Below are 57306 nucleotides of genomic sequence, written 5' to 3' on the forward strand. Positions count from 1 at the left end.
TATTGCCCAGCAGGCCGCGCGCTCGGTCTTTTCCATGGGCACACAGCATGACGTCACATGGCGTGCTGCAAAAGATCACACCGTGCGTTTTGGTTTTCAGCTTTTTGTAGAACGCAACACCTCCAAATCCCTCTCTCGCGTGTTTGCGCAGGATGGTGAGGATGCAGATGGCAACGCCACCTTTGGCACCACGCCCCTGAGCATTTACGATGGCAGCGGCAAAACCGGCACGGTGTACGGCCTGTATGCGCAGGATGAATGGCGGCCACTGAACAACCTGACCATCAATTACGGCCTGCGCTTTGATGGGGTGAGCGAATACACAGCGGAAAAACAGGTGAGCCCACGCCTGAACATTGTGTGGAAGCCGTGGAAAGGCGGTGTGATTCACGCCGGATATTCACGCTACTTTACGCCCCCGCCGTTTGAGGTTGTCAGTTCTTCCTCGCTTTACAAATTTGCGGGCACCAGTGCCGCGCCCTCCGTTTACCAGAACAACAAGGTGCGGGCCGAGCGCGACCATTACTTTGATGCCGGTATTGAACAAACCATTCTGCCGGGCTGGCGTGTCTCGTTCGATGCCTATTACAAGCTGGCGCATAACCTGATTGATGAAGGCCAGTTTGGTGCACCCATCATCCTCAGCGGCTTTAACTATCGCCGTGGGCAGGTGAACGGGTATGAGGTCAGCACCTCTTATGATCGTGGTCCGCTTTCCCTGTATGGCAACTTTGCGTGGTCTCGCGCCATTGGCAAGGATATCACCAGCGCGCAGTTTAACATGAGCCCGGATGATCTGGCTTACATCCAGCATCGCTGGATCCATCTGGATCATGATCAGCGTTGGACGGCGTCTGCCGGGGCAGCGTATTCCTTCTTCCACAAAACGCGCTTTCCGCTGCGGCTGTCTGCCACCATGGTGTATGGCAGCGGGCTGCGGGCCGATGGCCTTGTGCCCAACGGGGTGGCGCTTACGCCCTACGCTACCGTCAACTTCTCTGCCGTGGAAACCATCCACAACACATTCGGCAGTGCATGGCCGGGGGATACGCAGTTCCGCATAGATGTGATCAATCTGGGGGATCACACCTACAAGCTGCGTGATGGTTCTGGCATTGGCGTGGGGGCCCCGCAATACGGGCTGCGCCGCACCATTCTGGGTGGGATTTCCCAAGGTTTCTAAGCACGTTATGGGCTGTGGCGCTGCCCACGCGCTACAGCCCCCACATGGGCATGGATTGATTTTACCGGCATTTTGCCCCAGAAAACGGCACCAATACGAGGATATCCAGCCCGTGGAGGAGCCAGACCAATGGATATGACATGGGGCAACTTTCAGGCCATTGTTCAGCTTTCTGCCGGGTTGAATGTTGCCATTTTAAGTTTTGTGGATATCAGCCTGCCCGCCATTCAAGAACGGCGGAAGGTTTTTGCCAAGGCCCGGCAGGAGCTGGAAATCCACCGCAAGAACCCCCACAAGCGCACAGAAGCCGAAAAGGCAGACCACGCTGAAAACGTGGGGGATATTGACCGCCGCCTGTTTGACCTGTGGCGAGAAACCGCCGCCTTTGAACTGGTGGAAGATTCCCTTATGCGGCTTACAGGTGTTTCCGGCTTTATTGGCGCGGTGCTGAGCCTGATGTTGCTATGGTATTCTGCCCTGCATTATGATGAGAAAATTCATCTGACCGGCCAGTTGCTTACTGCGGCCTCGTTCCTCTCATTGGCGGCGGCGTTTATTATCAACTGGATTACCGCCACACGCGCCGCAAAATACACCCAGCGCTGCAACACCCTGCGGCAGGAAATGGGCAAACGACTGTGAACTTTTTTCATTCTGCGCGTTAAGATACTAAAAAACCCCCGGTGAGCTTCTGCCACCGGGGGTTCTTCATGCACAACATGCAGGCTGTTGCCTAAAGTGTGACTCAGGCCTTGGCTTGCGCCGCGGCAACCTGACCCAAGGCAGCCTTGAGTTTTTCTTCTGCTTCTGGGGAAAGAGAGGTTTGCAGGATGCGGGCATGGCCCTTGAACTGGCTGAGATCGGCCAGCACTTTTTCCGGCTGAGACTTACGCACCAGAATGAACAGCGCAGAAGTGTTGGGCGGGATGGTGTCGCTTAGCTGTTTGATGAAGCCATCATCAATCCCGTAATCAGAGAACTTGCCAGACAGCGCGCCAGCACCGGCGCCTACGGCGCTCCCGATCAAAAAGCCAGCCAGCGGGTTCAGGCACAGCAGACCAACCAACGCGCCCCAGAAGCCACCAGAAAGCAGGCCCCAGGAAGCCCCGGCTTTTTCAAGATTCACGCTTTGGTGCAGGTGCACCTTGCCCTGTGCATCCCGCGTCACCACCACGGCATCTTCCAGATCCAGCAGGTATTCCTTCTGCAAGGCGCGGCATTCTGTCAGCACCTTGGCGGCATCATCAACGTGGTCAAAACCCAGAACAATCAGATCAGACATTCAAATCGGCTCCCTGCTTTATATCTTTCATGCCATCTGGCCCACGGGCGGCAAACGGCATGTACATTTGTATGTAGTCCGTTAAGGATATGGGAAGCCCACCCCACACATGCCAGTGGGCCAGATTATGCAGGCAGCATAAAAATACAGAAACACCATTATAGAGTATTCGTATAAGACGGATGAATAACCACACCCTACCTTGCCAATACAGGCACAGCATCCGCACGCTCACACCTGAGTGATAATGCGGACTATTATTGTCCGATTAGATCACGAAACTTCACAAATCATGCAGAATTTTTGATAACAAACCAATATTTTCTGCATAACAGACCGGCAACCAAAGCCCTTGCCGCATATCCGGCCCGGTTTGATAGTGAGCCTCATCAAACTTGTTCACAAAGGAGGTTCACCCATGAACACACTGCGCAAAGCGGCCCTTGCTGCCGTATGTGGCCTGGCTTTGGCTGCCGGGGTTGCACCTGCCCATGCTGCCAATGTTGGCGTGGCTTCTGTGCCAGAAGCACCTGTTGGCCCCGGTCCCACGGTAGATAACGCATCTGTGGGCAACATTGCCGGGCTGATGTACTACTGTTACGCCCACAACATTGATGATGATACAACGGTGCGCTCACTCGGTCGCTCCCTTGCAAAACGCAGCGATGTGAAAAGTGATGCCGCATACCCCGCCGGTGGTGCAGGCCAGCTGATGGTTGGCCCCGGCCAGATGATTGACCTGAACACGGTGGATGACAAAGACATCCGCACCGCAACCTGCGCCCATGCTGCCCAGCGTGGCATCCAGCTGGATGATGGCACCTTTATGCTGCCGCTGCAGGACTAATACAGAAAAAGGCGGCTACGCCCGCCCCACATTGCCACACCATACGGTTTAAGGCTGTTGGCTGTGGCAAATGCTCTGTTTGTAAAAACCGCCCTTGTTTTGGGGGCGGTTTTTATTTTTTGAGCACATGGAAACTCTCTGCGCCCACGCGCCGTTGGCAGTATGCACCCCTTTTATAAAGACGGGAGGTTTTCATGACATTCCTGAACTCTGTCTCCAACGCCATTTCCAGCGTGGGAGACTTTGTAACTGCCGCATGGTTTAACAAATCTGGTCTGCTAAGCGCGCTCAACGAGGTTCTTGGCCCTGTTCCCACCCCGGATCACCCCAGTAAGCTGGAACAGCGGGCAGAAGCCATGGGTATGATTTCCACCATCCGCCGGTGGCAGACCGCCCCCCACAGCCCTCCGGCATCTGAAGCAGAAGTGCGCGGCTTTTTCCTACAGGAAGAGCTGGACTGGTTTTCTGAACAGACAGGGCTTTCCGATACCGCCACCATGCACATTATCCGCAGGCTTCTGCCCCGGTGCGTGCGCCTGCGTGCCCTGCATGATCCGGCCCTGTTCCCGCAAAGAAACCGCATTTCCCCACAGGAACATACGCCCGCCGTATGATGTATTCAGCACCGTTAAGGTAAGCATGGCAGAAGCTGCCAAGTGGCTATTCTGCCATGCTTTTTAGAAAATTATTTAACTTATTTTCCCTTTACTTCCTTTTGCCTGCATGAATATCCAGACCTTCAAGCAGGAGAAGGGTAATGTCTGACTTACAAACGATTTTAAAAAACAAGGTATTCGTTTTTATTATATGTTTATGCAGTATTTTTTATATTTTTTCTTACCTGATCCTGCCTTTCTCCACGGCTGATACAACATTTTACGCACTTATTGGCCAAGGGCTGCTGCAAGACCATATGCTGCCGTACCAATATGTGTTCGATCACAAACCTTTTGGTGTTTATGTGCTGTATGGCGTGTGGGATGCACTTACGGCCCAGTTACCTGTTGGCAAGTTTACGGTTCTGGCCCTGCTCTCCCTTGCGGCCTTTGCGGCCATGGCACGCAGTATCTGGCGCACACGCTGGCTATGGGTTTTTGCCGCACTGGTGCTGCTGGGCGCGCCGTTTGAACTGCTGGCCGGCAATACGGAAACACTTCTGATCACAACAGAACTGGCCGTACTCGGGCTGGCCCGCAAAGGCACACTTGCCACCATTCAGCCGACAACCCGCATCCTATGGCTTCTGGCTGCCGGGGTTACGTTTGGCCTTACGGTAAACATTAATTATCTGGAAGGTATCTGTCTGTTTCTGCCTGTATGTTTTTTATTACTGGCAAATATACGCCCAGTTTTAAATATAAGTTTGTTTGCTATTGGCACCTGTGGCGGTTTGGCTGCTTTGTTTGCGCCATATTTTATACAGGGGCATCATGCGCTGGCTGATTACTTTACGCAGCAGCATCAGTTTTTACATGCTTACAGCGCCAAGCTTTCAAAACGCATAAAGGCTGTTCTGTTGCTGGCTGCTTATCTGGCTGTTTTTTCACCCATTCTCATCAAATGGTTCGGGCAGAAATCCATACTTAAAACAGCCCCAACACCGGACACCACATTACTTACGCTGTGGTTTATCTCCTCGGTGCCTGCGGCTTTGCTTTCAGGCCACGCGTTCAGCCATTATTCGGGGCTATGGTTTGCGCCTCTTAGCATTATGCTGGTGTTATTGGCACAACAGAAACTACTTTTTCCAGGCTGGGCCGTAGTCCCTTTAGCCGCTGTTGTTGGGTTGAGCTGCGTAGATGAAATCCATAAAAATCTGAAAGACTATATCAACTTCAAACAGATTGATTACACACACCTGTCTGATCTGGTGCAACAACAAAAAGTTCTCAATATCCGCACCCCGCACACCCATTTTTACATGGCGCATTTACACAGTTTTGATCGCTACCTTTTCCGCGATCATATCGATATTGTTTATGGGAAAAACGCAGGCAAACACTATTTGCAAGACTTGGCGCAGCACCCGGCTTTTGTCATGTTACCGTATCAGGGGTGTTCAACAGACAAAGTAGAAGAACCTGTATGCGTTTATATTCAGCAACATTATCAGCAAGCGTATAGCGTGCTTATAGGCAAGGCTGGCAAAAAAAAACCAAACCGTTTTTCATTCGAACTCTACAAGCTCAAGAACTGACGCTTACGCGTCTATCAGTTCCCGCAGCTCCCAACGATTACCTGCCTCTGGCTGCAAGCTTAGCGGAATGGCGTTGGGCAGGCGCACATTGGCGGGCAGAGCCATAGCGGCGCGCAAAGCACGGAACAGCGCCCCATGCGCCACAATCAGGGGCCGACCGGGGGCCTGTGTGGCACGGTTTACGGCATCTGTGGCGCGCTGGCGCAGGGCAGCAAATGTTTCTGCCCCCGGTGGCGTATACTCACCGGCAATCCAGCTATTATACCAATCCCCTATCGGCTGGCCTTCCTGCTCACCAAAGCAGACTTCCTCCAACCCCGTATCCACATCCAGCGGCAAGGCTGGCAGACCGTGGGTAACAAGTGCATCCCGCACAATGGTGGCCGTGCGCAAAGCGCGCTCCAGCGGAGAGCACACAATGCGCGTTACCCCATTTTCCCCTGCTGCACGCAGGGCAACCTCAAGCAGCTTTCCCGCCGCCACAGCTTGGTCAATGCCGGTTTCATTCAAGGGCACATCCGTGCGTCCCTGAGAAAGACCAGCCCGATTCCAGTCTGTCTGGCCGTGGCGCAAATACCAGTATGGGCGGGGGAGAAGCGTGCTCATAGGGCCTCGGATCAATCGAACAGGGAGGAAACGGAGCTTTCATCCGCCACGGCATGAATGGCACGTGCCAACAGACCAGAAATGGTAATCTGGCGGATATTGCGCGCAGCCATAACCTGCTCCGTAGCGCGAATACTGTCTGTAAGTGTCAGCATTTCGATGGGCGAATCGGCAACACGTTCCACGGCCTGCCCTGTCAGCACACCGTGGGTAACGTATGCGCCCACAGATGCGGCACCTTGGTTGGCAATGGCGCGGGCTGCGTTGCACAGTGAGCCACCGCTATCCACAATATCATCTACCAGCAGGCAGTGGCGGCCGCGCACATCACCAATCACGTTCATCACTTCGGAAACGCCTGCGCGTTCACGCCGCTTGTCAATAATGGCCAGATCTGTGTTCAAGCGCTGGGCCAACTGGCGGGCACGCACCACACCACCCACATCGGGGGAGACGATCATCAGATCGCGGTCCCCGTAGTGGGAGCGAATGTCGCGCACAAACAGTGGTGCGGCGTAAAGGTTGTCCACCGGAATATCAAAGAAGCCCTGAATTTGCATGGCGTGCAGATCCAGCGTGAGCACGCGGCTGGCACCGGCTTCTACCAGCAGATTCGCAACCAGCTTGGCGCTGATAGGCGTGCGCGGGCCAGATTTACGATCCTGCCGGGCATAACCAAAATAGGGCATGACAGCGGTAATACGCTTGGCCGAACCACGGCGCAGCGCATCCAGCATGATCAGCAGCTCCATCAGGTTATCATTGGTGGGGGTGCAGGTGCTCTGGATAACGAACACGTCCTCACCACGTACATTTTCGTGGATTTCTACAAACACCTCCATGTCCGCAAAGCGGCGCACGGTGGCGTTGCAGAGGGGAAGGTTCAGCTCCGCGGCAACGGCTTCGGCAAGTGGGAGGTTGCTGTTACAGGCGACGATTTTCATGACAAGGACGGTTCCCGGCCTTAGGTGTGGAACGAAAAAAGGGCTCTCCGGCGGGCCGGGTGTAGCAACCACGGGGCCTGTTGTCATCTCTGCGGAGTGTTTTCCTGCCAATCGTTGCGTAAATGGCGCGCTGCTTTGGGACGGAACAGGCCTATGCGGCAGGTAATAATGGCAGCATAAAAAGCATGCCAACCTTGCACAAACAGGCAGGGTTCTCTATCGCGTTAAACACCATGAACAGCACGCCCACCTTGCCGGATACGCAGGAAGAACGCGCCGCAAAAAAACAGCCCCCTCTTTCGGCTGCGCCGCAGCACGCCCCGCAGCCAGAGGGGCAGCCTGTGCTGCATTTGGTGCCAGAACGTGGTTTTTCCTACTTTGTGCATGCCGCCCAGGATTTTGCGCGCGGCTTCCGCCATGCGCGGCTGGGGCTTACGCTAGCTTGGCTGGATATTCGGCTGCGGTATCGTGGCTCCATTCTGGGGCCGTTCTGGCTTACGGCCACCACGGCCATTATGGTGGCGGCCATGGGCGTGCTGTATGCGTATCTGCTCAACACGGATGTGCACACCTATCTGCCCTTCCTTACCCTTTCCCTAGTGTTATGGGGCTTTGTAGGCGGCACCATGCAGGAAGGCTGCGGCACCTTTACGGGGGCTGCGCGGCTTATTCATGCTGCCCGCATGCCGTATTCCCTGCACGTGCTGCGCGTGGCCGTGCGCAACATTTTAGTGTTTGCGCATAACGTGCCCGTAGTGGCTGGGGTGTTTTTGTGGTTTCACGTGGCGCCTAAATGGACATGGACTCTGCTGCCCGCCACGGGCCTGTGGCTGATAGACTGCTTTTTTGCCGTGCTTTTGCTGGGCATTCTGGGCGCGCGCTTTAGGGATGTGCCCCCCATTATCGCCAGCCTGACGCAGGTGATGTTCTTTGTCACACCCATTCTGTGGTCTCCCCAGTTGATGACAACCGGGCAGGCCTGGCTGCTGCTGGACCCCTTCTTTCCGCTGATTGAAATTTTGCGCGCCCCCTTTACCGGAGACGTGATGCAAACTGCTGTATGGCCTGCGGCTCTTGGGTGGTCTGCCGTGCTGATAATTGCAACCTTCTGCCTGTTCGCCCGTATGCGCACACGGCTGGCATACTGGGTGTAAGGCGCATGACGGATATTGCGGTTGAAAACCTGCAAATCACCTTTCCGCTGTATCATGGCAATGCCCGCAGCCTGCGCAAATCGCTCAGTAAAACGCTGGGGCGCACGCTTAACACGCGCTTCATGCACGATAACCGGGACCGCGTGGTGGTGCAGGCGCTTAAGGGTGTCAGCTTTACCCTGCAACCGGGGGACAGGCTGGGCCTTGTAGGTGGCAACGGTGCAGGCAAAACCACGCTGTTGCGCGCATTGGCCGGTATTTATGAACCCGTAGGCGGCAGTGTTACGGTGCGCGGCAGCATTGGCACATTGCTGGACCCCGAACTGGGCATGAACATGGACCTGACCGGGCGGGAAAACATTCGCCTGCGCGGCATGTTCTCTGGCCTGAACAAGGAACAGACAGCGCAGATTGAAGAAGATGTAGAAAGTTTTGCCAGCCTTGGTGCATTTATGGACCTGCCGGTAAACACCTACAGTTCGGGCATGATGGTGCGCCTTTCCTTTGGGTTGGCCACGGCTATCATGCCCGATGTGTTGCTGATGGATGAATGGTTTATGGCGGGAGATGCCTCCTTCCGTAACCGTGCCCGCGCCCGGCTTGAAAACCTTGTCTCCCGCGCCGATATTCTGGTGCTCTCCAGCCATATGGCGGATGTGATGGCCGATTGGTGCAACCGCCTGATCTGGCTGGACCAAGGGCAGGTGCGGATGGATGGCCCGACCGAGCAGGTGCTGGAAGCATATTTAGGCCGCCCGCTGGAGCGCAAGGCAGACGCAGAAAAGCCGGAAGAAGCACCCCCAGCCCCCTAAACCCGGCGCTTTGGGCACATTATTCGGGTTTGCACGCCTTTCAGGGCAGATGTTCCGTGTTCTCCCTGTTCGCAGGGGGAACAAGTCATGACATACTTAACATTCATATTGGCACGCGCGCAGCACAGCCCACACGGAGCATGAATGAACCGGCCCTCCCCGCCTGGCGGACGTCACAAGGCCTGCTTTACCACCGGCAGCATCATGCGCCACGTGCTGGTTATGGCTGGCACCGGGGCCATTGGCCTTATGGCGGTGTTTGCGGTGGATATGCTCAACATGGTGTATATCAGCCACTTGGGTAATACCGCGCTTACGGCGGCCATTGGCTTTGCCGGGGCCGTTATTGGCTTGCAGATTGCCGTTTCCATCGGGTTGACCATTGGCATAAGTGCCGCCACTGCGCGTGAAATTGGCGCAGGCCGCGCGGATGAGGCGCGGGGCATTGCCTCCTCCGCCCTTACCGTCATGATCGGGCTGGCAACGGTACTGGGTGTGGGCACCATGATATTTGCTCACCCCATTCTGGAGCTGTTTGGCGCGCGGGGTGAGGCCTTGGCCAACGCCACCACCTTCCTGCGCACGGTCAGCCCTGCATTGCCGCTTATCTGCGCAGGCATGGGGTCCTCCTCCCTCATGCGTGTGGTGGGAGATGCCAAGGGCTCCATGCACATTACGTTGCTGGGTGCTGTTGTGGCTGCGGTGCTGGACCCGCTGTTTATTTTCGGGCTGCATGAAGGGCTGACCGGGGCGGCCATTAGCACTGTGCTTTCACGCACCGTTGTGGCTACAGTGGGCCTGCGCGGCGCATTGCGGCACGATATGCTGGCCATGCCGCAGCTTCACCGCATTCTGCCAGACACCAAGCGCGTGGCCTCGGTGGCTTTCCCGGCTATTCTCACCAATCTGGCCACACCTGTTGGGGGAGTGTACGTCACGCAGGCCATGGCGCGCTTTGGGCTGGCGGCTGTTGCGGGGCAAGCCTCTATCGAGCGCACAGTGCCCGTGCTGTTTGCGCTGGTTTTTGCACTTACCGGCTCAGTTGGCCCCATTATGGGGCAGAACATCGGGGCCGGGCAGTGTGACCGTGTGCGTGAAACACTGCGCGCCGCCCTCAAACTGGTTATTCTGAGCGTAGGGGCCACATGGGTTTTCCTGTTCTGTGTGCAGAACGGGGTTGTGGCCATGTATAATGCGCAAGGTGATGCCGCAGCCCTTATCCACCTGTTCTGCACATGGACAATTGGCAGTTACCTGTTTGTGGGAATGCTGTTTGTAGCCAACGCTGCCTTCAATAACCTTGGTTTTCCGCTGTATTCCACCGCCTTTAACTGGGGGCGGGCCACACTGGGCACCATTCCGTTTGTGATGATGGGCGCACGCTTTGGCCCGCTTGGCGTGCAGGCCGGGCAAGCGCTGGGGGCAGTGGTGTTTGGGTCCTTCGCGGTCTTGACGGCGTTCCGTGTGACACAAACATTAGAAGTCTCTCCCGCACAGCATCCTCTGCCAGCGGGAGTGCGGAGCAGCACGCCGGTTTCCGACGTTCCCACCACCAGCGCAGAAGCTGCCATGGCGGAACTGGACGAACTGGAGAGTGCCTCTGAACTGTGTGAGGAAGACAGGAAGACCAACCATGTCTAAGCTGACAACTGAAGAACGCAACGCCCTGCCCGATGATGCCTTTGCCCTGCCCGGCCGCCGTTACCCCATACCCGATGCCACCCACGCGCGTGATGCGCTGGCCCGTGCCAGTGAAATGCTGCACCGGGGTAACCTCACGCAGGAAGAATATGATACCATCCACGCCAAGGCGGAGGATGTTCTGCGCCGTGAACGGATGTAGTTTTTAAACCCATATGCTAAACCGCCTTTATGCCCGCGTTTTGCGGCACGCTGCCAGCCCCTACGCACCTTTATGGCTGGCGGCGCTGGCTTTTGCAGAAGCCAGCTTTTTCCCCCTCCCGCCAGAAACGCTGCTGGTGCCCATGGTATTGGCACACAGGCAAAAGGCGTGGGTTTATGCCGTCATCTGCACCATTGCCAGCGTGGCCGGTGGCCTGCTGGGCTGGCTGATTGGCGCGGCATTGCTGGATACGGTGGCCCGCCCGATTGTGCATTTTTACCATGCCGAGGGCACGCTGCTGACCTTGCAGGAAAAATTCCGCCAATGGGGGGTGTGGATTATTCTGCTTAAGGGGCTTACGCCCATTCCCTACAAGTTTGTCACCATTGCCAGCGGCATGGCGCATTTTGCCATTCTGCCCTTTATGCTGGCCAGCCTTGTAACGCGCGGCGTGCGGTTTATGCTGGTGGCCGGGCTTTTGTGGCGCTTTGGGGCCCCTATTCAGGATTTTCTGGAAAAACGCCTGCCGCTGGTGGCCGGGGCTTTTGCCGTGGTGTTTTTAGGCGGCATTATTGCGCTGAAATATCTGTAAATCTGGCACCTGCATTCAGGCCCACGCGGGGCAGAACCTCTGCCCTGTGGCTTGTGCCCTGCCCGATTGCGGCGCAAAATGGCAGCCAGATTTTGAACGTCTTGCTTGACTGATAACCGGGAGAAAAAACGCGGATGCCAACCCAGATAGCTGTGATTACAGGCGCAGGCGCCGGTATTGGCCGCGCGGCGGCACGTGCGCTGGGCCGCGCCGGGTTTGATATTGCCCTGCTGGGCCGGAATGAAGACCGGTTGAAGGAAACAGCAGAAAATCTGGCCAAGCACTCTGTGCGGTCATTGGTGATTCCGCTGGATGTTTCAGATGCCAAAGCGGTGCAGGATGCGGCGGAACGTATTGAAACAGAACTTGGCCCCATTTCGGTGTGGGCCAACTGCGCCGGGGCCACAGTGGTTGGGCAGGTGGCTGCTCTTTCTGCCGATGATATCCGCCGTGCTACGGAAGTAACCTATCTGGGCAGTGTAAACGGCACGCTGGCCGCACTGGGCGTTATGCGCCGACGTGGGCAAGGGGCCATTATCAATCTGGATCTGGCCCCCAACCTGCGCGGTATGCCACTGCAGGCGGCAGAAAACGGGGCGCGTTCTGCCCTGCGCGGCTTTTGTGAAAGCCTGCGGCCAGAACTGCTGCATGATGCCGATAATATCCGCGTAGTGATGGTAGATCTGCCCGCCATCAACACCCCCCATTATGGCTGGACACGCAACCTCACAGGCAAGCGCCTCAAACCCGTTGGCCCGGTGTATGAACCCGAAGTGGCAGCAGAAGCCATTTGCCGTGCCGCCTTTAGCACCAGCCGCTCTATTTCCATTGGGGCCACCAACAGCTTTGCCGCCCTGTGGCACATGGTTGCCCCCGGCTGCCGTGAAGCCCGCATGGCGGAAAAAGGCTACAAGGCCCAGATGGAGCATGACTGGGCAGAAGGCGAACAGCCGGATGATTTATACAAATCCGTGCCCGGTTCCTTTGGGGCACAAGGCCCGTTTGATGAACATTCCCGCAGGCTGGATAGCCCGCTTACCTTCTTTGTTTCCAGCAGCTTGCGGGCTGGTATTTTTGGCGCGCTGACAGCCATGGGGCTAACCGCCCTGATGGCGCATATCCGCAACTGCCGGAGATCCTGAAAACACGTGCCATCCTGTTCAGCACATTTTTCCGGCTGAATGGGGTGGCATTTTCTGCCTTGCCATGTGTTGCTTCACGCCATGCGTTTTTGCGCCCGGCATGCGGCCAGAACGTGCCAAGCACATGGCATGGAGCGGCAAGGCCACCACGCATCCGTGCCTGTGCCCGGATGCGCTACACCTAATAAAAACTTAGTTCAAACGCCCGCGTGGTTTGGCGGGCTGCTGGCGCATTTGCTGGTGCATGTGCAAGCCGTGCATCAGGCGGTCTGCATCAGCAGGTGGCAGCACAAGCCCTACCGGCCCAAAGGCCGGGTGCTGAAAAGCCAGAACAGATCCATCCGTGCTGGCTTCGGGCTGAAGCGCCCATTTGGTGCGAGTAACGGGCGTAAAGGTGGCCCCTTCTATGGGCGGCAGCTCCTTGCCTTCCAGCATCGTTTCCCGACACTGACCCAAAACCTGAATCAACCGTGTGATGTCTTCTACCGAAAGCGCAACATCTACAGCAGGCTGGCCTTCCTGCTCCAGCACCTTGAGATGGACTTCTGTGTGGTCTGCGGAAAGAGACAGATCAAGCTTGGAAGACATAAAACCTCCTACACCCAGCCAGACCGGAGTGGTTTGCACCTTCCGGCCTGCTGAAACAACTGATGCTGATATAAGGTGGCAAACCCCTTTAAACCAGAGCCCCGCCCCACACCCACCATGCGGCGTGTGCCTCTGCCAACCTGTCTGCTGCCTCCCGCGCGGCTTCAACAGTGGGGAACACACCAAAGCATGTAGCACCAGAGCCGCTCATACGGGCCAACTGACAATCTGGCTGGGCCGCAATATCAGCCAACACCTTTTTAACCGGCGGGCATACGCTGCATGCCGGGGTTTCCAGGCTGTTTTCCTGCGCCTTAAGGGTTGCCACCATGGCGGCACTATTGGGCCAGCTTTGCGGTAAATCCGCCCGCGGCACAAAATCGCCTGTTCTTTTGCGGAACACATCCGGGGTGGAAACAGCCTGCCCGCAATTCACCAGCACAAGGCCACATTCTGGCAAACGCGGTGCGGGGGTAAGGGTTTCCCCAATACCTTCCATCCGCACGGTTTGGCTCAGCAGGCACACGGGCACATCGGCCCCCAGTGTTTCCGCCACGCGGAACAAGGTGGGTTCATCCACCTGTGCGTTCCATGCCCGGTTTAGCAGGCGTAGGGCCGCGGCCGCATCTGCCGAACCTCCGCCAATGCCAGAAGCCACTGGCAGGTTTTTTTCAAGCACAAGGCAACCACCCTGCACATTGGCATGCGGCCCGGCCAGATCACGCAGCACGGCGGCGGCTTTCATTACCAGATTATCGGCACCTGCGGCATCTGCGCCAAGGGCGCGGCCAAAGCGGCCTTCCAGCTTAAGGTGCAGCGGTTCTGTGCCCGGTTCGTAATGCAGCACATCTCCTGCACCGGCAAACACCACAAGGCTATCAAGCAGGTGGTATCCATCTGGGCGGCGACCAGTAACGTGCAAATACAGATTGATTTTTGCTGGTGCGATTTCTGTCAGGGTTGTGGTTGCAACATCCAGAACATCAACTGTCATGGCGTGTGTGTTCCTTTATCCTGCGGCGCAACTTTAGCGGGCGCGGCCTGATCTGCCTTTTTCACATCCGGCTCCACACCTGCACGCTTGAGCGCAGCACGTATCAATACTTCATCCGACGGAATGGGGTGCAGCCCCAAAGCTACGTTCCACTGATCTATGGCTTCGGTCTTGCGGCCCTGCCGCCAGTAAACCTCGCCCAGATGATAATTCACTTCCGGGTCTTCGGGAGTTTTTTCTGCGGCTTTTTCTAAAAGGTCCAGCGCTTCGTTCAGGTCTCCACGCTCTGCACGCACCCAGCCGAGGCTGTCTGTAATGGCGGCATCATCGGGGGAAAGCTGGTGCGCCTTGCGCAAAAGCTTTTCGGCTTCGGGCAGGTTTTCATGCCGTTCCACCATGGAGTAGCCCAGAAAGTTCAGCAGCATGGATTCGTCTGGCGCATAGGCCAGTGCGGCGCGGGCATCATCCCGCGCGTGGGGCCAATCCCCCATTTCGTGGTACACCATGGCGCGCAGGAAAAGCAGCGTCCAATCCACATCCTTCTGGGCGGAGGCAAGGTCTATGGCCTTGGTATAGGCAGCTATCGCACCCTTCCAGTCTTTCTGCTGCACCAGCGCATTACCCAAGGCACGCTGGAGCAGAATCTGATCTGGCAACTGGGCCACAAGCGGGCGCAACAGGCTCACAGCCTCGGTGGCCTGATCGGGCGTGGAATCCAGCACAGCCAACCGCAACCGCGCCACGGGGGACATGGGGTCAGACTGCGGCACGCGCAGCAATGTTTCTCGCGCGGCGGCCCCGTGGTCTTCATCAATCTGGATTTCGGCCAGCATCAGCCGGGCTTCGGCCAATGTGGGGTCCATGGCCAAGGCAAAGCCCAGCATCAGGCGGGCGGCCTCGTTAAACTGGTAGAGGTTGGCATCATTCCCCACCATGCCGCCGGTGGCTGCGGCCTGCTGGGCTTGCTCCCGCCCCTGCTGGCGCAGCAAAAACGCCGTAAGAATATAAGCCCGCGCAATGCCGCCACGTGCCGATGTAACCGGGAAGTGCGAAATTGTGGCCTGAAGCTGCGGGCCAGCCAGCAGCAGAACCGGATCATCCCCTTCCAGCTTGCGCAGCTCGGCGCGGGCTTTTTCCTTCTGCCCATGCTCCCACAACCATGCGGCGTAGGAACGGGTGAGCAGCAGATCACCCCCCGGCATGATCTTGCGCGTTTCATCAAAAAGCTGGCCTGCGCGGTCTGTCTGGCCTGCCACCTGTGCAATCAGGGCCGCGTGCAGCGTGTAAAACGGCACCAGCACAGATTTCTGAATATGGGTCAGGCTGTCCACGGCCTCATTGGCATGGCCCTGTGCCTGCTCGCACCATGCCAGAAGCAGCGGCATAATAAGATGTGTCAGCGGGTCCGTGCGGGCCTGATGGTAATAGGTCAGCGCCTCGCCCCACTCACCGCGCACGGCGGCATCGTTCCCCAGCACAAGGGCGGAAATTACGCTTTGCGCGCCGGGCAGCTTATCCAGCTTGTGAGCCAGCGGCACAGCATCGGCATCACCCGCCATCACGCTGCGCACAAAGGCCTGCTTCAGCAGGTCCATATTTTCTGGGTCTGCGGCAGCAGCTTGGCGGAAAGAGCGCGCGGCCTGAAGGTCATCCCCCCTGCGCACAGCAATGACGGCGCTTAGAAACGCCCCCGAATCGACATGCCCGACAGACGCATGCATAACCGCGGTATCTGCTTTGGGTTCGGCCCCTTTAAGGGCGGCGCCAGATGTATCGGGCTGGGCCGCATACAGCGGAGAAGCCAGCACAGTGGCGGAAAGCAGCATGAAAACCGTAGGCAGAAGGCGACAAAACAGCATAAGAACCCTATCTACAGGATACGGTGGCAACCGGGCAGGCCGCCCACGGATGCCCCGCCCCTTCTGGCAGAGCGGAAAGGAACGACATGAACGACTGGTTTTGTCTAACGCGCCCGCGCCAAACCACCAAACCGTCCGCTTTGTGATACGGTTTATATGATGGAAGCTGCTCTGTCTCTCCTGCGCCTTTATACGGAATGGGGCGTGGATGTTGCTGTAACCGATGCCCCGGCCGATCATCGGCACGCGGGGGCCGGGCTTGTGCTGCCTCCGCTACGGGGCAAAACGCCCCCGCAAGCTCCCCCATACATACCCCCGCAGCCCGGAACTGGCAGAACACCAGCCCCTGCCGCAGTGACGCAGAACCCAGCCCAGCAACCACCTGTCCCCACCAGTTTTGCAGATACGGTGGAACAGGCACAGCGCCTTGCCGCAGCCGCCAACACGCCAGAAGAGCTGTTTGAGGCGATGGATTCCTTTACGGCATGCCCCTTGCGCGGCGCTGCCATGCACACCCTGATGCCCTCTGGCCCCCGCAACGCCCCCCTGATGCTGATTGGGGAAGCCCCGGATGAGGATGAGGACAGAAGCGGGCAGGTTTTTGCGGGTCTATGCGGCACCATGCTGGATACCATGCTGGCCCCGCTCCCGCTGGAACGCAGCCAATTGGCCCTTGCCACAGCCCTGCCGTGGCGGCCTGCGGGCGGCACACCCCCAACAGAAATGGACCAACGCATCTGCCGTCCCTTTCTGGAACGCGCCATAACTTTGTTTGCGCCCCAGCGCCTGCTGCTATGTGGGCGGCTGCCCGCCCGCATGCTGCTTGGCAAAACCACGGATTTGCCCCGCCGCAACTGGCAGAACATCACCCTGCCGGGGCTGCCCCCACTGCCCGTTATGTTCATGCGCCATCCACTCCAGCTTCGGGCCAGCCCCGCTGCGCGGCGTGAAATATGGACAACACTGATGACGGTGATGGATACCCTGCGCCAAGACAGCCAAAGCATGTAATCAGCGCGCGCATGTAAGTGTAAACGCCGCACCAGATGTTACAGAATATGTCAGCAAGAAATACAGTACACAAACCGTGGGAATACCTGCGTAAATCATAGAAATTATTCCGGTTTGACCTGTGCTGCACCACAGGGAATGCAACAATTTTTGAAGAACCTTTCCCTTTTCTTACAAACAGGAAACTTGCCTTTTAGGCTGGAAGGGCCTAGACCCCGCCAGCCATGCGAGCGATAGGTCAAATTCCTCATCAGATCGCGGCAAAAGCCATTCTGGCTGGTGCCGCCCTTTTGGCCAGCGCTTCCGTCGTTGTGACGAGAGCCCATGCCAAGCCCTCGGAAGCCGGGCCCGAACCGTACAGCGAAGAGCTGGCTATGGTTCTGCCGCGCCAGGCTTTCCCCGAAGGTGATGATGTTACACTTCCAAAACCTCTTCCTCCTGAAGTTGCCACTCAGGTGCGCGCTATCCTGCGCCTCCAGCAGCAGGGTGCGTTCACAGAAGCCATCAGCAGCACCACGCATCTGACAGATGCCACCCTGTTGGGTGAGCTCCAGGCAGACCGGTACCTGAATCCGAATTACCACCCCAATGCGACCGAGCTGCGGAACTGGCTGAAACAATACACCAGCTATGCCGATGCCCCGGCCATATGGGCGCGCCTGGCCGCGTTGCCCGAACGGGGTGGCCCCCTGCCACCTGCCCCACCGGCAGACCATCTGGCCCCGGCCCATGCCGCCCTTGCGGCTGGCCCACTGGCGCAGGAATTCACCCGCAACCCCCTGCTGGACCGCACCTTGCGTGAACGCACCACATGGGGGCTGAAGGGCGTGCACAGTGCGCTGCACCTTATCAGCATTACACCGGGCATGACGCCCGCCTACGCGGCCCAGCTACAGGCTGAAACCGCACAGGCCATGCTGGTTTCCGGTGAAACGGATATGGCGCTGGATATTGGCCGCACGGCCGTAAACATCTCGCGCGAGCGCAATGCACTGGCCAGCTACATTACCGGGCTGGCCCTGTGGCAGAAACAGGCTTACGCCGAGGCTATTCCGTTTTTTGAAAAAGCCTCCCACGCCCCGCGCGCCATGCCGGAAATGCGGGCCGCCTGCGCCTTCTGGGCTGCACGGGGGCACGAAAAAACCGGCAATGCCCATGCCCAGCACATCTGGCTCCAGCATGCGGCGGCTTTTCCGCGCAGTTTCTACGGGCTTTTGGCCTATCGTATGCTGCGGCCAGACCAGGCAGACCATGCGGCCTCCAGCGCCCATACGCACCCTGTTGGCTTTAAACCGCTGGAAAACAGCCCCGTTCCAGATAACGGCGCATCCTCCGCTCCGGTACTGACGGAAATTGATATTGAAGCCGTAGGCGCCACTGATGTTGGCCGCCGCGTGTTTGCCCTGCTACAGGTTGGTGAGCCGGAAATGGCTGAAAACGCCATCCGCCGCGCATGGCCAGACCTGCGGGACGTGACACTGGCACGGGCCTTTCAGCTTGTGGCCCAAACAGCCGGGCTGCATGATCTGGCCACAGAAATGGCCGATGCCCTGAACACCCATGCCGCCACGGCACAGAACGCAGAGGATACACCCCTGCCCCTGCTGCGCCCCCGGCACGGCTTTACCATGGACCCGGCCCTTGTTTACGCGCTGGCCCGTGTGGAATCGAACTTCGACCCACGCGCTGTTTCCGGCGCAGGGGCACATGGGCTGATGCAGATCCGCCCGCTTACGGCTGATTTTGTCACCAGTGAGTCCCCCACCAATATCAACCACCACTTCGTACATTCCGCCGAAGCCCTACATGACCCCAGCATCAATCTGGAAATCGGGCAGCGCTATGTGCAGTATCTGGCCGGGCTCACACGCCAGACCAGCCATACAGAGGCACGTGGTGGGGATATTATCCGCCTGCTGGCCAGCTATAATGCAGGGCCTTCCGCCCTTGCGCATTGGGAAAGCTCCACCGGCCCAGCCGCCAATGATCCGCTGCTGTTCATGGAACTGCTGCCCAACACGGAAACGCGGGATTACGTGCACCACACCCTCGCCTATCTGTGGATGTACGCCGCAAAGATGAAACTGCCCACACCCTCCCTTACAGCTTTGGCCCAAAGCACGTGGCCGGACTTTGAGGATGAAAAGGCACTGGCACATACGCTGAACACCCGCACCCTGCATTAAGGGTCTGCGGCGCAGTTTCAGTCGGCTTATCGCATACAAAAAGGGGCGCAGCTTTAACCGGCTGCGCCCCTTTTTTATGGCCTGTGGGCAGGCTGAACCTGCGCCTTAGGGCAGACCAAATGCCTGCCCTGTGAGCTCTTTAGTTCTCTGCCAGAGGCTGCCTGCTGGCCCGCACGCGGGAGACACGACGGCCTTCCATTTCCAGCACCTCAAACAGCCAACCTTCGTAAGCCACCTTGTCTCCCACCGCGGGCACACGGCGCAGAAGGGCCAGAATAAGCCCGCCCAGCGTATGGTAGCTGCCTTCTTCGGGCAGGGTTTTCAGGGCCAGACGGTCCTTCACTTCATCGGCGGATTCCGTGCCATCCAGCATCAGCACGGCATCGGGGGCTGGCTCTGTATGTAGGCGGGTGAGTTTTTGGGGCTCGTGAGATGTTTCACCCACAATGGCGTCAAACAGGTCAGACGCCGTAACAATGCCTTCAAACGCCCCGTATTCATCAAACACAAAGGCCATGCCCAGCGGGATGCTGCGCATGCGTTCCAGCATATCCAGTGCGGAAATGCTGTCTGGCACCACCACCATTGGGCGCAGCCCTGCCTCTATAGAGGCAGGCATGCCGTCCAGAACGCGGTCCAGCATATCCTTGGCCAGAACCACGCCTACGGGGTTATCCACCCCACCCTCGCACACCACAAGGCGGGCATAGGTGGTTTGCTTGAGCGCCTGCACCAGTGCCTCGCGCCCGGCATGGCGGTCTATCCACACCAGTTCGTTTCTGGGGGTCATGATGGCACGCACGGGCCTGTCTGCAAGGCGCAGCAGGCGTTCGATCATGGTGCGCTCTTCATGCTCCAGCACGCCCAGACGTGCGCCTTCTGCAATGTAGGCTTTCAGTTCTTCTTCCGTCAGCGTCTGGTTTACGGCATCTGCCGCACCCATCAGGCGCAAAACCACGTTGGAAGACTGGCGGAGCAACCACACCACCGGGCGGGTGGCATTGGCCAGAACTTCCAGCGGCGCAGCCAGGCGGGCCGCTACTTTTTCTGGCTCACGCAGGGCCAACTGCTTGGGCACAAGCTCACCCAGCACCAGCATGATGGCCGTAATCAGCACCACCACCACAATCATGGAAAGCTGCGGGGCAATGGGTTTAATGGCCGGAATACGCTCCAGCATGGGGGTAAGGTGCGCTTCTATCTGCACCCCACCAAATGTGCCTTCCAGAATGGAAACCAGTGTCATGCCCACCTGCACCGTGGGCAGGAAGATTTGCGGGTCTTCCGCCAGGCGCAAGGCCCGTTCGGCCCCGCGCACGCCTTGTTCCTGCAACATGACCAAACGGGGTTTACGCACGGAAATAAGCGCAAGTTCCCCCATGGCGAACACGGCGTTCAGTAACACCAGAAAGAAAATGACAAGAATGGAAAGTGCCATGAAAAACGATATGCCCTCTGTGTAGGGTACCCGCGTGGCGGGTTTCTGGCGGGCAGAATAGGGGATGATTTCCCCCAAAGCCACAGCTAGGCCATACAGGAACGCGTATTGCCTTATGCGGCGACCGTATGCCTGCCTTCCTGATAAAGCGGACCAATTCGGTATGTTTTGAAGGGCAAAGACAAAAAAAGAGCGGCCCCTTGCGGGAACCGCCCCTTTTTAAAACCCGATTCGGAAAGCCCGATCAGTCTGCCGCAGTGGCTTCTACTGCTGGCTTTGCTGCCGGAGCATCGTTCGCGCCTTCGGCTGTGCGAATCACCTTCACACGTGGGGCCTTTGCAGGCTTGCGTGCGGCAATGGCATCCATCTGTTCTTCCACCTGTTTGGAGAAGACGTACTGGGCCGGGCGCTGGTTTGCCAGCGAGATTTCCGGTGCCATTGGCTTTTCTGTTTCCGGGCCAAACAGCGCCACTTTGGCAATGTGCCAAGGGCGACGCACGGCATCCATAACAGCGGTGGATTCGTAACCGGAATGCACCATGCAGTCAGCGCATTTTTCGTAGTTCCCGGTGCCGTAATCATCCCACTTCGTGTCGTCCATCAGCTCACGGAAGGACTTGGCATAGCCTTCACCCAGCAGATAGCACGGGCGCTGCCAGCCAAACACGTTACGCAGCGGCTTGCCCCACGGCGTGCAGTGGTACTGTTCGTTCCCCGCCAGGAAGTTCAGGAACAGCGGAGACTGCGTAAACCGCCATTTGTGGCCCTTGCCCAAACGGAAGATATCGCGGAACAGCTGCTTGGTTTTCTGGCGGTTCAGGAAGTGTTCCTGATCCGGTGCGCGTTCGTAAGCATAACCCGGTGCGGTCATGATTCCGTCCACGCCCATTGCCATCACTTCATCAAAGAAGCTGGCAACGCGCTGCGGGTCTGCGCCATCAAACAAGGTGCAGTTGATGGAAACACGGAAGCCGCGTTCCTTGGCTTTTTTAATGGCGGCCACGGCACGTTCATACACCCCATCCTGACAGACGGAGGAATCGTGCATGGTTTTGTCACCATCCAGATGCACATCCCAAGAGAAGAAGGGGGATGGTTCATATTCATCCATCTTCTTTTCAAGCAGCAGGGCATTTGTGCACAGATAGACGTATTTCTTACGTGCAATCAAACCGCGAATAATCTGCGGCATTTCCTTGTGCAACAGCGGTTCACCGCCGGCCACAGCCACAACTGGCGCGCCTGCTTCGGCATCCGCATCCATGCATTCCTGCACAGTCATGCGCTGGTTCAGAATAGCAGCCGGATAGTCGATCTTCCCGCAACCTGCGCATGCCAGATTGCAGCGGAAAAGCGGCTCAAGCATCAGCACAAGCGGATAGCGCTTCCGCTTCTTGAGATGCTGTGTGACGACATATTTGCCGACCCTGACGGCCTGCATTATCGGTACGGCCATAAACCCCCGCTCCGGCGCATCACTTACGCCCGTATCGTGACTGGAAAGAACTTGTTCAGTTCAGTGTGTAACAAGAAACGCGGCCGTGCGACCCGCGGCAAGTATTTCCGCCCTGAGCCATCAGGTGGTCAGACAGAATACTGAATACACGCGTTACGCGGCCACGCATGAAAGAAGATATTGGCCTGCATATATGTTGTGTGGTTTGTCAAGCTCAAGTGTTTTCACACTCCTGTTGCAAAAAGGCCACATTCGGCGGCTTGTTTTGTTTCAATACTTGCGTTCTTGCGTGAAACATTAAACCACATGCCATCGGATCGCGATGTCTGTCGGCATGCAAACGCGGCGTAAGACACACTCCGGGTTGCGTCATTCGCCCAGATATCAGACAGCAGCCCGCAACAAAAAGATGGAAACGATCGCATGGACAGTTCTCAGGATAAGAACGCGCCTTCACCGATTCCGACGTTAGGGCGTTTTCCTGCGCTGGACCGGGTTGAGTATCCGGCGGACCTGCGCAATCTCTCGGTTGAGCAGCTCAAGCAGGTTGCGGATGAGCTGCGGGCCGAAACGGTGGACGCGGTTTCCACCACGGGGGGGCACCTTGGCGCCTCCTTGGGTGTTGTGGAGCTGACGGTTGCCCTGCATGCGGTGTTTGACACCCCGGATGACAAGGTGATCTGGGATGTGGGCCACCAGGCCTACCCTCACAAGATTCTGACCGGGCGGCGTGACCGTATCCGCACCCTGCGCCAGCCGGGTGGCCTGTCCGGCTTTACCCGCCGCGCAGAAAGCAAATACGATCCGTTTGGCGCAGCCCATTCCTCCACCTCCATTTCCGCCGGACTCGGCATGGCCGTGGCCCACCACCTGCGGGCGGAGGAAGACCCCAGCTACCGCGAACGCAATGTGATTGCCGTGATCGGTGATGGCTCCATTTCCGCCGGTATGGCGTATGAGGCCATGAACAACGCCGCCGTGGCTGGCCCCGGTGCGGAACGGCTGATTGTCATCCTGAACGACAACGAGATGTCCATTGCCCCGCCTGTGGGGGCGATGTCGAACTACCTGTCGCGCCTGATGTCTTCGCGCAAATTCATGGGACTGCGCGAACTGGCTGGCAAGTTCGTCAAAAAACTGCCCGCCCCCGTGGAACGCACGGCCCGCAAGGCCGATGAATATGCCCGCGGCATGATCACCGGCGGCACGCTGTTTGAAGAACTGGGTTTCTACTATGTTGGCCCCGTAGATGGGCATGACCTGCCGCAACTGGTCTCTATCCTGCGCAACCTGCGCGATACGGATAACGGCCCCATCATGCTGCATGTCATCACGGAAAAAGGCCACGGCTATCAGCCAGCCGAAAAAGCCGGAGACAAGTATCACGCCGTTGCCAAGTTCAACGTGGTTACCGGTGAGCAGAAAAAAGGCCCCGCAGGCCCGCCGAGCTACACTTCCGTGTTCTCGCGCGAACTCACACGCCGTGCTGCTACCGACAACAAGATTGCCGCCATCACCGCCGCCATGCCTTCTGGCACGGGGCTGGATGCCTTTGCCAAGGCTTACCCGGACCGGTTTTTTGATGTGGGCATTGCCGAGCAGCATGCCGTCACCTTTGCTGCCGGTATGGCTACGGAAGGGCTGCGCCCGTTCTGCGCCATCTATTCCACCTTCCTCCAGCGCGCCTATGACCAGGTGATGCACGATGTGGTGCTGCAAAAGCTGCCCGTGCGCTTTGCCATTGACCGCGCCGGTCTGGTGGGGGCCGATGGCGCCACCCATGCGGGCTCCTTCGACATCGCCTATCTGGGCTGCCTGCCGGGCATGACCATCATGGCCCCATCGGACGAGCTGGAACTGCTGCACATGACAGCAACTGCCGCCCTGTTTGATGAAGGCCCGATTGCCCTGCGCTACCCACGTGGCAGCGGCCTTGGGCTGGACCTGCCCGCAGAAGGCACACCGCTGGAAATTGGCAAGGGCCGCATCATCCGTGAAATGGGTGGGCAGTCTGGCCCCGAAAAAGGTGGCGTGGCCATTCTCTCGCTTGGCCCGCGTCTGGCCGAGTGTCTGAAAGCTGCGGACATGCTGGCCGCTCATGGCCTGCCGCCCACGGTGGCTGATGCCCGCTTTGCCAAGCCGTTTGATACGGAACTGGTGGAAAATCTGGCCCGCAACCATGCGGTGCTGATCACCATTGAGGAAGGTTCGGAAGGTGGCTTTGGCTCCCTTGTCGGGCACCATCTGGCCCGCACCGGCCTGCTTGATAACGTGCGCTTCCGCCCCCTCACCCTGCCAGACCGCTTCATCGACCATAACACTCAGGCCGCCCAATACGCCGAGGCCGGTCTCTCCGCTCCGCACATCGTCGGGACCGCTCTAAGCGCGTTGGGCATCGGTGACATGCTCGAAGCGACCTTGCCAAACCGCGCAACCGGGACAAAATCTTAAGCCATGAAACGCTTTTCTATTCGTGCAGGCCTTGTGTTTGGTATGACCATGGCCCTCCTTCCGGTTGCTGGCGCTGGCATTTCCGCTCCGGCAGCTTTTGCCCAGTCTGCTCCGGCAAGCGCCGTAAGCGCGCCTATCCAGACGCTGTACAAAGCGCTGGATCAGGTTCAGAACGCGCACAGCAGCTTTGCTGATCGCAGCCAGATGGTTGCGGGTGCAGTGGATCAGGCTTACGACCTTGAAGCCGTGCTGAAAGCCTCTGTTGGCCTGCGCTATGATAGCCTGAGCCCGAGCGACAAGCAGAACCTGCTGGCAGCGTTCCGCAACTTTACCATTGCGCGCTATGTCTCCAGCTTTAAGCCCGGTTCTGGCGCACGCTTCACCGTTTCTCCGTCTGTTACGGATGCCCCTGCTGGCGGTGGCAAGATTGTAGAAACCCATATCGGGTCTGATGACAGCATGCCCGGCACGGCTGTAAGCTACATCATGCACAACGAAGGTGGTGCATGGAAAATTACCGATGTGCTGCTCAGCGATTCCCGCATCAGCCAGGCGGCTGCCCAGCGGTCTGACTTCAGCTCCACGCTGAATTCTGGCGGCGTGCAGGGCCTGATTAACGTGCTGAACCGCAAGGTTCAGAGCTACTCCAAAGATTAAGCAGAAGCGAGAAGCAGTATCGTGCGCCGCAGCGGAAAGAAAACAGCGCCCCGACGGGGCCATAAAACGGTTGAGGTGTAATGTCCGCCTTTCCGTTTCTAGCTGCGGCCAGCGCGGTGCTGGCTGTTACCGGCTGCGTGCAATCTGCTTTGGGGGCGGGCCTTCTGGCCCGTTTCCGCCGCAAGGAGCACAAGCCGGTTGTTCTTGAAAACAACCCACCCATTACGGTTTTAAAGCCGCTTTATGGCTCTGAGCCCCTGCTGGAAGAAGCTCTGGAAAGCTTTTGCACGCAGGATTATCCAGAAGTGCAGATACTGTTTGGCGTGCGCGATGCAGATGATCCGGCCATAGCCATTGTGCGCCGCCTGCAAGAACGCCACCCCGAACTGGATATGGATCTGGTGGTTAACCCCGTGCTGCACGGGCTAAACCGCAAGATCAGCAACCTTATGAATATCCTGCCGCAGGCCAAGCACGATATTCTGGTTATTTCCGATTCTGATATTCATGTCAGCCCGGATTATCTTCAACATATCGTGGCTGGGCTGAACAAACCCAACACGGGGCTGGTGACCACCCTGTATGCGGGGCTGCCTGCCAAGCATACCGTGGTGCAAATGCTGGCGGCTTGCCAGATCAACCACAACTTCCTGCCCGGCGTGATTCTTTCCCGCTATCTGGGCCGGCAAGACTGCCTGGGCGCAACCATGGCCCTGCGGCGTGAAACGCTGGAACAGGTGGGTGGGCTGGAAGCCCTGCTGCCGCATGTGGCGGATGATGCCCTGCTGGGCCGTCTGGTGCGCCAGTTAGGCATGGATATTACCATTGCCGACTGCCTAACATGGACCACCATTGCCGAATCCAGTTTTACAGAATTGTTAAAACATGAGCTCAGATGGGGCCGCACAGTCTGCACGCTTGCACCGGCGGGCTATGCGGCCTCTTCAATCCAGCTTCCACTGTTCTGGGCTACGCTTGTGGTGTTGTTCCAACCCCATGCTGCGTGGACACTCCCTTTTTTCTGGGGGGTATGGGGCTTTCGCTGCCTTACCGCGTTAATGATAGACCGCACCGTGGGGTCTCGCCCGCTGTGGCCGCTTCTGCTTTTGCCTGTGCGGGACTGGCTTTCCGCCGCCATTATGGTGGGCAGCGCATCCGGCACGGAAGTGCACTGGCGGGGGCAAACCATGCATGTGGCCCCGCACCCGGTTGGGCCGCCTTCATCTGGTGGTCTTTCCGCCAGACAGTAAGCCCGGCGCACGCAACACTTGCCTTATGCTAACAGCCCAGAGTAAATCCCTCAGCTAAATGACCATGGAAGCCTTGCAGACCGCTTTTTTGCCGGCTCCAACCGCTTCACGCCCTTGTCAGGATAAAAACCGATGACGATGAGAACACTTTTCCTGCAGCCCCCGACTTTTGACGGTTTTGATGGTGGCGCAGGCTCGCGCTATCAGGCACGGCGCGAAATCAAATCCTTCTGGTATCCGACATGGCTGGCCCAGCCCGCTGCAATGGTTGAAGGCAGCCGCCTGATTGATGCGCCGCCCGCCGGCATTGGCATGGAACCAATTCTGGAAGACGTTAAAAACCGCGATCTGGTTATTCTGCACACCTCCACCCCATCCTTCGCCAAGGATGTGGAAGTGGCGCAGATGCTTAAAGACGTGAACCCCAACCTGAAAATCGGGATGGTGGGCGCAAAGGTTGCTGTTCAGCCAGAAGAAAGCCTGCTGAAGGGTGCGCCGATTGATTTTGTGGCCCGCAATGAATTTGATTACACAATCAAGGAAATTGCCGAAGGCCGTGATTTCAAGGACGTAGACGGCATTACGTGGCGCAACAAGGATGGTGAAATCATCACCAACCGTGACCGCGCCATGATTGAAGACATGGACAGCCTGCCCTTCGTGACCGAAGTGTACAAGCGGGATCTGCGCATTGAGGACTACTTTATCGGGTACCTCATGCACCCCTACATTTCCATTTACACGGGCCGCGGCTGTAAATCTCGCTGCACGTTCTGCCTGTGGCCGCAAACGGTGGGTGGCCATCGCTACCGCACACGCAGCCCGCAGCACGTTGCGGCTGAAATCCGTCTGGCCAAGCAGTACTTCCCGCAGGTGAAAGAGTTCTTCTTTGATGATGACACCTTCACCGATGACCTGCCGCGTGCAGAAGCCATTGCGCGTGAACTGGGCAAGCTGGGTGTAACGTGGTCCTGTAACGCAAAAGCCAATGTGCCGCGCGAAACGCTGAAAGTGCTGCGTGATAACGGCCTGCGCCTGCTTCTGGTTGGGTATGAAAGCGGCAACCAGCAGATCCTTCATAACATCAAGAAGGGTATGCGCGTTGAAGTGGCGCGTGAGTTCACCAAGAACTGCCACGAACTTGGTATTAAAATCCACGGCACCTTCATTCTGGGTCTGCCGGGTGAAACCAAGGAAACCATTCAGGAAACCATCCGCTTCGCGCAGGAAATCAACCCGCACACACTGCAGGTTTCCTTGGCTGCACCGTATCCGGGCACGGCCCTGCACAAGCAGGCCACGGAAAACGGCTGGCTGGATGAAACCAACGCAGAACTGCTGGATGATAACGGCGTGCAGATTGCACCGCTGCATTACCCGCACTTGTCCCACACGGAAATCTTCAACAGCGTGGAAGACTTCTACAAGAAGTTCTACTTCCGCGCGCCCAAGATTGCCTCCATTCTGGGTGAAATGGTGCGTTCTCCGCAGATGATGAAGCGCCGCCTGCGTGAAGGCGTGGAATTCTTCCAGTTCCTTAAAAACCGTAAGGACGCTGCGTAACCTACGCATGCCACATGGGCGGGGGCAAAATGCCTCCGCCCATGACATTTCCCCCCTGCCGGTGCTAGATACTGCCGGAGCAAGATCAGGGGTTCTGTTATGAAACGCGCCATTATCTCAGCCGATGATTTCGGCATGTCTGTTGAAGTGAATGAGGCAATCGAACTTGCCCATCGCAATGGCCTGCTTTCAACAGCCAGCCTCATGGTTGCGGGTGAGGCTGTAGATGACGCCATAGAACGCGCCAAACGCCTGCCTACCCTTAATGTTGGCCTGCACCTTGTGGTGATAGAAGGCCCCGCTGTTCTGCCCCACACCAGCCTGCCACTTATTACCCAGCCTGATGGATGGTTTTCATCCTCGCAATTTGGCTTGGGGGTGGATTACTTCTTCCGCCCTGAAGGACGGAGAGAACTGGAAGCCGAAATTACCGCCCAGTTTGAAGCCTTCCGCCGCACCGGCCTGAGGCTGGACCACGCCAATGCCCACAAACACATGCACCTACACCCCACGGTGGGGCACCTGCTTGTAACCATTGGCAAACGCTATGGGCTGAACGCCGTGCGCGTGCCGCTGGAACCGCCCGAACCCCTTTATGCCGCTGGCACCTATACAGATACGCTGGGTGATGCCGCCCTCCGCCGCTGGACAAGCCTTTTGCGCCATCAGGCCCATGCCGCGGGCATGAAAACAAATGACTGGTGCTTTGGGCTGGCATGGAGCGGCCACATGACAACAGACCGCGTGGCCGCACTGGCCGCGCATCTGCCCGAAGGTGTTTCTGAAATCTACTTCCACCCCGCCACACATAAAAACGCCCTGCTGAAAAGGCTGATGCCAACGTATGAGCAGGAAGCCGAGTTCAAAGCTTTGTGTTCTCCGGGCTTTCGGGCCGGGCTGGAACATGCCCATGCGCAGCTTTGCGGCTGGCAGGATTTGAAGATGCCGCAGGACAATGTACCACCTGTTGCAAAATTACCGTTATAACAAAAAATACATCTCGTTATTGGCTTTTATTTCATTATTGACCGGTTTTAGGAAATATTATTACAAATGCCAGCTTGACCACACACATCGCTTCTGTTTGTGATGAGGGGCCAACAACCAAAAACAACAATAATGGTTTGTCCCATGCCTTTCATCTTCAGCTCTCGTGCTTTGCGTTCATCCGCTGCCTTTGCGCTAAAAGGTGAATTGTCCACCTATCTGCGCTGGCTCGCCATGCTGCCTTAAACAGACAGGCAAGCTCTGCGGAGCTTTTTCCTCACCAGCATTGTGGTCAACATTTCCGACACTCATGATTTTGCGGGAAGCGGAATGACTTTTTTAAAAACATGCCGCCATAAAGCGGAGCATGATATGCCTGGGCGTGCATTTCCTACCGCCCTTTCTGCGCTGCTTGCAGGTTGCGCGGCTGTTGTATTGCCCGTTGGCGCACACAATGCGGCACAGGCGCAAAGCACATCTCCGCTTACGGCCCAAACGGCCGTGGCACCTGTATCCGATGCAATTGTAACACCCGGAGCCAACAAGGTACACGCAGGCCCCGCGCAGGCAGGCCGCCCGCTGGATGCCGAATCACTCGGCCCGGACCTTAACGCCATTCGGCGCCCACCCAACACGCCTATCCCGCCCAGCGGTGTGCCTGTTCTGCCGTTTCCCGGTATGGCCACCATGAGCGTGCAGCCTGTAGGCCCATCGGGCGATGCCTCGGCCTTTCATAAGGTGGAGCTGGATTCCATTCTGGCCACAGAAGGCCCTTCACGCATATTGCCCCCCAATCTGGATGCATTGCGAGATACGGATTTGAATGATCCGTACTATGTGCCCACGGCGGGGTCTGGCGCGCTTATTCCGCAGCTCAGCCCGTTCCGAAACCGGCTGCGTGAAAAAGGCTTTACCTTTTCCTTCACCTATAAGGGCGAAGCCAACGGCCTGTTTGCCGGTGGCCGACCGGGGGAAAAAGGCACCAGCTACGTGCATGAACTCACCCTTCAGGCCATTTTCGATCTGGGCAAAATGGACCCCAGACTGGGCGGGTGGTCTGTGCATACACTGGTGATGGAACGTGCGGGCAAGGCCATTCAGGGCCCGCGCGTGGGCGAATCCTACGTTGGCTTGCAGGAAGTGTATTCTCTTTCCGGCAACGTGGTGGCCCATCTGGTGGACCTGTATGCCGAAAAGAAATTCCGCAACAACACGCTGGATGTCATTTTCGGGCGTATGTCGCTCACCCATGTGTTTGCTACATCGCCTCTGCTCTGCTCGTTCATGGTGACATGTTCTGCGCCTGTGGCCATCAAGCAGAATCCGGGCATGAGCGTGTATCCAAAAGCCACATGGGGGGCGCGCATCCGCTTCCGCCCCACATGGGATACGGCTATCCAGATTGGCGCGTATTCGGTTGGCGCGTTGAACGAAAACCCCTCCGGCTGGGCATGGGGCGCGGAACACGCCACTGGTATTTCCCTGCCCATCGAATTTACGTGGCAGCCCTTTTTAACGCGCAACCGCCTGCCGGGGCATTACGTGCTGGGCTATGCGCACGATACCACGCGCTATGCCGATAAAATTGGCTCGGCCCTGCCAAGTGCTGTTGCCGCACAGGTGCCCGGCGCACGCTCTGCCCCGTCTGACATGTTCTGGCTGGAAGCAGACCAGATGGTGTACCGCCTTGGTGGCCGTAACATGATGGCCGGTGGCTATCTGATGGGCGGCTACATTCATGTGACCCCGCGCGCCGTTAATGTGTCTGACCAGTTGTATGGCGGCATCTCCCTCGTGGGGGTGATTCCCTCACGCATGACAGACCGATTGGGCATGATGTTCTCATGGTACAAGGTCAGCAACCGGCGGCGGCAGAGTGAGCAGCTTGCGCTGGATGGCGGATACGGCCTGCCAAGTGGTGTGTATGGCGTGCAGCATTCGTCTGACGTGATTGAGGCCTATTACGGTATTGATGCCCTGCCCGGCCTGCTGGTGCAGCCAGAGTTCCAGTATATGATTCACCCCGGTGAAACACATAAAATCCGCAATGCGGGCATGATGGGCCTTAAGGTTATTGCCAACCTCTAGCAGGTTTTGCCCATACGCATGCAGTCTGCCCTAGTCAGGGCGGGCTGCCTCTGCTAGTCAGCCTGTCGAACGTTCAACCTACGCGACTGGCCTGCTGCATACCGGCATGACTGATACGCCCGAAAACACATCTTCCGGCCCCCGCCTTTCCTCTAAAGCGGAAGCTGCCCGCGCCGAGCGTATGGCCCGGCAGGCTGCGGCGCTGCGTGCCAATTTGCGCCGCCGCAAGGAACAGGCACGCACCCGGCAGGACTCAACAGATTCTGCCACCCCCACCAGTTCTGAACCCGGCGCACAAAACCGCCACCCTACCGGAGAAGACAAGACATGCCCGTGATGCCAGATACATGGATCCGCCAGATGGCTCAGGACCACGGCATGATTGAACCGTTTGTGGAAAACCAGAAGCGCGAAGGCGTTATTTCCTACGGTCTTTCCTCCTACGGGTATGATGCCCGCGTGGCTGATGACTTCCGTATTTTTACGGATGTAAACAACGCTATTGTGGACCCCAAGAACTTCAGCCCGGATGGCTTTGTTTCCCGCCGAGCCGATGTGTGCATTATTCCGCCCAACAGCTTTGTGCTGGCACATACTATTGAATACTTCCGTATCCCGCGTGATGTACTGGTGGTGTGCTTGGGCAAATCCACCTATGCGCGCTGCGGCATTATCGTCAACGTCACCCCTTTAGAGCCAGAATGGGAAGGACAGGTGACGATCGAGATCAGCAACACAACGCCCCTGCCCGCACGCATTTATGCCAATGAAGGCATCTGCCAGTTCCTGTTCTTCAAGGGTGAAAGCCCGTGTGAAGTCAGCTACGCAGACCGTGCTGGCAAGTATATGGGCCAGCGTGGCGTTGCCACCCCGCGGATGTAAGAAAGACCATGGATCGTTTCATCATCCGGGGCGGACGCCCCCTGCACGGCGAAATTACTATTGGCGGTGCCAAGAACGCAGGCCTGAAACTGCTGGTGGCCGGGCTGCTGACATCTGAACGGCTGGTGCTTTCCAACGTGCCGCGCATTGCCGATATCGGCACCATGCGCGCCCTGCTGCGCCAGCATGGGTTGGAAGTGGAAGACGTAAACGGTGATGGTTCCACCATTTCCGTTGGCGGTGACATTACCAACACCGAAGCGCCGTATGACATTGTTTCCAAAATGCGCGCCTCCATTCTGGTGCTTGGGCCCCTGCTGGCACGCTGCCATGAAGCACGTGTTTCCCTGCCCGGTGGGTGTGCCATTGGCACACGCCCGGTGGATATGCACCTTCGGGGGCTGGAAACTTTGGGCGCAGAAATTACGCTGGAAAACGGCTACATCAACGCCAAGGCTCCCAAGGGGCTGAAGGGCGAGCGGGTCATTCTGCCGTTTGCCTCTGTTGGGGCCACAGAAAATATCATGATGGCCGCTACCCTTGCCAAAGGGCGCACGGAAATTGTGAATGCCGCGCGTGAGCCGGAAATGGTGGATCTGGCCAACTGCCTGAACGCCATGGGCGCACGTATTTCTGGCGCTGGCACCGGCACCATTACCATTGATGGTGTAGAAGCCCTGCACGGTGCCCACCACCGCATTATGCCAGACCGTATTGAATGCGGCACCTATGCCTGCGCCGCCGCCATTACGGGGGGTGACCTGCGCCTGATTGATGGGCATGTGGACCATCTGGGAGCTGTGGTGCGCGCGCTGGAAGAAACCGGCGTGGAAGTGACGCAGGAAGGCAACACCATGCGTGTACGCCGCACCGGTGCGCTGCGTGGCATTGATATCATGACAGAACCCTACCCCGGTTTCCCCACAGATATGCAGGCCCAGTTTATGGCCCTGCTTTCTGTGGCCGAAGGGGCCTCCATGATTACGGAAACCATTTTTGAAAACCGTTTCATGCATGTGCCGGAGCTTAACCGCATGGGCGCACGCATTAACGTGCATGGATCTTCCGCTATTATCCGCGGCGTGCACAGCCTTTCTGGCGCACCTGTTATGGCGACTGATTTGCGGGCATCTTTCTCACTCATTCTGGCAGGGCTTGCCGCACATGGGGAAACCATCCTCAGCCGCGTGTATCATCTGGACCGGGGGTATGAAGCTGTGGAACGCAAACTGGCCGCCTGTGGCGCACAGATTGAGCGCGTGCGAGACTAATATACTGCTCACAGCATAGCGTTTTAAAAACGGGTGGTGGCAACAATGCCCCACCCGTTTTTTTATGTTCAGGCTTCCGGGGCTGTTTCCTCGCTTACGGCAAAGCCAATCAGGCCGCCCATAACGGCAATAAGGCCCACGTAATCTGCCATTCCCAATGAAATACTGCCCAGCAGCAGAGCTTCTCCCGCCAATGTAAACCCAACCTCTCCCGCCTGTGTGGCATCCACGGCGGCAATCAGATACGGATCTGATGATAGGTTACGGGCATAGGTGAACAGTGGTGTGGCCAAGCAGCCTGCAAACAGCGCAATAAGGCCCGTAGATGTTATCTGCCCCATATCTGGCAATGGGGGGCGCACCAGTACCAAAAGCCCCGCAAAAAACGGCAGGGCGCCGAGTGTCATCAACAAAACAGCGGCCAGTGGATCTCGCAACAGTGCAGCATGCGGCCCGGCCTGATGCCGGAACCGATTAAGCAACTGGTTGCCTATAGGGTAACAGAACGCCGCCACCAGCAACGGCACCACGCCAGAGACAATTTGTGCCAATGGCACGCCAGCTTCCAACCGCCCTGCATTGAGAATAACAATACCGGCAAAAATCAGCACCAGAAACGCCACACCACGTAAGGGCACCTTGCCACCAAAGGCCCATAGCACCACAGGCGTGGCCAGAATGGTGCTTTGCCACGTGGCCGCAACTATCCAACCGGGCGCATGATTGGCCGCAAAACAGCAACACGCGTAAAAGGCACCATACCCAATGCCGCCCGCCACCAGCCAGAAGCGCAGCTTTTGCCAGAACAGATGCCAGATTGCCCCTACCCAGCGCGGACCTTTGGCCACAAAACCCCACACCAACAGCAGCAAAGCGGTTTCAATATACCGGAGTGCGGCACTCCACACCCAGTGCCCGCCATGCAGGCTGATGGACCTGTTGAGCACAAAGGTGACAGAAAACAACGCCGAGGCCACCAGCCCTAACCCGATAAGCCGAGGTGCCCCCGTGCCACCATGCTGTATATCTGCGCCTGCCAGAATGGGCGCTGCTGCTGTGTTTTTCTCCACCATATCTGCGCCCCTGTTTTATCCTCACACCACGCTTTTCAACCATGAACAGGCAAAGCCTGCCCTTTATTCTGTGCGATGTGTTAACGAATAATACAAGAGCACACCCCCTGCTGCGCGCATACAAAAAAGCCGGAGCAGGCTGATCCCCGCTCCGGCTTTTGAAGAAACGCTCTTTTCAGGCTGGTAGGGTTTAGTCTTCCCACCACACGGAAAGCGTGCGCACGCCCTGTGCACCACGCACCAGAACACCCTGAATATCCGCCGTGGCGGAAGGCCCGCTCATCAGCACGCCGTAATTGGCGGTGTGGAATTCGGGGCGGTCCATATAGGCGGTGTGCATGTTTGCGGTCAGATTCTTGGGGGAAAGAATGACCACAATATGCTGCGTAAGATGCGCTGCGGAGTTCAGATTATTCAACTGCGCTTCGCTCAGATAGATGGAGCCCATTTCGGCAATACCGAAAGGTGAGCGCACCACCAGCACATCCACCGAGGCCGCCTGCTGTGGGGAATCCAGATCTTCAATCCGGATTGTGCCTTCAAAATCCGGCACGGCAGAGCAGATCACCTTGGAATCCGGAAAGGTGCGGGCAATAGCCGTTGCCAGCGTATCGTTTTCCTGCCGCTCCAGAACCTGGCCACCAATAATTTGCAGGCTGTTTTCAAAACGCGCCTTGCCCGCATCCATATCCCCCAATTTAGCAACGGGGGGCAGCGGATGGGCGTTGGGGTCTGGGCGGTTATCCCGCAAACGGGCTAGAATGGCATCACGCGAGCTCATGCTTTTTCCCCTTCCTTCTGCTTGTTCAGGCGGTTTTTCTTGTACCAACTGTTGAAGGTGGTTTTGACGGGGTGCGGCAGTTCACGGTGCTTGCCCCACGGGTTCAGCCAGTTATACAGCACAAAACGCGGCATGGTGCTCAGCGCCACTTCCGTGCCGTTAATGGCTGCGCGGTACAGCTTGGGCTGGCCCATAAGCTTACCGGCCATATGCATGATCTCACGTTTTACAAACGGCAGTTCATGATGTTCGGCCAGCACGCGCCGCCATTTATAAAGCTGCTCGTGAATGTTGATCTTGACCGGGCACACATTGGTGCAGCTTCCGTTCATGGTGGAAGCAAACGGCAGCGTGCTGTATTTGCGCTCGTTAAAGGTGGGATCAATAATTGCGCCAATCGGGCCGGAATACACGGCACCGTAGGACAGACCACCGGAACGACGATACACCGGGCAGGTGTTCATACACGCACCGCAGCGGATACACTTCAGCGATGTCCAGAAATCCTGCATGCCAAGGCGGTGGGAACGGCCATTATCCACCAGCACCACATGCATTTCACTGCCCTTTTGCGGGCCACGGAAATGCGTGGTGTACTGCGTAATGGGGGAGCCCAGCGCACTGCGGGAAAGCAGACGGATAAACACACCCATATCCGCCATACGCGGCACAAGGCGTTCGATCCCGATAGTGGCAATATGCAGCCCCGGCACCGTAGCGCTTAGGTCCGCATTGCCTTCATTGGTGCAGACAACGAAGGAGCCTGTTTCTGCCACAACAAAGTTGCCGCCTGTCATGCCCGCATCGGCTGACAGAATAACCGGCCGCGCGGCCAGACGCTGCTGCCATGCCAGAGACTGCGCGCTGTTGTCGTTCGGGTCTGTGTGATAGTGCTCGGCAAAAATCTTGGCCACGTCTGGTATCAGCTTGTGCACGGCTGGCACCACAATGTGGCTGGGCATCTGGTTATCAAGCTGCTGGATACGTTCACCAAGGTCTGTTTCGGTTACCGTAACGCCGCGCGGTTCCAGATATTCGCGCATCTGGCATTCTTCGGTCACCATCGACTTACTTTTGATAAGCGATTTGGCGCCGTGTTTTTCCAGAATTTCGCCAACTATGCGGTTATGTTCCGCACCATCGGCTGCCCAGTGAACGTGAATACCATTCTTTTTGGCGTTGGCCTCAAACTGCTCCAGATATTCGGGCAGGTTGGCCAGCATGTGTTCCTTGATCTGCGAGGCACGGGTGCGCAGTTCCTGCCATTCTGGCAGAATGTGCATCTGCTCATCACGCTTCTGGCGCAGGTCCCACAGGCGTTCGTCATGAAAGCTTTCATGCGCAACGTCTTCAATGAACTCTTCCGCCGCCTTGGCGTGGTTGACTGGTTTGACCTTCATTCCCGTGCTCCATTCAGAATTTCAGCAATGTGAATGAAGCGGATGGGAACCCCGGCCCGTTCCGCACACCCTTGCTGGTGCATCATGCAGGACGTATCGGCAGAAACAATATATTCCGCCCCGGCTTTGTGGTGATCGGTGACCTTATCCACCCCCATTTTGGCGGAAACGGCTTCTTCCGTGACCGAGAAGGTGCCACCAAAACCGCAGCATTCATCAGGCCGTTTGGGGTGGGCAAAGGAAATGCCCTTCACCTTGGAAAGCAGATCCATCGGTTTGGAGAAGAAAGGTTCACCCAGTTCAGACATGCTGGCCGTACGCAGGGCGCGCAGGGTGCCACAACTGTTGTGCAGGCCCACCTTGTGCGGGAATTCTGCCCAAGGGAAATTATCCACCTTCAGCACATCGTGCAGGAATTCTACCAGCTCAAAGGTGTTTTCACGCACATGCCGCACTTCATCCGTTTGCGGAATGGCATCAAAGTTGTCCCGCACATGGTGGGTGCAACTGCCAGATGGCATGACAATGGCATCGTATTTGGCAAAGAGTTTGACAAACAGCGCCTCAGCAGAGGCAGCATCCCGGTTACAGCCTGAATTGGCCATTGGCTGGCCGCAGCAGGTTTGTTCCATAGGGTATTCTACATCCTGGCCCAGCTTTTCCAGCAGTTCCAGCGTGGCAACCCCTGCGTTTGGATAAAACGCATCTATGTAACAGGGAATAAACAACCCGATTTTCATACGCACCCCCGGTTTTTGCAGCCAGACACTCTCAGCCCGCTGCAATCATAATTTCAACAAGCGTGGGGCCATCGGTCGCTAATGCTGCTTCCAGCGTGGGCGCAATATCTGCCGCCCGCGTTACTCTGCTGGAAGGCACCCCCATGGACCGGGCCAGAGCCTGATAGTCTATTTGTGGATCAACAATATCCATGGCGGGATATTTCCCCTCCTGCGCAGAGATATAGTTGTTTTGCTGCCGCATGAAGTTCTTGAGCACGTTGTACTCGCGATTGTTCATCACAACAAAAGTAACGGGCAGCTTTTCGTGTGCGGCTGTCCACAAAGCCTGTGGGGAATACAGGGCTGCCCCATCCCCCACCAGTGAGACAACTCTATCCCGCCCAAGGCCAAGTGAGGCCCCAACAGCCGCAGGCATGCCCCAGCCCAGTGCGCCCCCCCGCAGGAAGGAATACTGTGCAGACCATGCACTTTCTAAAAACAACCGAACATCGGATGAAGTGGCAATGGCCTCATCCACAATGGCAATATCCGGGCCAATGGCACGCACCGTTTCCCACGCTGCAACGCGGGGGGAAATAACGGCATCGGCCGGATGAGCTAGCACCTCGGCCACAGCCTGCGCACGCTGTGCACGGCGGGCTTCTGCCACCTTCTGGCCCGATGCCGCATAGGCAGCACGCTGCGGGGCTGCCGCCTTTTGCAACATGGGCAACAACGCCTGCAAGGATGCGCGAATATCCCCCACCACGGAAAGCGGCGTCCAGAACGTGCGGCCCAGATCCCGCACATCGGAAGACATCTGATATACCGCGCAGGATGGCGGCAGGGCCGGGCCTTCTGTGTACAGAATGGTGATGAGGGATTTACCACCCAATGCGAAAATGGCATCGTAACCGCTCAGCTTTTCCGCAATGCCGGTGGCCTGTGTGGGCAGGTTGCCGCACCACAGCGGATGCGCCGTGGCAAACGGAATGCGCGATGGCCATGATGAGCCATAAACCGGCGCACCCAAGCACTCTGCCACAGCCGCAACTTCATCTGCGGCATCCGAGGCATACACCTCATCCCCCGCAATAATGGCCACCTTGCCGGGGCGCAGGGCTGTAAGAGCCTGCGCCAGTTCTGGCAGCCCGCCCGCCACGGCCTGACGGTTGATATTGGAGGGCTCACCAATATCCACGCTGCTCATTTCTTCCATCACATCCATGGGGAGTGACAGAAACACCGGCCCTGTGGGGGCTGCGGTGGAATCATGAAAAGCGCGGCGTAATAAAACAGGAAGCTGATCTGCATGGGCCACTTCCTGCGCCCATTTTACGGCGGGGCGGGCAATCTGCACCAGATCACCAAACAGAAGTGGATCAGAAATGGTGTGGCGGGAATCCTGCTGCCCGGCCGTAACCACCAATGGGGTTTGGGAAACACTGGCATTGAGCAAATTGCCCATGCCGTGGCCCAAACCACCTGCCGTATGCAGGTTTAAAAAAGCCGGTTTGCGGGCAGCCTGTGCGTAGCCATCTGCCATGGCCACCACGCTGGCTTCCTGAAGGCCCAGTACGTAATGCACGTTGGGCACTTCCAGCAGAGCATCTATCAGCGGCAGTTCCGTAGTACCGGGGTTGCCGAATATGTATTCAACCCCTTCGCTGCGCAGCACTTCCAGCAAAACCGCTGCACCGCGCCGGGTTTTGCCGCCTGCTGTTTCTACAGATGTTACTGCCATTACGCCTGCCCCCTATTCTGCCGTTTTAGCAAATGTGCCACAGCCTGCGCATTGGCACACTGCGCCATTGCCCAACTGTATATACACTTTGCACGACTGAAAGGATTTGTTCATTCCCCTACCCTGATAGACTGGCAGAAATATGCAGGGGAATTCACAATAAGGCAGAGTATGAACATCTGCTTTGCTGGCCCGGATTTCTGTCATGCTGTGCTGCCCTTTCTGGCAGCCTGAACTGCTACGCCGCTTGTTATAACAAAATGAAGCATTTTGCAAAACAGGCGGCGCGCACATCAGCAAAAAAATCTGGCCTGCGTTTTTTGCGCAGCTTTACGCTGCGGCACTCGTTTCACCCAGCTGAGCCAGCGGCTGCATGAGCAGATGGTTGTGGGAGTAATCAACCGGCACGGCAATAACCACCGGGCCTTCTACATCCATGGCCGTACGCAGGGCCTGACGCACTTCGTCTTCCGTGGTGGCGTTAATGCCCGTTGCGCCGCAGGCTTCTGCATATTTTGCAAAATCAATGGGGCCAAAGTTCACGCCGGAACCACGGCCGTATTTCTTCTGCTCCTGCATTTCCACCATGTTGTAGGCTTCATCAATCCAGACCATGTGGATCAGGTTGCACTTCAGGCGCACAGCCGTTTCCAGTTCCATGCTGGACATCATGAACCCACCATCACCAGAGATGGACAGCACTTTCTGCGCCGGGTTCAGCAGGCTTGCGGCAATACCCCACGGCAGACCCACGCCCATTGTCTGCTGACCATTGCTGATAAGCACCTGACGCGCCCGGAAGGACAGCAGATAACGTGCCAGCCAGATATGGAAGGTGCCCATATCCAGGCACAGTGTCATATCTGGGGTTACAAACTGTTCCAGTTCACGCACGATCTGGAGCGGATGCACGGCGTTGTTGCTGGTGCTGCGGGCTTCCAGCAGCGCGGTGGTGCGGGCCTTTTTGTAGCCTTCCAGAACAGCTTCCAGTTCTGAAGCACGGGCCAGCTTGCCTGCATCTTTTGCCAGCACTGTCAGCGTAGGTGCAATTTCACCAATCAGCTCAATAGCCGGAACGTAGGCGTTATCCAGTTCTGCAGGAACGATATCCACGTTGATAATCTTGCGGTCATCATTCACGTTCCACAGCCACGGATCATATTCCACCGGGTTGTAGCCGATAGCCACAACAACATCGGCTTCGTGCAGAAGCTGATCACCATGCTGGTTACGGAACAGGCCAACGCGGCCACCAAAACGGTCCACCAGATCTTCAGAAACCGCACCAGCAGCCTGATAGGTGCCCACAACCGGCACGCCGGTTTCTTTTACAAAAGCGCGCACGCCATCTGCCACATCCGGGCGGCTGGCCAGCATACCCAGCAGAACCACGGGGCGCTTGGCATTTTTCAGCATGGTTGCGGCTTCTGCAATCACATCAGCCGGGGCACCGCCAACGCGTGGCAGCGGACGGCCAGCCAGAACCGGAGCATGTGCTGGCATGGAAAGCACATCCATAGGCGTGCTTACAAAAGCAGCACCGGGGCGGCCACCTTCTGCAAAGCGGAAAGCGTTGGCCATGACTTCAGAAATCGCAACCGGGGTTGTCAGCTCAACACTGTATTTGGTGATGGGCTTGAACAGGTTGACCGTATCCATGGTCTGGTGCGTCAGCTTCAGGCGGTCTGCCAGCTTTACGGCGCCACCAATGGCCAGCACCGGGTCGCCTTCGGAATTGGCGGTGGCAAGGCCGGTTACAAAGTTGGAGGCACCGGGGCCGGATGTGGCAATGCACACGCCTGCCTTGCCTGTAAGACGGCCAAGGCCGCCTGCAATAAAGGCTGCGTTCTGTTCATGCCGCGTAACAACGGTGGTGATGGAGGAATCCACCAGCGCATCAAACAGACGGTCTACCTTAGCACCCGGAATACCGAACACGTGCTTGACGCCGTGGGCTTCCAGATTTTTGACAATAAGCTCCGCACCGCACTGAGCGGCGTTGTCTGCCGGATTGGTCATTTCAGTTCTGTCCTGCAAAAACTGGGCTGCCAGAAAGCTGTTTTTTAGCAACCCCGTTAAAAATGTTCAGCGAATGGAGGCTCAGCCGCCTTCAGCAATACGGATGGCTTCGCTCAGGCTTTCGGGGTTCAGATCAGCCTTGGCGAACTGTTCCGTACGGGGCAGCTGAATTTCCAGATCGGAAATGGAAGCCACTTCCAGCTTGCCGCGCACAAGGCGATATTCCGTAACATGCCCGCCACGTTTGCTATCTTCAGAAAGGAAGTGCAGGTGGTAGCCCGCAACATTCACGCCCTGCATGTAAACCGGGGTGCGGAAGCCGATCATGGTGCCCATAACGTTTTCCATGGTGCAGGTGGGCTGCTTTTTCACCACTTCCAGCATGTGCGGATACGGCTTGCACTGGCAGAACACCGTGCGAGTATCAACGCGCTGGAATTCACCCGTAAAGCGCACGGCACCAAACAGGTTGGGGTTACCTAGCAGGCTGTCCACCAGCTCTTCAAACGTTTCCTTGGTTTTGGGGGAATCGATGGTAACCGTTTTTTCCGGTTCAAAATAAGTTACGCAGGCAAACGGCGTTTTAAGAGAACCGGGCACTTCTGCGGCCAGACCTTCTGCACGGAACTGGCGCACAACGCCGTCCGTCACAATCATTTCGCCATCAAGGGCGTTGAATGTGCCAAGGCCGAAGTTACCGTGCTGGAGCAGTTCATCCAGCGTGGTTTCACCATCGTACACCGCATCCAGCAGGGCAGCCATGGTGGAGGTCTGGTACAAACGGTTTGCAACAGGCTTTTTCAGCACGCCGTTGCCAAGGGCAGAAGAGCGGACATCCATGTCCATCACCGACTGTTTTTTCATGCTGCAATACTCCCACAAACGCATGGTGGTTTAAGTTCGTTTCGCACGCACGTTATAACAGTGGAAACCAGTCTTCCAATATATATTGAACACGTTATCCATATGTATTACATATACCATATGGATATCAGGCACCTGCGCTACTTCGTGACCGTTGCTGAACATGGCAGCATTACCCATGCCGCAGAGGCACTGGGTATTGAGCAGCCCCCTCTCAGCCAGCAAATCCGCCAGCTTGAGCGCAATCTGGGCGTGACGCTGTTTGAGCGGCAGACTCGCGGCATGAAGCTGACAGAAATTGGCGAAGTGCTTTTGCCCCGCGCCCGCACCATTCTGGATTTGCAGGCACAATTCCTTTCCACGGCAGAAGGTCTGGCGCGGGGGGAAAGAGGACATATTCGCGTAGGGCTGGCCGGGGCTGTGCCGCTGTTGCCGGTTATTCCGCTCACCATCCGCCGGTTTCGGGAAATGGCGCCCGATGTCACGCTTTCTCTGGAAGAAAGCAACACCCCCGCCCTTTGCGCGGCATTGCACGAACCCAGCGTGGATATTGCCATTATCCGCCCGCCGTTTACCGATCCCTCACGCCTCTCGGTTTTTCACTTGCTGGATGAACCCACGGTTATCGCCCTGCCCCGTGGCCACAGGCTGGCCAAGGAACCGATCATCAGTTTGGATATGGTGGCGGATGACCCGCTGATTATCTTCCCGCGTGAACTGGGGCCGGGCTTTCATGATGCCATACTCTCGGCCTATCAGCTTGCGGGCGTTACCCCCACAATGGGCCAGCAGGCTCCGCAAATTGCGGGCACCGTGCCTTTGGTGGCGGCGGGGCTTGGGGTTTCTGTTGTGCCGCGCTCGCTCAGCCAGATTCATGCTGGCGGGGTGACGTTTCATGCCATTAGTGAGCCCGCACCCCGCGCCACACTGGCTGTTGCCATCCGCACCGGGCAGAACATGCCGCTGGTTACGCGATTTGTAACGGTGTTGCGCACGGCCTGCCGCAAGTGGGAGCAGCGCCAGCATGACACCGCCCCCTTTGCAGATTCGGAAAACCTCTAACCGCCTCAGCCCTGCTGCGGGCGATACGGCACAGAAGCCCGTGGCACGCCATCTTCTATGGGCATATCCGCATGGCGAGACCACTCGTTCCATGATCCCATATAGATGCGCAGCTTGGTAAACCCAGCAGAAGCCAGCGCCACATAGGTGTTGGCAGCGCGTGCACCTTTGAAGCAGTAGATAATGATATCATCATCCGGGTACAGGTTCCGTGTGGCTGCCAGAGCCCGAATTTCTTCTGGCGTTTTAAAGCGTGCTTCCTGATCCTGCGTGTGCATGAAGCTATACCACTCAATCCACACAGCACCGGGAATGCGCCCTTTGCGCGGCGCAAAATCCACCCCGTAAGGTGATGAGCTTTCACCCAACCATTCCACCTTGTCGCGGTTATCCAGCAGCTTGATGGACGGGTTGGTAAGGGCCGCAAACACATCTTCCCGCGTGGCCATCAGCGCGTGGTTGATAGAGAGCGGAAACTGCGTGGGCGCTGGGTGCGTGATATCCTGCGTCAGCGTGCCGCCAGAGGCCTGCCACGCCCGCAGCCCGCCATCCAGAATACCTACCTTGGGGTACCCCAGATACTGCAAGATCCAGTATCCGCGGCAGGAAGCGCCATAACGTGTATGCAGGGCATCTTCATACACAACCGCTGTTTTGCTGCCATCTAGACCATATTGCGCAAACAGCGATGAAAACTTCTGCTGCAGGCTGGCCAGCCCGCTTTCTGATGTTTCTGCCAGATAGGTAAAAATATCCGGCATGTTCACGGCACCGGGAATATGCCCTTTGGCAAAATCTTCTTCCGAACGCACATCTATTAAAACTGCACTGCCATTCTGCTGCAACTGCCGCAGGGCATCCGGAGTGTAGAGAACGTCTGTCATGTATCTTCAGTCCGGTCTGTTCAGGAAAGGCCGGACGCTATCAGGTCTGCACCCATGCAGGCAGACCCTGTGGTTCACTGCCGCCATGCCATAAAAGCAGCCAGCAGCTCCTTACGGCCGCCCGGAACGATGATACGGATGCCCTGCCGCAATGGCCTGCGCGCGGTAGATTTGCTCTACCAACATAATCCGCACCAGCATATGCGGCCATGTGAGTGTGCCAAAGGACATGGAGGCATCGGCCCGCTGGATAACCGAGGCATCCAGCCCCTCCGCCCCGCCAATAACAAAGCAGGGGGTGCGGCCAGCCGTGAGCCAGCCTTGCACGGCGTTGGAAAACTCCGGGCTGCTAAAATTGCGCCCGGCTTCATCCAGCACCACAACGTGGCTTTGCGCGGGGCAGGCTGCCAGAATGGCTTGTGCCTCGCGCCGTTTGATTTCATCCGGGCTGCCGCGCCCATCTGGCAGCTCTATAATCTCCAGCTTGGGGCGCAGGCGCTTGAGGTACCGTTCCACCAGCGCCCGCTCGGATTTATCCTTCATACGCCCAATGGCCACCAGCCTCATGCCGGTGTGCCCATACGCACTGAAAAATCAGGGAACAACATCATGAACCAGTGGATTACAGGCGGGTCACGTTACCTTCTGCGCCTTCATCCAGTTCCTTGCCCCACATTTTTTCCAGACCATACAGCGTGCGTGCTTCCGGCTTGAACAGATGCACCACAATATCGCCCGTATCCAGCAGCACCCAGTCGGATCCGTTGGCGCCTTCCACCATTACGCGCTTAATGCCGATATCACGCAGCTTGCGTTCAATATGCTGCGCCATGGCGGAAATCTGACGGTCTGCCAGACCTGTGGCAATCACCATCCGATCTGCAAATGAGGCACGGCCAGCAAGGTCGATCACCACAATATCTTCGGCCTTGTCGTCTTCAAGGCTGGCGGTGATGAGCGCCAGAGATTGCTCCAGCATATCCGGGGCCACGGCTTCGCGCTTGGTGGTGGCCTTGGGGCCAGCCGTAGCGGCTTTTTTACGCACGGAACCGGGGGCAGCAGCGCCGGCTGTGGTGGCACGCACAGGTGCGGCCCGCCCTTTGGTGGACGTGGTGGCCGTGCGGGAACGTGCTGATGTTTCGGCGGGGGGCTTGGTAGGAATGACCGTTCTCCTGATCTTTAAAGCGTATCGGGGGTATGGGGTTGGCCTGCAGCGGCATTGAATCCGCCCTGCTGACGAATAGCTGTTGCAGATATACTGTTTTGTGCCCCCGGAAGAAAAGCCCACACGGGGGGAGAAAGTTCCGCAAGGGCATGTGCGCGCCATGCTGGCACCCGCCAGCGGGCCAGATACCGTCCGGCAAGCCCATGCAAGGCCCGCGCATTTTGCCCCGGACGGGGGAAAACCGCCACTGGTACGCTGTGCACAAGCTGCCGCCAGTTTTTCCAGCGCGGCAGGGTGGCCAGACCATCTGCACCCATCAGCCACACAAACCGCGCGCGCGGAAAACGCGTTTGCAGCACCCGCACTGTATCCACCGTATAACGTGTACCGATTCGGCTTTCGATATCCGTGGCAATAATGCGCCGCCCATCTGCCAGTTGGCGGGCCGTGGCCAAGCGTGCAGGCAAGGCCGCCATATCTGAGCGCCCGGCTTTAAGCGGGTTACCGGGTGAAACCATAAGCCACACCTGGTCCAACCCCAACACCGCCAGCGCACGCCGCGCAATGGCCTGATGCCCTTTATGGCCGGGATTAAAAGACCCACCCAAAAGCCCGATACGCAGGCATCTGTTATCCCCCCAGGTGGGAATAACAGTGCCACGCGCACTGGGCTTTGCAGCCGAATGTGGTTGGAAAGTTACCGGCACCTACGCGCCCCGTGCAATCGGCTGCATGGCCGCAAAATTCAGGGACGCACCTGCCCGGTGCCAATCACTTCGTAACGGAAGGTGGTCAACTGCTCCACGCCCACCGGGCCACGCGCATGGAAGCGGCCAGTGGCGATGCCAATTTCCGCACCAAAGCCGAACTCACCACCATCACAGAACTGGGTAGAGGCATTCCACATCACCACAGCGCTGGAAACACCGTTCATGAACCGTATGGCCATGTTTTCATCTGCCGTCACAATGGCTTCTGTGTGAGAGGAACCATACTGTGCGATATGGTCCAGCGCTTCATCCACACCATCCACCACGGCAATGTTCAGAACCGCATCAAGCCATTCTGTGGCAAAGTCTTTTGCTGTTGCAGCGGGCAGATCGGGCACAATGGTGCGTGCGGCGGCATCGGCCTTAAAGGTGCAGCCTTTTTCTGCCAGATCCGCCACAATTTGCGGCAGCAGCGCAGAGGCAATGGCGGCATCCATCAGCAGCGTTTCGGTAGAACCGCAAATACCGGTGCGGCGCATTTTGGCGTTGAGCACAATGCGGCGCGCCATGGCAAAATCTGCCGCAGAATGAATATAGGTGTGGCACAGCCCTTCAGCATGAGCCAGCACAGGCACGCGGGCCTCACGCTGCACACGTTCGACCAATGAACGCCCACCACGCGGAATGATCAGATCAATCAGCCCAGAAGCCGTGAGCATTTCCGCCACATGGGCGCGGTTGGCATCTGGGGCAATCAGCACGGCATCTTCTGGCAAACCGGCAGAGCGCAGCCCGGCCTGCATGGCGGCATGAATGGCACGTGCGCTGTTCAGGCTTTCCGATCCCCCACGCAGCAGCACGGCATTGCCGGATTTAATGCACAACCCGGCAGCATCCGCCCCCACATTGGGCCGACTTTCATAAATCATGCCGATAACACCCACGGGGGTAGCAACACGGCGAATGCGCAGGCCGTTAGGGCGTGTCCATTCCTCCAGCACACGGCCTACGGGGTCTGGCAGATCTGCAATTTCTTCCAGACCACGGGCCATGGCTTCCACCCGTTCGGGCGTGAGGGTAAGCCGATCACGGAACGCATCGTTAGCGGTGGAAGCGGCAAGATCCTGCGCATTGGCTTCCAGAATGGCTGGAGTAGCCTCACGCAAAGCCGCAGCAGCGGCCCACAGGGCTTTATCCCGCGTGGCGGAAGAACTTTGCGCCAGTGTGCGGGCCGCCAGCCGAGCACGATGGGCCAAAGCGGCCATTGCCCCCTGCCCCTGTGCCTGCGCTGGAACATCCTGCACGGGATTGGCCGAAGCCGTTGTAACCCCTTGCAGCTTACTCTCACCCTCCGCGTTCATAACGGCGTTCCTATCTCCATCTTTCTGTCTGGCCTGCCGGTGGTGGCAGGCCATCAAGCTGTCATTTGTGATTGTGTGTGGCTGTTAGACGTTAAAGCGGAACAGCAGCACATCACCATCCTGCACCACGTAATCTCGCCCTTCAATACGCAGGCGGCCTGCTTCCTTGGCGCCGGCTTCCCCACCATACTGAACGTAATCATCATACGCGACAGTTTCACATGCAATGAAGCCGCGTTCAAAATCATTGTGAATAACGGCAGCGGCCTGCGGGGCCTTGGTGCCTGCGGTAATTGTCCAGGCGCGGGCTTCCTTGGGGCCTACGGTAAAGTAGGTGCACAGGCCCAAAAGTTTGTAACCAGCGGCAATAACCCTATCCAGCCCACTATCATTCAGGCCCAGACCTTCCAGAAATTCGCGCCGTTCTTCATTTTCAAGCTGACTGACTTCGGCTTCAATCGCGGCAGACACAATAACGGCAGCAGCACCTTCCGCCGCAGCCTTGGCCTGCACCTGCTCCGAGAACTTGTTGCCAGTTGCAGCCGAGTCTTCATCCACGTTGCACACATACAGCACCGGCTTGGTGGTGAGCAGTTGCAGGCGGCGCACGGCTTCTTCTTCCCCTGCCGGAATGGCGGTGCGGGCTGGGCGGCCTTCACGCAGTGCTTCCATCAGCGGCGCCATAACGGCAAGCTGGGCTGTGGCTTCGGCATCCCGGTTGCGGGCGCGCTTTTCCAGATTGGGCAGACGCTTTTCCAGCGAATCCAGATCCGCTAGCATCAGCTCCGTTTCAATAATGTCGGCATCACGCACGGGATCCACGCCGCCTTCAACGTGGGTGATGTCATCATCTTCAAAGCAGCGCAGCACATGGATAATGGCGTCCACTTCACGGATGTTGGCCAAAAACTGGTTGCCCAGCCCTTCACCCTTGGAGGCACCGCGCACAAGGCCGGCAATATCTACAAACTCAAGGCTGGTGGGCACTTCGCGCTGCGATTTGCCAATTTCCACCAGCTTGTCCAGCCGGGGGTCTGGCACAGCCACGCGGCCTGTATTGGGCTCGATCGTGCAGAACGGATAGTTGGCTGCCTGCGCCGTGGCCGTGGCCGTAAGCGCGTTGAACAGCGTGGATTTACCCACATTGGGTAGCCCGACAATACCGCAGTTAAAACCCATCAGCCCTTGCTCCCTTCCGGCAGTGCAACCTTTGTCATGAACTGGTCTGCCCGCCCATCTGCCAACAGGGGGGCGGCATCGGCCATGCGATCAAGCAGCCGTTCCAGCCATTCCTGCCGGTCTGTTTCCGTAAAATTGCCCAGCACCCAGCCGTGCACCCGTTCCTTGGCGCCGGGGTGGCCAATGCCTATGCGCACACGCCAATATTCTGGCGTGCCCAACATTTTATCTGTAGAGCGCAAACCGTTATGCCCCGCGGCCCCTCCCCCACGCTTTATGCGCAGGCGGCCCGGTGCCAGATCCAGCTCATCATGAAAAACGGTAATATTTTCGGGTGCAATTTTATAAAAAGCGGCGGCTTCCTGCACGCTTTCACCCGATTTGTTCATGTAGGTCATGGGCAGCAGCAGCAGAACTTTCTGCCCGCCTATGCGGCCTTCTGCAACCTCGCCCTTAAAACGGTTGCGCCATGGCGTGAACCCGTACTTACGGGCAATGGCTTCCACCGCCATAAAGCCAACATTGTGCCGGTGCCGACGCATGGAGGATTCGGGATTGCCCAACCCGACCCAGAGCAGCATTGCTGATTCCACCTAACGTTATGAACAGCACAGGGGGCACGCGCATCTGCACGCACCCCCATGCCTGATAAACAACCCGAATAAACCGGCTTCCGATCAGGAAGCGGCTTCTTCCGTAGCTTCTGCTGCGCCTTCGGTGGTGTCCACGCTAGGTGCTGCAATGGAAGCCACAACAAAGTTTTCTTCGTGGGTCAGCGGGGTTACGCCTTCGGTGCCCTGCACATCTTCCCAACGCACGTTGTCCGCAATGTCCAGCTTGGACAGGTCAACCGTGAAGAATTCAGGAATGTTGTCTGCCGGCACGTCCACTTCAATGGTGTGGCGCACAACGTTCAGCACACCGCCGCGCTTGATGCCGGGGCATGTTTCTTCGTTTTCGAAGTGAACAGACACTTCAACATGCACGCGAGAACCAGCGGCCAGACGCAGGAAGTCAACGTGAACAGGGGAATCCTTCACTGGGTGCAGCTGCACGTCACGCACCAGAGCGCGTTCTGCCTTGCCGTCAACCTTGATTTCATACACGCGAGAGCGCCAGCCAGATGTCTGAATGCCCTTAACGATAATGCGGGGGTCGATAGCAATAAGGGTGGGTTCCTGCTTGCCGCCGTAGATAACGCCGGGAACAAGCCCTGCACGCCTCGTTGCCCGCGCTGCCCCCTTACCAGCCTTCGCGCGCGCCGAAGCTTCGATAGATGTAATCTTGGACACGTTGACTTCTCCATAAAAAACTTAATCACGCAGGCCTCCAGGGGTGCCCACGCAGTGGCAGCGCCTTACAGCAAAAGCTGTGCAGGAGCAAGGTATAGCTTGCGCTACAAGGCGGCCTTTGGCACCTGTTGCCCCACAAGCCCCTGCCGGAGAAGCCGCTTATGCCCCTGCCGCAAACCACCACGCCCCCGCAACAGTTTGGCAGTGATAACTATGCCGGCCTGTGCCCGCAGGCGCTGGAAGCCATAAGCCGCGCGGCCAAGGGGTCTACCCCCGCATATGGGGATGATGCCTGGACACGCCTTGCCGCCAAGGCTGTGGCGGATGTGTTTGAAACGTCTGATGCCGCAGTGTTTTTTGTGCTCACCGGCACCGCAGCCAATGCGCTGGCGCTGGCAACATTGTGCCCACCTTATTGCAGCATTATTGCCTCGGAAGTGGCACATGCCGAAACATCCGAACGCGGCGCACCAGAATTTTTTACCGGCGGCGCCAAATTGATAACGCCCCCCACCCCAGATGGTAAGCTTACGCCAGAAGCCATAAAACTGGCCGCCCGCCGCGCCAGCAGCCCGCGGGCTTCCACCCCCGCAGTGGTAACCATTACGCAACCCACAGAAAACGGGCTTGTGTATTCGGTGGATGAGATTCGGGCCATTGCCAATGCCTGCCATGATCACGGCTTGCGGCTGCACATGGATGGCGCACGCTTTGCTAACGCCGTTGCCACATTGGGCTGCACACCTGCGGCCATGACATGGCAATCCGGCGTGGATGCCCTGAGCTTTGGTGGCACCAAAAACGGCATGGCCATGGGGGAAGCCGTGGTGTTTTTTAAACGCAGCATGGCCCAGGGTTTTGCCGAACGCGCCAGACAGAGCGGGCAAACAGCCTCTAAAATGCGTTTTCTCTCCGCCCCGTGGCTGGCCATGATCCACAGTGGCGCATGGCTGGATAACGCACGCCACGCCAATGCCAGCGCACGCCAATTTGCACAGGCGGTAGAGGATATTCCCTCCATCAAACTGGCATGGCCCGTGCAATCCAACGCCGTGTTTTTGCTGATGCCCGAACCTGTAATGAACGAATTGCGGGCCCGTGGCTGGCGCTTTTACACGTTTTTTGGGGGTATCTGCCGCTTTATGTTTGCGTGGGATGCACGGCCAGAAGCCATTGCCGCTCTGGCAGCAGATTTACGCAGCTGCGTGCGCGGGCAAGGTGCCTTATAAGACGTAAGATATACAGTGTGGCCTTGACATAAGCGCTGCTCCCCTGCTTCCTCCGGGCACAACGGAATCATTGCCAAAAACCGCCCCTGCTGCAACGCCGGGCCAGATTTCAGGACAAGACCATGCATCCTTACCGTTCCCACAGCTGTTCGGCCCTTCGCGCCAGCGATGCCGGCACCACCGCGCGCCTGTCCGGCTGGGTGCATAGCAAGCGGGACCACGGCGGGCTGCTGTTTATTGACCTGCGCGATGAAACAGGCCTGACACAGATTGTTATTCCCGCCGGTTCTCCCGTTATGGAAACCGCCGAGCACCTGCGCGTGGAAAGCGTGATAACCGTAACCGGTGACGTGGTGCTGCGTGATGAAACCACCCGCAACCCGGACCTTGCCACGGGTGATATTGAACTGCGCGCGCGTGAACTGATTGTGCAGTCCTCCGCCGCTGTGCTGCCGCTTCAGGTTGCCGGGCAGGAACATTATTCTGACGAGCTGCGCCTGCGGTACCGCTATATCGATCTGCGGCGCGAACAGGTGCACGCCAACATCCGCCTGCGCTCCGCCATTATTGCCAGCATGCGCCGCCGCATGACGGATCTGGGCTTTACCGAGTTCCAGACCCCTATCCTAACAGCCTCCTCCCCCGAAGGTGCGCGTGACTTCCTAGTGCCTTCTCGCACCCATGCTGGTAAGTTTTACGCCCTGCCGCAGGCCCCGCAGCAGTTCAAGCAGCTTGCCATGGTGGCCGGGTTTGACCGCTACTTCCAGATTGCTCCGTGCTTCCGTGATGAAGCCTCCCGCGCGGACCGTTCCCCCGGTGAGTTCTACCAGCTCGACTTTGAAATGGCCTTTGCCACGCAGGACGAAATTTTTGCCGTTCTGGAAGAAGTAATGTCTGGCCTGTTTACGGAATTCGGCAAGGGCCGTGCCGTGAGCACCGCGCCGTTTGAGCGTATCCCCTACGCCCGCGCCATGAAGGTATATGGTTCTGATAAGCCAGACCTGCGCAACCCGCTGCTGATTACAGATGTAACGGAAGATTTTGCCGGTTCCGGCTTTGGCCTGTTTGCCCGCATTGCTGCCGATGGTGGCGAAGTACGCGCCATTCCGGCCCCCGGTGCTGGTGGCCGCCCCCGCTCCTTCTATGACAAGCTGAACGCCTGGGCGCGTGAAAACGGGGCTGGCGGTCTGGGTTACATCACCTTTGCAGAAGAAGGTGGCCAAGGCCCGATTGCCAAGAACCTTGAAGCCGACCGAGTGGAAGCCATTCGCACCAAGCTGGGGCTGAACCCCGGTGATGCCGTGTTCTTTGCCGCTGGCAAGGGGCATGATGTAGCCAAGTTCTCTGGCCTTGTGCGCACACGCATTGCCGAAGAGCTGGATCTGATTGAAAAGGATGCCTTCCGTTTCTGCTGGATCACGGACTTCCCGATGTATGAGCTGAATGAAGAAACGGGGCTGATTGACTTCTCGCACAACCCGTTCTCCATGCCACAGGGCGGTCTGGAAGCGCTGAACACCAAGAACCCGCTGGATATTCTGGCTTACCAGTATGACATTGTGTGTAACGGCATTGAGCTTTCCTCCGGCGCTATCCGTAACCACCTGCCGGATGTGATGATCCGCGCCTTTGAAATTGCTGGTTACCCGGAAAGCGAAGTGGAAGCCCGCTTTGGCGGTATGCTCAACGCCTTCCGCTACGGTGCGCCGCCGCATGGTGGGTCCGCCCCGGGTGTGGACCGTATTGTGATGCTGCTGGCAGATGAGCCGAACATCCGTGAAGTGATTCTGTTCCCGCTGAACCAGCAGGGCGAAGACCTGATGATGGGCGCCCCGGCCCCTGTTCCGCCGGAACGCCTGAAGGAACTCTCCCTGGCGCTGAACCTGAAACCCGCTGTCAAGAAAGACTGATCGGGCTTTCACATATGCATGTAAAAGGGCCACACCATGGCCCTTTTGGCATCCGGGTGGTTGCAAGACCGCGCCGGATGTTTTTTTGTACCGGGTATGAGACGTTCACGCCGCCTGCCACTTCCCCTACCCCTTGCCCGAGGTTTTTGCTTTACGCCGGGGCATAGCGCCCGTGCGGCAAGCAGGGCCGTTGCATCTGTGCTGCTGGGTAGCGTGGCCGCCCTGCCCTTACACATGGCTCATGCACAAACAGCCGGTGCTGTGGTGCCTTCCGGCACTGTAACGCAAAGCGCAACACCGGCCGAGACACGCCCCAGTGTAACACCCGACACTGCGCATTCTTTTTCCGAAACAGATATCAACCAGATTGCCTCGCAACGCGCGGAGTATGATCTCACCCTCACCGAAGCTTCTGGCGGCAAAACATTATCGGCCACGGGCACCATGCTTTACAGCGTGCGGCACGGGTGCAGCGGATGGTCCACCCAACAGCGGCTGGATATTCAAAGTGTAACCCGCCAGAACGGCGTAGAACATCTGGTATCTGACTATTCCACGTTTGAAAGTGCAGATGGGCACAACCTGATCTTTCGGACCATGGAAACATCCAACGGCAAATTGCTACAGAACCTGCGGGGGGAAGCCACGCTACACCCGGATGGTTCTGGCACAGCGCATTATGAAAAACCTTTAGCCAAAACACTTACGCTTCCGGCTGGCACGCTATTTCCCATCCAGCATACCGTTTCCATTCTGGATGCCGCCCGAAGCGGAAAAACCGAGATTTCATCTCCTATCTTTGATGGCACATCACCAGATGGCGCAGCAGATACGTACATAACCCTTTTAGGCTGGGGCAATACATCACCCACCACAGATTTTGCCGCCCTGAACACTTTGCAATCTGGCCGAGTGCATGTGGCCTTTTTTTCACGCACACCACCGAACATGATGCCGGAATATGAAATTGGCATGCGGTATTTTGCCAATGGCGTTTCTGACAATCTGACACTGGATTTTGGAGATTTCCGCATGAAGGGCACATTGCATACACTGGATCTGCCCAAGCCAGAAACATGCCACGCAAAACCACACCAGAAGAAAAATTAAACTGCACAAATAAAAAATGGCAGGAAAAACCTGCCATTTTCTTACATACCTATATGTATGTGTGAAATTAGTGCGAAAGTGCACCACCAGACTGATGGGCCGAACGCAGAACCGTAACCAGATTTTGCAAATCCTGCGGGTTGGATTTGAGAATAGCCACATTGGCAGGTTCGGGCTGCGGCATCTTGGTATTGCCGGGGTTGGCAGGCACGTTCATCAGGCTACCCGTTAAGCCCACACAGGTCAGGCTCATCACAAAATCATGCGCTGAAAAGCCATTCTTTTGCAAAATTGGGTCCAAACCCGGCACCTGCTGCACAAGGGCAATCTGCTGGTCCAGAGACATGCCAAAGCGTGAGGGCGGCTGAATGCCTGCGGCCTGAATTTCCTTCAGGGCTGTGGTCAAGCGCGGCAACACGTTTGGGGCCAGATGATAATGCAGCGCGGTTTCCATATCATGCTGCAAAGTGGCTACCTGTTCTGGCGTTAAATTGGGCGCGCCATTGCCACCGGTAGAAACCGTTTGCGCCTGTGCCGCTGTGCCAGCCACAACCGCCGCAGCCCCCATAACGCCCAGCAGAGCAGAGCGGAAGGAAAGTTTTAGAGTATGTCTCATGCTTCTATCACCCATTCACCTTTGCGCATCAATGCCACGCGTTCACCTTTGGCATCCACGCCGTCCACATCAATTTCCCCAGAACCAATCATCCAGTCTATATGGATCATGCTGCTATTGGCCCCGCGTGCGGCCAATGCGGCCTCATCCAACCCAGCCGTATCACGCATGCATTTGGTGTAAGATTGCCCCAATGCGATATGGCTGGCGGCGTTTTCATCAAACAATGTGTTCTGGAACAAAATACCGCTGCGCGAAATGGGGGAAGAGTTAGGCACCAAGGCCACTTCCCCCAAACGGCGCGCGCCTTCATCCGTATCCAGCACGCGGGCCAGCACATCCTCGCCTTTGCTGGCGTGCATTTCCACAATGCGTCCGGCTTCAAACCTGACGCGAATATCCTCGATCAACGTGCCCTGATGAGAAAGCGGCTTGGTGGCTGCTACCGTGCCATCCACCTTAAGGCGATGCGGTGTTGTAAACACTTCCTCGGTGGGGATGTTGGGGTTGCACACAATGCCGTTTCCGGCTTTTTCCGCACCGGCTGCCCATTCGTGCCCATCTGCCAACCCTACCATCAGGTCTGTGCCGGGGCCTTTAAAATGCAGCGCGCTGTAACGGGCATCGTTCAAAAATGCAGCGCGACGATGCAGCACGGCATTATGGGCCTCCCAATCCGCTACCGGGTTTTCCCCCGTAATGCGCGAGACAGAAAAAATGGCCTGCCACAGTTTTTCTACCGCCTGATCAACCGGCAGATCAGGAAACACCTGTGCTGCCCAAGCTGGAGAAGCCGCAGCCACAATGCACCAGTTCACATCAAAATTGGTGATAATTTCCATGGCAGGCCGGTTCACGCGGGAATTGGCCCTGCTGGCGCGGGAAATATGTTCCGGGTTCTGCCCTGCCAGCAATGCCGGGTTAGACCCCGTAATGGCCATACGCGCGGCACCGTTGCGGAAAGCTTCTGTCATTCCGCCAGCAAGCCAGCCTGCTGCGGTATCAAACGTATCTTCCGCCGCGTATTTGTAACGGGCCAGCGTGGTTTCCTCATCCGAATAAAACGTGCTGACGAGTGAGGCCCCGGCCTTGTACGCATGTTCCGTAATGCGGCGCACCAACGGGACGGCATGGAGGGGAGCCGTAATAATGACCTGTTGGCCGTGGGCCACGTTCAGGCCCGTACGTGCTGCCACTTCACCCAGCCTGTCCAGCATGGTGGCAAATTCGGCAGATGCCAGATAACCGCCTGCGGCACCCTGCGTGTTCTGTAAGGCCATAATATGCATGTTTCCCTTAACTTTGCTGCACAGCACGCCCAATTTTTCAATGTGGCAGGCATGATGTGCAGAACTCAAACACCTTTATGTGTATCGGATACCGAACGGGGCTTGGCGTCAATACACATGGGCGGAAAGCTGCTTTCCGTTATGTGCCGGTTAGCTTTGCACCAGGTTGGTTGGCAAAGGCTCGGGCAGCAAGCTTGCAGGCAAATAGAGCGGATGGCACGGGCGGCCTGTTTTGCTTAACCGCAATGCATCCACCGTAATGCCGTGTTGCTGGAGCATGTGCACCACCTCTGGCCCACGGGCCAGCAGGGCCTTGTGGTGCGGCGTGCCATAGGCTGCAATCACCTTGTTGGCTTCCTGCGCCATTTCCAGCAGGGCTTTATCATTTTCCGGCCCTACCGGGTCTGGCGTTTCCAGCAGCCGAAGCTGATCCGTGCACCGATACGCAAAGGTATTGCCCACCAGAATACCGCCATACCCCCATGCACGGGCATAGCGCTGGCATTTGGCCACGGTGCGGTCATCCCCATATTCGGTGGCAACGGATGGGTTCATCATCAGCCACATCACCAGCGGGCGTGATGGATTCCATACCCGTTTGAGCTTATAGCGGTAGCATTTGTCTGGCCCGCCATAGGTGGCGGTGCTCACAACATCTTCTGAAAGTTTTAGGGGGCGGGCCGTGCCCACATTGTGCCCTTCAAACAGATCTTCCATTACACTCCCGCTGGCAGAACATGGCAAAACAGACCCAAGTTTTAGGCTGTGTTTTGCTCTGGCACAAATCTGCCTGCCAGCGGGTGTATAATCTGCCTAGTGTGCAGCACGCCACGCCTTGGTGGTGGTGGCAATAACCTGCTGCTGGTTCTGCTTTATTTTGTCTATATCATAGCCAAGAGCAGCACTCTGCTGGGGTGTCATGTATCCCCACTGCACCAGAGACTGCGCCAGAGTTTGCGGAAACGGCACGGTTTTTACAAACTGCTTGGGGCAGGATGCGCCATCCTTGTTCTGGGGCCATGCGGCTTTATCCAGCGCGCACCATGTTTCTGCAAAATCAGAGTGCGTATCATACCGCGCCATCATGTAGCGCCAGCCTGCATTCAGTTCCCCAATATTCGCACTGGTGGCTACATAGGCGGCCAGATAGCCGTTTACTTCCGTTACACCCGTTTTGCGCCACTGTGCAGAATCCTGCGCAAGCTGGTTACGCAAATAGGCTGCAAACCGCGGCTGCGCCGTAACATTCTGCAACTGGCCATCCTGATACTGATACAGCACCACCGGCATGGCCGACCCTGCGTGAGAGGCAAAGGCGTAATCAAACCGCTCATCCGTATATACAAGCTGGCGGGTGCCATCTCGCGCAATATCCTGCACAATGGGCTCGCCTCCGCCATTTTGTGCAGGTAGGGAGAGCACACGCCATTGGCCTTGCGGGGCGGCCTCTACAATAGCGGCAGCCTGGCAACAATGTGCCCCACCTGTGTAGCCCGAAACCACAACCTGCGGCAGGGCATTCTTCTGCCCATTTGGCGCAAGCTGGTACAGGGAAAGGTGCAAATCCATCAACCCGCCGCTATCTTCCGCCATCAGGCTGCCGAGGGTTTGGA

53 protein-coding genes (2 of these 53 cut by a window edge) are annotated in these 57306 nt (G+C 57.5%); 26 read left to right on the forward strand and 27 right to left on the reverse strand.

Going from position 1 to position 57306, the window contains the following annotated elements; translation table 11 throughout:
• Both FCN51_RS17195 and FCN51_RS17200 read left to right on the forward strand, forming a co-directional pair.
• A protein-coding gene (locus tag FCN51_RS17195; RefSeq protein ID WP_012812458.1) for a TonB-dependent receptor crosses the window boundary here: on the forward strand, positions 1-1183 show its 3' portion. Its footprint begins 1067 nt before the window's first position; the window shows 1183 of its 2250 coding nt (coding positions 1068-2250); the start codon falls outside the window, past its left edge; it ends in the stop codon at positions 1181-1183.
• Between the two features lie 129 nt (positions 1184-1312).
• Complete coding sequence (locus FCN51_RS17200; protein ID WP_003625084.1) at positions 1313-1825, forward strand: hypothetical protein; 513 nt, start codon at positions 1313-1315, stop codon at positions 1823-1825.
• A 103-nt stretch (positions 1826-1928) separates the two neighbouring features.
• Here FCN51_RS17200 and FCN51_RS17205 read toward each other — a convergent pair whose 3' ends face one another.
• Positions 1929-2465 (reverse strand): DUF1269 domain-containing protein, encoded by a 537-nt coding sequence (locus FCN51_RS17205; protein ID WP_003630102.1) that lies wholly within the window; start codon positions 2463-2465, stop codon positions 1929-1931.
• A 379-nt stretch (positions 2466-2844) separates the two neighbouring features.
• Here FCN51_RS17205 and FCN51_RS17210 point away from each other — a divergent pair, with 379 nt between their 5' ends.
• The 3 genes from FCN51_RS17210 (at position 2845) to FCN51_RS17220 (ending at position 5509) form a co-directional block, all read left to right on the forward strand.
• The gene (locus FCN51_RS17210) at positions 2845-3312 is read left to right on the forward strand and encodes a hypothetical protein (protein WP_012812457.1); all 468 of its coding nucleotides are present in this window, start codon (positions 2845-2847) and stop codon (positions 3310-3312) included.
• A gap of 194 nt (positions 3313-3506) precedes the next feature.
• Positions 3507-3926: a hypothetical protein gene (locus FCN51_RS17215; protein ID WP_003625093.1), complete on the forward strand. Its 420-nt coding sequence runs from the start codon at positions 3507-3509 to the stop codon at positions 3924-3926.
• A 143-nt stretch (positions 3927-4069) separates the two neighbouring features.
• Entirely contained in the window at positions 4070-5509 is a 1440-nt protein-coding gene (locus tag FCN51_RS17220; RefSeq protein ID WP_310257985.1) for a hypothetical protein, read from the forward strand.
• Between the two features lie 3 nt (positions 5510-5512).
• On the opposite strand, the gene FCN51_RS17225 is transcribed toward FCN51_RS17220, so the two are convergent.
• Positions 5513-6115: a histidine phosphatase family protein gene (locus tag FCN51_RS17225; protein WP_124305606.1), complete on the reverse strand. Its 603-nt coding sequence runs from the start codon at positions 6113-6115 to the stop codon at positions 5513-5515.
• Between the two features lie 11 nt (positions 6116-6126).
• On the reverse strand, positions 6127-7059 hold the full coding sequence (locus FCN51_RS17230; protein WP_035362377.1) for a ribose-phosphate pyrophosphokinase: 933 nt from the start codon (positions 7057-7059) through the stop codon (positions 6127-6129).
• 122 nt (positions 7060-7181) lie between these two features.
• Here FCN51_RS17230 and FCN51_RS17235 point away from each other — a divergent pair, with 122 nt between their 5' ends.
• The 6 genes from FCN51_RS17235 (at position 7182) to FCN51_RS17260 (ending at position 12602) form a co-directional block, all read left to right on the forward strand.
• Positions 7182-8213: an ABC transporter permease gene (locus FCN51_RS17235; protein WP_160256452.1), complete on the forward strand. Its 1032-nt coding sequence runs from the start codon at positions 7182-7184 to the stop codon at positions 8211-8213.
• 5 nt (positions 8214-8218) lie between these two features.
• Complete coding sequence (locus FCN51_RS17240; protein WP_003625101.1) at positions 8219-9025, forward strand: ABC transporter ATP-binding protein; 807 nt, start codon at positions 8219-8221, stop codon at positions 9023-9025.
• Between the two features lie 144 nt (positions 9026-9169).
• Complete coding sequence (locus FCN51_RS17245) at positions 9170-10666, forward strand: MATE family efflux transporter (protein WP_012812453.1); 1497 nt, start codon at positions 9170-9172, stop codon at positions 10664-10666.
• Complete coding sequence (locus FCN51_RS17250; protein ID WP_003625103.1) at positions 10659-10868, forward strand: hypothetical protein; 210 nt, start codon at positions 10659-10661, stop codon at positions 10866-10868. The genes FCN51_RS17245 and FCN51_RS17250 overlap by 8 nt, the downstream gene beginning before the upstream one ends.
• 13 nt (positions 10869-10881) lie before the next feature.
• Positions 10882-11460 (forward strand): YqaA family protein, encoded by a 579-nt coding sequence (locus FCN51_RS17255; protein ID WP_160256453.1) that lies wholly within the window; start codon positions 10882-10884, stop codon positions 11458-11460.
• A gap of 134 nt (positions 11461-11594) precedes the next feature.
• A complete protein-coding gene (locus FCN51_RS17260; protein ID WP_160256454.1) occupies positions 11595-12602 on the forward strand; it encodes an SDR family oxidoreductase in 1008 nt (335 codons plus the stop codon).
• A 192-nt stretch (positions 12603-12794) separates the two neighbouring features.
• On the opposite strand, the gene FCN51_RS17265 is transcribed toward FCN51_RS17260, so the two are convergent.
• Genes FCN51_RS17265 through FCN51_RS17275 form a run of 3 tightly spaced genes read right to left on the reverse strand, consistent with a single transcriptional unit; the run spans position 12795 to position 16043 of the window.
• Positions 12795-13229 (reverse strand): hypothetical protein, encoded by a 435-nt coding sequence (locus tag FCN51_RS17265; protein ID WP_160256455.1) that lies wholly within the window; start codon positions 13227-13229, stop codon positions 12795-12797.
• 49 nt (positions 13230-13278) lie between these two features.
• Positions 13279-14184 (reverse strand): 4-(cytidine 5'-diphospho)-2-C-methyl-D-erythritol kinase, encoded by a 906-nt coding sequence (locus tag FCN51_RS17270; protein WP_160256456.1) that lies wholly within the window; start codon positions 14182-14184, stop codon positions 13279-13281.
• Complete coding sequence (locus FCN51_RS17275) at positions 14181-16043, reverse strand: tetratricopeptide repeat protein (RefSeq protein WP_160256457.1); 1863 nt, start codon at positions 16041-16043, stop codon at positions 14181-14183. The genes FCN51_RS17270 and FCN51_RS17275 overlap by 4 nt, the downstream gene beginning before the upstream one ends.
• Before the next feature lie 156 nt (positions 16044-16199).
• Here FCN51_RS17275 and FCN51_RS17280 point away from each other — a divergent pair, with 156 nt between their 5' ends.
• Both FCN51_RS17280 and FCN51_RS17285 read left to right on the forward strand, forming a co-directional pair.
• Positions 16200-17054 carry a uracil-DNA glycosylase gene (locus tag FCN51_RS17280; protein ID WP_160256458.1) on the forward strand — a complete coding sequence of 285 codons (855 nt, stop codon included), beginning with the start codon at positions 16200-16202 and terminating at the stop codon, positions 17052-17054.
• 224 nt (positions 17055-17278) lie between these two features.
• Positions 17279-19240: a lytic transglycosylase domain-containing protein gene (locus FCN51_RS17285; RefSeq protein ID WP_160256459.1), complete on the forward strand. Its 1962-nt coding sequence runs from the start codon at positions 17279-17281 to the stop codon at positions 19238-19240.
• 139 nt (positions 19241-19379) lie between these two features.
• On the opposite strand, the gene FCN51_RS17290 is transcribed toward FCN51_RS17285, so the two are convergent.
• Both FCN51_RS17290 and hpnH read right to left on the reverse strand, forming a co-directional pair.
• On the reverse strand, positions 19380-20762 hold the full coding sequence (locus tag FCN51_RS17290) for a hemolysin family protein (RefSeq protein ID WP_003625122.1): 1383 nt from the start codon (positions 20760-20762) through the stop codon (positions 19380-19382).
• A gap of 160 nt (positions 20763-20922) precedes the next feature.
• Entirely contained in the window at positions 20923-22134 is a 1212-nt protein-coding gene (gene hpnH, locus FCN51_RS17295) for an adenosyl-hopene transferase HpnH (RefSeq protein ID WP_006116953.1), read from the reverse strand.
• A 423-nt stretch (positions 22135-22557) separates the two neighbouring features.
• On the opposite strand from hpnH, the gene dxs reads away from it, so the two are divergent.
• The 9 genes from dxs (at position 22558) to murA (ending at position 33283) form a co-directional block, all read left to right on the forward strand.
• Complete coding sequence (gene dxs / locus FCN51_RS17300) at positions 22558-24585, forward strand: 1-deoxy-D-xylulose-5-phosphate synthase (RefSeq protein WP_012812449.1); 2028 nt, start codon at positions 22558-22560, stop codon at positions 24583-24585.
• A 3-nt stretch (positions 24586-24588) separates the two neighbouring features.
• Positions 24589-25242: an ABC transporter substrate-binding protein gene (locus FCN51_RS17305; protein WP_003624952.1), complete on the forward strand. Its 654-nt coding sequence runs from the start codon at positions 24589-24591 to the stop codon at positions 25240-25242.
• A gap of 80 nt (positions 25243-25322) precedes the next feature.
• Positions 25323-26492, forward strand: coding sequence for a bacteriohopanetetrol glucosamine biosynthesis glycosyltransferase HpnI (gene hpnI, locus FCN51_RS17310; protein ID WP_003624953.1), 1170 nt, complete (start codon positions 25323-25325; stop codon positions 26490-26492).
• A gap of 132 nt (positions 26493-26624) precedes the next feature.
• Positions 26625-28055: a hopanoid biosynthesis associated radical SAM protein HpnJ gene (gene hpnJ, locus FCN51_RS17315; RefSeq protein WP_012812448.1), complete on the forward strand. Its 1431-nt coding sequence runs from the start codon at positions 26625-26627 to the stop codon at positions 28053-28055.
• A 99-nt stretch (positions 28056-28154) separates the two neighbouring features.
• Entirely contained in the window at positions 28155-29042 is an 888-nt protein-coding gene (gene hpnK / locus FCN51_RS17320; RefSeq protein WP_003624956.1) for a hopanoid biosynthesis-associated protein HpnK, read from the forward strand.
• A gap of 288 nt (positions 29043-29330) precedes the next feature.
• Positions 29331-31130: a carbohydrate porin gene (locus FCN51_RS17325; RefSeq protein ID WP_160256460.1), complete on the forward strand. Its 1800-nt coding sequence runs from the start codon at positions 29331-29333 to the stop codon at positions 31128-31130.
• Positions 31131-31236: 106 nt separating this feature from the next.
• Positions 31237-31467 carry a hypothetical protein gene (locus tag FCN51_RS17330; protein WP_003624963.1) on the forward strand — a complete coding sequence of 77 codons (231 nt, stop codon included), beginning with the start codon at positions 31237-31239 and terminating at the stop codon, positions 31465-31467.
• On the forward strand, positions 31458-32012 hold the full coding sequence (gene dcd, locus FCN51_RS17335) for a dCTP deaminase (protein WP_012812446.1): 555 nt from the start codon (positions 31458-31460) through the stop codon (positions 32010-32012). Before FCN51_RS17330 ends, dcd begins: the two co-directional genes overlap by 10 nt.
• Positions 32013-32020: 8 nt before the next feature.
• The gene (gene murA / locus FCN51_RS17340; protein WP_160256461.1) at positions 32021-33283 is read left to right on the forward strand and encodes a UDP-N-acetylglucosamine 1-carboxyvinyltransferase; all 1263 of its coding nucleotides are present in this window, start codon (positions 32021-32023) and stop codon (positions 33281-33283) included.
• 68 nt (positions 33284-33351) lie between these two features.
• On the opposite strand, the gene FCN51_RS17345 is transcribed toward murA, so the two are convergent.
• The 7 genes from FCN51_RS17345 to budA form a co-directional block, all read right to left on the reverse strand.
• Positions 33352-34356, reverse strand: coding sequence for a DMT family transporter (locus tag FCN51_RS17345; protein ID WP_160256462.1), 1005 nt, complete (start codon positions 34354-34356; stop codon positions 33352-33354).
• A 190-nt stretch (positions 34357-34546) separates the two neighbouring features.
• A complete protein-coding gene (locus FCN51_RS17350) occupies positions 34547-35137 on the reverse strand; it encodes a LutC/YkgG family protein (RefSeq protein ID WP_003624971.1) in 591 nt (196 codons plus the stop codon).
• Complete coding sequence (locus tag FCN51_RS17355; protein ID WP_160256463.1) at positions 35134-36537, reverse strand: lactate utilization protein B; 1404 nt, start codon at positions 36535-36537, stop codon at positions 35134-35136. Before FCN51_RS17355 ends, FCN51_RS17350 begins: the two co-directional genes overlap by 4 nt.
• A complete protein-coding gene (locus FCN51_RS17360; RefSeq protein WP_003624975.1) occupies positions 36534-37277 on the reverse strand; it encodes a (Fe-S)-binding protein in 744 nt (247 codons plus the stop codon). Before FCN51_RS17360 ends, FCN51_RS17355 begins: the two co-directional genes overlap by 4 nt.
• A 31-nt stretch (positions 37278-37308) precedes the next feature.
• A complete protein-coding gene (locus tag FCN51_RS17365) occupies positions 37309-39003 on the reverse strand; it encodes a thiamine pyrophosphate-dependent enzyme (RefSeq protein ID WP_003624976.1) in 1695 nt (564 codons plus the stop codon).
• Positions 39004-39333: 330 nt separating this feature from the next.
• Positions 39334-41022, reverse strand: coding sequence for an acetolactate synthase AlsS (alsS, locus tag FCN51_RS17370; RefSeq protein WP_035362371.1), 1689 nt, complete (start codon positions 41020-41022; stop codon positions 39334-39336).
• Positions 41023-41103: 81 nt separating this feature from the next.
• Entirely contained in the window at positions 41104-41910 is an 807-nt protein-coding gene (gene budA, locus FCN51_RS17375; RefSeq protein WP_003624984.1) for an acetolactate decarboxylase, read from the reverse strand.
• 96 nt (positions 41911-42006) lie between these two features.
• Between budA and FCN51_RS17380 the strand changes: the two genes are divergently transcribed.
• Entirely contained in the window at positions 42007-42948 is a 942-nt protein-coding gene (locus FCN51_RS17380) for a LysR family transcriptional regulator (protein ID WP_012812442.1), read from the forward strand.
• A gap of 5 nt (positions 42949-42953) precedes the next feature.
• On the opposite strand, the gene FCN51_RS17385 is transcribed toward FCN51_RS17380, so the two are convergent.
• From FCN51_RS17385 to FCN51_RS17420, 8 genes are all read right to left on the reverse strand, one after another.
• The gene (locus FCN51_RS17385; protein WP_003624987.1) at positions 42954-43832 is read right to left on the reverse strand and encodes a sulfurtransferase; all 879 of its coding nucleotides are present in this window, start codon (positions 43830-43832) and stop codon (positions 42954-42956) included.
• Positions 43833-43943: 111 nt separating this feature from the next.
• Positions 43944-44399: a 23S rRNA (pseudouridine(1915)-N(3))-methyltransferase RlmH gene (locus tag FCN51_RS17390; protein ID WP_003624989.1), complete on the reverse strand. Its 456-nt coding sequence runs from the start codon at positions 44397-44399 to the stop codon at positions 43944-43946.
• 55 nt (positions 44400-44454) lie between these two features.
• Positions 44455-44916: a ribosome silencing factor gene (rsfS, locus tag FCN51_RS17395; RefSeq protein ID WP_160256464.1), complete on the reverse strand. Its 462-nt coding sequence runs from the start codon at positions 44914-44916 to the stop codon at positions 44455-44457.
• Between the two features lie 95 nt (positions 44917-45011).
• On the reverse strand, positions 45012-45704 hold the full coding sequence (locus tag FCN51_RS17400; protein ID WP_003630018.1) for a nicotinate-nucleotide adenylyltransferase: 693 nt from the start codon (positions 45702-45704) through the stop codon (positions 45012-45014).
• Positions 45705-45742: 38 nt separating this feature from the next.
• On the reverse strand, positions 45743-47068 hold the full coding sequence (locus FCN51_RS17405) for a glutamate-5-semialdehyde dehydrogenase (RefSeq protein WP_160256465.1): 1326 nt from the start codon (positions 47066-47068) through the stop codon (positions 45743-45745).
• A gap of 84 nt (positions 47069-47152) precedes the next feature.
• Positions 47153-48247: a redox-regulated ATPase YchF gene (gene ychF, locus FCN51_RS17410; protein ID WP_003625000.1), complete on the reverse strand. Its 1095-nt coding sequence runs from the start codon at positions 48245-48247 to the stop codon at positions 47153-47155.
• Positions 48247-48828 (reverse strand): aminoacyl-tRNA hydrolase, encoded by a 582-nt coding sequence (gene pth, locus FCN51_RS17415; RefSeq protein WP_003625001.1) that lies wholly within the window; start codon positions 48826-48828, stop codon positions 48247-48249. The genes ychF and pth overlap by 1 nt, the downstream gene beginning before the upstream one ends.
• A gap of 96 nt (positions 48829-48924) precedes the next feature.
• A complete protein-coding gene (locus FCN51_RS17420) occupies positions 48925-49539 on the reverse strand; it encodes a 50S ribosomal protein L25/general stress protein Ctc (RefSeq protein WP_003625004.1) in 615 nt (204 codons plus the stop codon).
• A gap of 161 nt (positions 49540-49700) precedes the next feature.
• Between FCN51_RS17420 and FCN51_RS17425 the strand changes: the two genes are divergently transcribed.
• The 3 genes from FCN51_RS17425 (at position 49701) to FCN51_RS17435 (ending at position 53788) form a co-directional block, all read left to right on the forward strand.
• Positions 49701-50768, forward strand: a complete 1068-nt coding sequence (locus tag FCN51_RS17425) for a threonine aldolase family protein (RefSeq protein ID WP_160256466.1) — start codon at positions 49701-49703, stop codon at positions 50766-50768.
• Positions 50769-50890: 122 nt separating this feature from the next.
• Positions 50891-52678, forward strand: coding sequence for an aspartate--tRNA ligase (gene aspS / locus FCN51_RS17430; protein WP_003630013.1), 1788 nt, complete (start codon positions 50891-50893; stop codon positions 52676-52678).
• Positions 52679-52714: 36 nt separating this feature from the next.
• On the forward strand, positions 52715-53788 hold the full coding sequence (locus tag FCN51_RS17435) for a cell envelope integrity EipB family protein (RefSeq protein ID WP_236661361.1): 1074 nt from the start codon (positions 52715-52717) through the stop codon (positions 53786-53788).
• 67 nt (positions 53789-53855) lie between these two features.
• On the opposite strand, the gene FCN51_RS17440 is transcribed toward FCN51_RS17435, so the two are convergent.
• The 4 genes from FCN51_RS17440 to FCN51_RS17455 form a co-directional block, all read right to left on the reverse strand.
• Positions 53856-54404, reverse strand: coding sequence for a hypothetical protein (locus FCN51_RS17440; RefSeq protein WP_160256467.1), 549 nt, complete (start codon positions 54402-54404; stop codon positions 53856-53858).
• Entirely contained in the window at positions 54401-55693 is a 1293-nt protein-coding gene (locus FCN51_RS17445) for an aminopeptidase (protein ID WP_124305587.1), read from the reverse strand. Before FCN51_RS17445 ends, FCN51_RS17440 begins: the two co-directional genes overlap by 4 nt.
• A 150-nt stretch (positions 55694-55843) precedes the next feature.
• Positions 55844-56410, reverse strand: coding sequence for a DUF1643 domain-containing protein (locus FCN51_RS17450; protein ID WP_160256468.1), 567 nt, complete (start codon positions 56408-56410; stop codon positions 55844-55846).
• 96 nt (positions 56411-56506) lie between these two features.
• A protein-coding gene (locus FCN51_RS17455; RefSeq protein WP_160257152.1) for a thylakoid lumen protein crosses the window boundary here: on the reverse strand, positions 56507-57306 show its 3' portion. Its footprint extends 319 nt past the window's final position; 800 of the gene's 1119 nt are visible here — the last part of the coding sequence; the start codon falls outside the window, past its right edge — the gene reads right to left on this strand; the stop codon is at positions 56507-56509.

Origin of the sequence: Acetobacter pasteurianus (genome assembly GCF_009914215.2) — a bacterium.
Lineage (GTDB): Bacteria > Pseudomonadota > Alphaproteobacteria > Acetobacterales > Acetobacteraceae > Acetobacter > Acetobacter pasteurianus.

Bases quoted from the DNA above. Each gene is read 5' to 3' on its own strand.
- FCN51_RS17200 (WP_003625084.1), top strand. From the start codon at position 1,313: ATGGATATGACATGGGGCAACTTTCAGGCCATTGTTCAGCTTTCTGCC.
- FCN51_RS17205 (WP_003630102.1), bottom strand. From the start codon at position 2,465: ATGTCTGATCTGATTGTTCTGGGTTTTGACCACGTTGATGATGCCGCC.
- FCN51_RS17215 (WP_003625093.1), top strand. From the start codon at position 3,507: ATGACATTCCTGAACTCTGTCTCCAACGCCATTTCCAGCGTGGGAGAC.
- FCN51_RS17220 (WP_310257985.1), top strand. From the start codon at position 4,070: ATGTCTGACTTACAAACGATTTTAAAAAACAAGGTATTCGTTTTTATT.
- FCN51_RS17225 (WP_124305606.1), bottom strand. From the start codon at position 6,115: ATGAGCACGCTTCTCCCCCGCCCATACTGGTATTTGCGCCACGGCCAG.
- FCN51_RS17230 (WP_035362377.1), bottom strand. From the start codon at position 7,059: ATGAAAATCGTCGCCTGTAACAGCAACCTCCCACTTGCCGAAGCCGTT.
- FCN51_RS17235 (WP_160256452.1), top strand. From the start codon at position 7,182: ATGGCGCGCTGCTTTGGGACGGAACAGGCCTATGCGGCAGGTAATAAT.
- FCN51_RS17240 (WP_003625101.1), top strand. From the start codon at position 8,219: ATGACGGATATTGCGGTTGAAAACCTGCAAATCACCTTTCCGCTGTAT.
- FCN51_RS17245 (WP_012812453.1), top strand. From the start codon at position 9,170: ATGAACCGGCCCTCCCCGCCTGGCGGACGTCACAAGGCCTGCTTTACC.
- FCN51_RS17250 (WP_003625103.1), top strand. From the start codon at position 10,659: ATGTCTAAGCTGACAACTGAAGAACGCAACGCCCTGCCCGATGATGCC.
- FCN51_RS17255 (WP_160256453.1), top strand. From the start codon at position 10,882: ATGCTAAACCGCCTTTATGCCCGCGTTTTGCGGCACGCTGCCAGCCCC.
- FCN51_RS17260 (WP_160256454.1), top strand. From the start codon at position 11,595: ATGCCAACCCAGATAGCTGTGATTACAGGCGCAGGCGCCGGTATTGGC.
- FCN51_RS17270 (WP_160256456.1), bottom strand. From the start codon at position 14,184: ATGACAGTTGATGTTCTGGATGTTGCAACCACAACCCTGACAGAAATC.
- FCN51_RS17275 (WP_160256457.1), bottom strand. From the start codon at position 16,043: ATGCTGTTTTGTCGCCTTCTGCCTACGGTTTTCATGCTGCTTTCCGCC.
- FCN51_RS17280 (WP_160256458.1), top strand. From the start codon at position 16,200: ATGATGGAAGCTGCTCTGTCTCTCCTGCGCCTTTATACGGAATGGGGC.
- FCN51_RS17285 (WP_160256459.1), top strand. From the start codon at position 17,279: ATGCGAGCGATAGGTCAAATTCCTCATCAGATCGCGGCAAAAGCCATT.
- hpnH (WP_006116953.1), bottom strand. From the start codon at position 22,134: ATGGCCGTACCGATAATGCAGGCCGTCAGGGTCGGCAAATATGTCGTC.
- dxs (WP_012812449.1), top strand. From the start codon at position 22,558: ATGGACAGTTCTCAGGATAAGAACGCGCCTTCACCGATTCCGACGTTA.
- FCN51_RS17305 (WP_003624952.1), top strand. From the start codon at position 24,589: ATGAAACGCTTTTCTATTCGTGCAGGCCTTGTGTTTGGTATGACCATG.
- hpnI (WP_003624953.1), top strand. From the start codon at position 25,323: ATGTCCGCCTTTCCGTTTCTAGCTGCGGCCAGCGCGGTGCTGGCTGTT.
- hpnJ (WP_012812448.1), top strand. From the start codon at position 26,625: ATGACGATGAGAACACTTTTCCTGCAGCCCCCGACTTTTGACGGTTTT.
- hpnK (WP_003624956.1), top strand. From the start codon at position 28,155: ATGAAACGCGCCATTATCTCAGCCGATGATTTCGGCATGTCTGTTGAA.
- FCN51_RS17330 (WP_003624963.1), top strand. From the start codon at position 31,237: ATGACTGATACGCCCGAAAACACATCTTCCGGCCCCCGCCTTTCCTCT.
- dcd (WP_012812446.1), top strand. From the start codon at position 31,458: ATGCCCGTGATGCCAGATACATGGATCCGCCAGATGGCTCAGGACCAC.
- murA (WP_160256461.1), top strand. From the start codon at position 32,021: ATGGATCGTTTCATCATCCGGGGCGGACGCCCCCTGCACGGCGAAATT.
- FCN51_RS17345 (WP_160256462.1), bottom strand. From the start codon at position 34,356: ATGGTGGAGAAAAACACAGCAGCAGCGCCCATTCTGGCAGGCGCAGAT.
- FCN51_RS17350 (WP_003624971.1), bottom strand. From the start codon at position 35,137: ATGAGCTCGCGTGATGCCATTCTAGCCCGTTTGCGGGATAACCGCCCA.
- FCN51_RS17355 (WP_160256463.1), bottom strand. From the start codon at position 36,537: ATGAAGGTCAAACCAGTCAACCACGCCAAGGCGGCGGAAGAGTTCATT.
- FCN51_RS17360 (WP_003624975.1), bottom strand. From the start codon at position 37,277: ATGAAAATCGGGTTGTTTATTCCCTGTTACATAGATGCGTTTTATCCA.
- FCN51_RS17365 (WP_003624976.1), bottom strand. From the start codon at position 39,003: ATGGCAGTAACATCTGTAGAAACAGCAGGCGGCAAAACCCGGCGCGGT.
- alsS (WP_035362371.1), bottom strand. From the start codon at position 41,022: ATGACCAATCCGGCAGACAACGCCGCTCAGTGCGGTGCGGAGCTTATT.
- budA (WP_003624984.1), bottom strand. From the start codon at position 41,910: ATGCGTTTGTGGGAGTATTGCAGCATGAAAAAACAGTCGGTGATGGAC.
- FCN51_RS17380 (WP_012812442.1), top strand. From the start codon at position 42,007: ATGGATATCAGGCACCTGCGCTACTTCGTGACCGTTGCTGAACATGGC.
- FCN51_RS17385 (WP_003624987.1), bottom strand. From the start codon at position 43,832: ATGACAGACGTTCTCTACACTCCGGATGCCCTGCGGCAGTTGCAGCAG.
- FCN51_RS17390 (WP_003624989.1), bottom strand. From the start codon at position 44,399: ATGAGGCTGGTGGCCATTGGGCGTATGAAGGATAAATCCGAGCGGGCG.
- FCN51_RS17405 (WP_160256465.1), bottom strand. From the start codon at position 47,068: ATGAACGCGGAGGGTGAGAGTAAGCTGCAAGGGGTTACAACGGCTTCG.
- ychF (WP_003625000.1), bottom strand. From the start codon at position 48,247: ATGGGTTTTAACTGCGGTATTGTCGGGCTACCCAATGTGGGTAAATCC.
- pth (WP_003625001.1), bottom strand. From the start codon at position 48,828: ATGCTGCTCTGGGTCGGGTTGGGCAATCCCGAATCCTCCATGCGTCGG.
- FCN51_RS17425 (WP_160256466.1), top strand. From the start codon at position 49,701: ATGCCCCTGCCGCAAACCACCACGCCCCCGCAACAGTTTGGCAGTGAT.
- aspS (WP_003630013.1), top strand. From the start codon at position 50,891: ATGCATCCTTACCGTTCCCACAGCTGTTCGGCCCTTCGCGCCAGCGAT.
- FCN51_RS17435 (WP_236661361.1), top strand. From the start codon at position 52,715: ATGGCCCTTTTGGCATCCGGGTGGTTGCAAGACCGCGCCGGATGTTTT.
- FCN51_RS17440 (WP_160256467.1), bottom strand. From the start codon at position 54,404: ATGAGACATACTCTAAAACTTTCCTTCCGCTCTGCTCTGCTGGGCGTT.
- FCN51_RS17445 (WP_124305587.1), bottom strand. From the start codon at position 55,693: ATGCATATTATGGCCTTACAGAACACGCAGGGTGCCGCAGGCGGTTAT.
- FCN51_RS17450 (WP_160256468.1), bottom strand. From the start codon at position 56,410: ATGGAAGATCTGTTTGAAGGGCACAATGTGGGCACGGCCCGCCCCCTA.